A 54,480-nucleotide genomic window follows, 5' to 3' on the forward strand; every position below is an offset into this window, starting at 1 on the left:
GATGCGTCAAGGCTTACTGCCTTCGCCGCCTTGCTCTTTGCCCGCTCCAATTTCAGCGCGGCCTTCTTGATCCTGGTCGCCGCCTCCTTGGCCTTGTCGCCCTCGATTGTGTCACGCTTGATCACTTCGTTTTCGACAAGCAGGGCAAGGTTCTCGTGCGCCACCTTGATGTCCGGGAATAGCCGCCGTATCTCCCGTCGAAGTACCGAAATCACGGGTTCGGATCGAAGTATCGTAGACACAGTGAACTTGTTGAAAAGCTGGGCTTGCTGGTGGAACGCATCCATCGCGTCGGTGGTCAGGCCTTCCTTGGCGAACAAGAACAATTGCTGCAGATGGTCCTCATTCTTGGCGTTCAAGTCTGTGAAGGCGATCCGGCAAACCTCCTCATGGCTGATCTGGTTGGCCACGTAGATGCGCACCAGCCGCCATTCGACGGCGTTGGTCAAAATGACCCAGTGAATTCCTTGGTGCGCGCCGTAGTCGATCACTTGCCGCAAGTGATTTTCTGCCAAGCTGCTGCCGGCTGACTTGACCTCGATCAGCAGGCGAAGCTGCCCTCCGATCCTGATAGCAAGATCGCAGAATGTCGCCTTGATCTGATGTTCGGCAGTCAGGTCATCATACTTATCGTAGCCGAAAACATCGGCCAGTATGTCTTTCACCAATGTGACAGTGTCAGCTTCCGCCACATCGGCCTTCTGCTGGGCCAAGGCTATCCGCTGATATTTCTTCAAACCCGGCGCAACCCGGTCGACAAATTTCTTAGGTAATTTGTTCAACGTCTCGCCCTCCCTCTCCCCGGGAAAGATTTGATGGTGAATTTACTTGGAAGACAAGCATAAATTGCAAAAAGACCGAGCTCTAGCATCTGCAACCAGTGGAGTATTTCTCCATGTACCCAATCAAATCGACAATGCGCTGCTCGTCATCCTAGGGCGGAGCAGGAGCGAAGCGACGTGCGGAAACCCTGAGCGCCATGAGGCCTGACTGTCACCATCTGTCAGCAATCCGCGTGGATAGACCCACCCCTCTTTTCCACGCCCCGAAAACCTCCCGTACAATCCTAGCCAGTTCCTCCCGCGGGAACGCCGGTCGCGACGGTGATCTGCGGGGAGGAACCGGCGCCTCCGATCATGGGCTAACGTGGCTCATGGTCCGGGGAGGTTCCGTCCAAGGGTTCCCCCTCGGGCACTACGGCCCGGGTGCGCTGGACGATGCGCTAGTGGGGGCATGGGCGAAAATGCCCGATGCCCCGGAAGCGGAACGGACGGGGACAGAAATCGCCGGCGGTGCGCGGGTTCGCGCCACCATTTAGCATTCGGCAGGCACGGCCCCGCGCCCCGCTTCCCGCTTCCCGCTTCCCGCTTCCCGAACCTTCACCAAAATGGCCAGACCGGCAACGGGGCGTGGCAATGGAGAAGTGCGAGATGTTGAAAGTTCTTTCGCGTCTCCCTTTGGCAGGCAGGCTCCCTCAATCGCCCACCGGGTTCAGGCTCTTGTCCGGGTCGGCGGGGCTCTCCCAGGCAGCGACGAACTTCAGCAAATCGGCCATGAAGAATGTGCCGGGCACATCAGCCGGCAGATGCGGCGTCCATGCGGGATCGGAGAGATAGGAGCCCGCGTCGCCCTGGACGAGGCCGATGAACACCTCGGCGACGATGCGGCCGCCCACCGGGCCGAGCCGCCTGCCCGCGCCGCGCAGCTCGGCTTCCTTGAGGATATAGTACCAGAGCGGCGTCTTGACGTCGAAGCCGAGCGACTTCGCCACCGCGCCGTCCGCTCCGGTGGCGATCTCGGCCGGCGAGATCGGGTCGAAGGCGATCTTCCGGCGCATCAGCGCGGCCACGGCCTGGCCCGACGGCAGCCCGATCTGCACGCCGCGCCTGAGGTTGCGGAAGGCAAGGCTTGCCTTGGCCGAGCCGGACTCCGCCCCGGGCAGCCGGTGCAACGCGCCGGCCAGCAGCGGGTCGAGCCGGCGCGAATGATTGAACTCGGCCTTGATGGCGTCGGACGCCGGCAGGTCGAAATAGCGCCGCCAGTCGATCACCCAGTTGCTCGGGAACGTGCCCTGCCCCGGCGTGCCGCTGTCGAGCCCGCCCGACAGGTTGGTGAAGCGGAAGAAGAAATTGAACGTGCCTTCGGCCAGATGCGGGTCGGGCGAGCGGAAGATGCGGTTGTGGTTGTAGCGCGGCCTGACCATCGAATGGCCGAGCCGGTAGACGGCGCCGGAAAACTCCCACGGCATGAACGGCTTGGTCTTGAAGCGGTAGAATTTTCGCCCCTCGTGCAGGATCCGGGCGACGATGCCCGTCTCGGTCAGCCGCTCGACCCAGTCGTGCAGCACCATCCACTGATAGTGCCAGCGCACCGTCCGCGCCGCCTCGGCAAACAGCCTGTCGTCGGGCACCGTGCCCTTGAGATGGTCGACCACGGCGTTGTGGAACTTCAGGAAGGCGAGATGGATTTGCGCGACGATCAGGTTCTCGTCATTGCGGTGATCGCCGATCAGCGCCACGCCCTGCGCGTTGCGCGGCAGGTCGTTGGGCATCTCGGGCACCTGGCTGCCGGGCCGGTCGGGGTTCTCGATCGACACCTCGGCAGCGCCGAGCAGCAGCTTCGGCGTGTCGACCACCTGGCCGTCGGCATTTGGCCCCCGCGCGAACAGGAAGCGGTGCGGCCCGGGCCCGGCGCCATAGACACAGTCGAGGTCGAGCCCCGGCGTGCGGAAATTGCGCGTCATGTCGGGGTCCGCCATCGCCTCGCTCAGCGGCGTCAGGTCCAGCGTGATGTCGTGGTCGACGAACTGGCCGAGATAGGTGAAGCCGGCGGGAATGTCGGGATTGTCGAGCCCCGCCTGGGCGGGGTCGCCGGGGGCGAGGTCCGGCTCCACCATGGCGTTGGCGAGTGCGAGCAGGTCGGCGTCCGTGGCGGTCAGCCCCTGGCCGCGCAGCTCGCCGAACATGAAGTCGAAGAAGGTTTCGCCCTGCGCGCCGCCGACGGCCAGCGGCGACACCGCGGCCGGCGCCGCTCGCGCCGCGGCAATGACCGCGCCCTCCGCCAAGATCTGCCGGCTGACGAAGCCGTGCCTGCTACGCTCCCTGAGATTCGGCCCGGCCATGAAAGTGCCTCCCCTGACTGGCGTGAAGGGGAACAGCGTAATGCCGATCACGAATTATCGCAATCTAGAATAGCATATATCAATTGATGTATACTAATGGTTGTAAATTACTCTCCCGACCAGTCGACCTCGGTCATGCCGAGCCGGAGATAGAGCCGATAGGCGGCGGCGTTTCCGAAGCGATTGGTCTTGAGGTCGACATGACTGGCCCCGCGCGCCGCGAAGGCCACAAACACCTGCCGCATCAGCGCCTCGGCAATGCCCTTGCCGCGAAAGTCGGGGTGCACGGCAAGGTCCTTGACGAAGCCGCCGTTCCAGCATTGTGCCGCACCGGCCAGCCGCCCGCTGCTGTCGTGGACGAGGAAACACAGGCCGGGATCGAACTCGGCGTCATCGGCGAGCCTGGGCCACCAGACATCGAACGGGCCGTTCAAGCCGTCGTCGAAGGCAAGCTCGAGCAGATCGTGCAAAGCCCGGGCGTCGGACGCCTGGAACGTCCGCATCGCAAAACCGTCGGGCCATTGCGGGGTATACGGTTCGCCGCCCAGCACCTTGCGCAGGCGAACGTCGTTTTCACCTTGCGGCGAAGGCATGTGTCAGCCGCGGTGGCGCGCGCGGTCGCGGCCGAGCCCGGTCTCGTCGAGCAGGCCCTTGCGCTTGGCGTGGTAATAATAGCCGCTCTGGTAGAGCTTGTCGGCCTGGTCCTCATTGCCGTCGGCGACCATGAAGGCGCCGCGCAGGTATTTGACGGCGAATTTCAGGTTGGTCTCGGCGTCGAGCAGGCCGTTGGCCGGGCCGTCATAGCCCATGCCGCGCGCCGTCGCGTGCTTGATCTGCATCAGCCCCCAGTGACCCCTGTTATAGGCCAGCGGATTGAAGGTGCTCTCGCGGTTGACGACACGCCGCACCAGCTTCTCCGGCACTTCGTAAAGGGCCGCGTATTTCGAGATCAGTTCATCGATCTTGCCGCGCGAGGCCAGCGCCGGGCTGTCGGGCGCGGCATAGGACGAGGTGGCGAAGCTTTCGGGCGCGACATTGCCGAGCGACGCTACCTGGTAGCTCTTCGGCACCGGCGCCTTGGCCGGCAAGGCATAGTCGGCAAGCGTCGGCGCCGGCGGGAACGCGCCGGAGAGCTTGGGGTCGCTGGCGGCGGCAACGATATCGCCACCGGCCATCGGCGCCGTCATCGGGTCGACAGGAGCCTTGGCGGCAGCAACGACGGGCGCATTGGCGGCGGCAGGTGCCGGTGCAGTGGTGGCCGGTGTCTTGGCGGCTTCAGATGCAGTTGCGACTGCGACGCTACCAGCCGCCGGGGCGGTCGCGGCAGCGGCAACGGTGACATCCGATGCATCGGGCTCGATCGCTGCAGCTGCAAGCACGGCCGTTGCCGGCGACGCTTCGACCGCGGCAAACGACGTCGGCACCACGGCAACCGTCTCAGGCAGCGCGAGATCGGCACCGGTAGATGGGGCAAGGCTCGTATCGGCGCTCAAGGCAACGTCCGCGCCTGTCGAAAGGTCTGTGGAAAGCGCCGCTGTGTTTGTCTGGCAGCCCGACAGCAGAGCCGTCGCCAATGCCGCCGAGATCAGCAGATGGGTCTTTATCGCCGGCAAATGCACACTCTGGTTAATGATTTCGTCCCGCCCGAACCTCCTTACATGAAGGCCCCGGCCCGGGCAATCCACAGGCGGATGCGGTTTTCGGGTGGCATAGGGCCGCAGATCGTGCGAAAATGTTCCCGATATGTACCGATTTCGCAACGAATGCTTCGACGAAAGGGACTGATGTGGACAACGCCATTTCCTTGCCCTTGCCCGGTCATGCGGTGTTCGAAACAGCGCTCGGCTTCATGGCGCTCGCCTGGAGCGATGCCGGCCTGACCCGCGTCTGCCTGCCCGAGAAGACCCATGCGGCAGCCGAACGGCGCTTGTTGCGCCTGGCCGGCACGGACGCAGCAGCCCTCGACACTGACCGAATTGCTCCGGCATGGATTGCTGCTCTCGTCGCCGACATCAGGCGCTATGCCGAAGGCACCGATGTCGATTTCTCCGACGTACCGGTCGACCTCGCCGGCGTCGACGATTTTCGCAAGGATATCTATGCCGCAGCCAGAAATCTCCATCACGGCGAGACCACCACCTATGGCGGACTGGCGGAGCAGGCCGGGCACAAGGGCCTGTTTCGCGAAACCGGCGCAGCACTCGGCAGCAATCCGATCCCCCTGGTCATTCCGTGCCACCGCATCCTGGCGGCCGGCGGCAAGATAGGCGGCTTCTCGGCAACCGGCGGCTCGGTCATGAAGGAAAAGATGCTGGTGCTGGAAGGCGTCCACGTCGGCCCGCCGCCGGCCGCCCAGGCATCGTTCGGCTTCTAAGGAGGCCGGACGCGGCTTGAGTTCCTGCGAACAGCCGCTCAACTAGGTTCAGGTCGGCACCGGGCTCGGCTCCGCCCCTAGCCTCAATTGTGCGGGAACAGCCGGCGCTTGAAGAAGAATCGATCGCGCTCGATCTGCTTGCAATTGTAGACCGGGCACGATCTCGCATCGGCGGTTGGCACATAGGCCCGCCGTGCCTCCTGGCCCGACGGGCAGAAGCGGTCGTTCCTGACATAGCGGTCGTAGCGCGGCACACCCGAGGTTGGCGACGTCCAGCGCAGGATCGCCACGCCTTCGCCGCGCACGGCCCCCTGCACCTGGGCGCAGCTCATGCTGGTCGAAATATAGCGCGAGACGGCCTGAGCCTCGGCCGCGACCAGGGTCAGGCAAGCAGCAAGCAGAATGATTTTCATGACAGTTCTCCGAAGACTTCGGCAGCGGCACTCACGCATCAACCCGATGACGGGAATCGGATTTCAGGTTGATGCTGCGATACAAGGGGCTGCAGCGTGGCTTGCGCATTCTCCAATCCACGACGCTGTAACGCCAAGCAATATAACACTTTTCGCCCGCCATGGTTGCATGACTATTGATGCCGCTTTCGAGCATCCCGCAACAGGAAGGGCTTGCGTTGAACGACAATTGCCCGTATATCGCTCCCGTTGATATTTCGGCCGACAGATCCGTGCCCCGCGACACACTCGCGTTTGCAGACGTCTATCTCCAAAATTTCGATATCACGGGTCGGGCACATAGCTTGATCAAGACCAAACTGCAGACGACAAGGATTATCGCAATGGCAACTGGCACCGTTAAGTGGTTCAACGCAACCAAGGGCTTCGGCTTCATTCAGCCCGACGCAGGTGGCGCGGACGTATTCGTCCACATCTCCGCTGTCGAGCGTTCGGGCATGGGCTCGCTGGCCGATGGCCAGAAGATCAGCTTCGAGATCGAGCAGGACCGTCGTACGGGCCGCTCGTCTGCCGGAGCTCTCAAGGCAGTCTGATTTAAGGCGCGCGGGAGCGAAAGCTCCGATTGCGTAGCAAGTCACGGATGTACTGGCGGCAGCGCGACAAGCGCGCCGGACCCAAAGCCTGAAGGACGATGCGGCAGATTGCCGTGAGCCACGGGCCAAAGGATCCAGGATCAGCTGCTGACAGCGGAAGGCGGGGTTACACCCCGCCTTTTTGTTTTTGACGGACAGGGCAAGGATTGCGGATTAGCGCGAGCCAGTCTCACCGGAGATACGAAAGGCACGGAGATCGAACCGATCTCCGGGCCTTCTTATTTGCAGCACCAAGCCTGATCAGGGCAGCCAGCCGATCGGCACGTGGCCAGGGTCGGCCCGGACGCGGTCAAGCCAGGCACTCACCGCCGGGAAATTCGCCAACTCAAAGCCGCCCGTGCCAGCGTCATGCGTGTAGGCGTAGAGCGCGATGTCGGCGACGCTCATCGCATTGCCCGCCAGGAACGGCGTCTTGGCCAGTTGGACTTCCATCACGCCGAGCGCCTTGTTGCCGCTCTCCAGCAAAGACGCCAGGCGTTCCGGCGTCGCCTGCGCCGCACGCTCGGGATAAACGTACAGCGAGCGCCGCACCGCGACATAGGGCTCATGGCTGTATTGTTCGAAAAACAGCCATTGGTAGACGAGCGCCCGCTCATAGGCATCGGCCGGCAACAGCCGGGTGCCCTCGGCCAGATGCAGCAGGATGGCATTCGATTCGGCAAGAAAGCGGCCGTCGTCGAGCTCGAGCAGCGGCACCTTGCCGTTGGCATTCTTGGCGAGGTAGCCGGGCGAACGCGTCGTGCCGTCACGCGAACTGGTTTCGACATGGGTGAAAGGCCGCCCAAGCTTTGCCATGAGCAGGCGTGGCTTGTAGCAATTGCCGCTGTCGGTCATTCCGTAGATCGTGGTCATTGCGCTGGCCCTTGTTCGACCGCGATTATCACCGCGCGGAAACGTCAGACCAGCGATTTGTTCTGCTGCGAAACATCAGCATTTGTGATGCTTCGCCAGGCATCAGCCGAACAGCGGCCAGGTGTCAGCCAAACAATGGAACAACGACACATTCGCCGCGGCGATATTGCGACGCCTCGCGCGGTCCGTCGGCAAAGACGCTGCCGACCAGCATTTCCGGCTCGAGCAGGTCGCCCTGGAACAGCTCGACGCCGGCACCAAGGGCTATTTCAAGACGGCTTTCGCTGTCGATGCCCTCGACCAGCACCGCTGCCCCTTGCGCCTTGAACTCCGAGACCACGGGCCGCAACAGCCGGCCGGTAGCGGCGTCGGCGCAGAAACGCTCGAACGACACCCGATCGAGCCTGACGATGTCGGCATTCACCCGACAGGCTGCATGCGCATCCGGCTGCTCTGCCCCACGATGAGCAAGCGCGACACGCAGGCCCAGTTCACGCAATGCGTCGGCAAGGCGCTCGTCGACCCCATCGATTTCGCATACCAGCTGCGACACATCGAAACCTTCGTCCTCAAGGACCCGCACCATGAAGCGCAGGTCGTCCATGGCTTCGCTGCCACCGCTTCCATTGTGACGGAACAGCAACGAAACGCCTTCGACGCCGATATTGTGGACATTGGCGAGCGGCAGGACCTCGATCATGCGCCCGACGATCGCGCGATCTTCGGCAGCCACTTCAGCGAGGAATTCGAGCATCGGGACCGGCTGGCCCTGCAGGTAGGGCACGACATGCGCATCGGCGGTCACCGGCGTCAGCCGGCCCTGCTCATGCCTGAAGATCGGCTGCATGGCGCAGCGCAGGCGGAAATCGCCATGGATGCCGTACTCCAGCCCAACCTCGTCGGCGACGATCTTGGCAGCAAGATCCGCCGGCAGTGCGCCAAAGCCGAAAAACCCGTCACTCATCACGATGTCCTTTTGCCGAAACTTCGGCCTGTTCTCGGCGCGCTGCCTGCCAGCGGGCCAGCGTCTCCGGCCACGGCCGGGGACCCCTGTTGCTTGCCGGCGGCTTCGGGTGCTGCCGGCTCGAAATGCGAAAAATCCGCCGGCACGATCTCCGGCATTGCCAGCACGAACCCCTGCACCATCGAGGCGCCGGAGCGCTCGGCCAGTTGCAGTTGCCAGCTCTCCTCGAGCCCCTCGAAGACGGTGCGAATCCCCTTCTCTTCGAAGTTCGCCACCATTTCCTTGAGCAGGGCGAAGCCTGCACCGGACTCCATGAGGCGGCTGATCCAGTGGGCATCGAACTTGACGATGTCGGGCTTGATGTCGCGGATCCGCTTGATGTCGGATTCGGCCGAGCCGAAATCATCCACGGCGATGCGCAAGCCGTTTGCCTTGAGGGCTCGGACGAAATCGAACAGTGCCTCTTCCGAGGCCGGCTTCTCGGTCACCTCACAGACGATGCGGCGTGGATCGATGCCGGTCTCGTTGAGAACATGGCGCATGTCGCGCAGCGCGTGTTCCGAAATTGATCGGTCGAGAAACACCGACGGATCGAAATTGATGAAGATCGACGCAGCCTTGGGCACGAACGTCGCGGCGTTGAGCAGATGCAGCGTCCGCGTCAGGGTCTCGACCTGCAGCCGCTCTGCACTGTCCACGACGGCGAAGAACATGCCCGGGGGCACCGCGTCCGCTCCACGAAACGGCCTGATCAGCCCTTCGAAGGCCGTGACCAGCAAACGGCCCGACTGAAAGGCGAAAATCGGCTGAAACGCGCTATGCAGGGCGTGCACGCCCCAGACTCCGGTCGCAGAACCGTCGTCGTGCCGGATGATATGGGCGAGCCCGATGCTCTTCGACACGGTCCGTCCTATTTCCGGAATGCTGGCGAAATTGCTCCGCCAAAATCTCATCGAAGATTTGATCGCCGGTTAACGGAATGTCTCAAACTTGACCCACGTGCCGGCAGCCGCCTGCTTATGCACAGCTTCGCCAGGTCTCTGGCCCAGCACATCCGGCACGCCAAGGCGTCAATATGCTTGCGATTCCCTGCGTCATGCGACATTACAGCGCCGCGCGTTCCGTTGGACGCGCAAAAGCGGTCGCGCGACCGCGTGTTTTTCCGAACCGGAGACCTGAAGTCATGGCCTTTCTTGCCGATGCCCTTTCCCGCGTTAAGCCTTCCGCGACCATCGCGGTCACGCAGAAAGCGCGCGAGCTGAAAAACGCCGGCCGCGACGTCATCGGCCTGGGCGCAGGCGAGCCTGACTTCGACACGCCGGACAATATCAAGAATGCGGCGATCGAAGCCATTCGCCGCGGCGAGACCAAGTATCCGCCGGTTTCCGGCATTGTGCCCCTGCGCGAAGCCATCGCCAAGAAGTTCAAGCGCGAGAACAATCTAGACTACAAGCCGGAGCAGACCATCGTCGGCACCGGCGGCAAGCAGATCCTGTTCAACGCCTTCATGGCAACGCTGAACCCCGGCGACGAGGTCATCATCCCCCGGCCCTACTGGGTCAGCTACCCCGAGATGGTGGCGATTTGCGGCGGCACGCCGACCTATGCCGAGACCAGCATCGACAACGGCTTCAAGCTGACGGCAGATGCGCTGGCAAAGGCGATCACGCCGAAGTCGAAGTGGCTGGTCATGAACTCGCCGTCCAACCCCTCGGGCGCCGCCTATAGCGAGGCCGAGCTGCGCGCCATCGCCGATGTGCTGCTCAAGCATCCGCATGTCTGGGTGCTGACCGACGACATGTACGAGCACCTGACCTATGGCGACTTCGTCTTCAAGACCATCGCCGAGGTCGAGCCGAAACTCTACGACCGCACGCTGACGATGAACGGCGTGTCGAAGGCCTATGCCATGACCGGCTGGCGCATCGGTTACGCCGCCGGTCCGATCCAGCTGATCAAGGCGATGGACATGATCCAGGGCCAGCAGACCTCGGGTGCCTGCACCATCGCCCAGTGGGCTTCGGTCGAGGCACTCAACGGCCCGCAGGACTTCATCGCCAAGAACAAGGCGATCTTCCAGGCCCGCCGCGACCTCGTCGTGTCGATGCTCAACCAGGCGCGCGGCATCTCTTGCCCGTCGCCGGAAGGCGCCTTCTACGTCTATCCGTCCTGCGCCGGGCTGATCGGCAAGAAGACGCAAGGCGGCACGGTCATCACCGACGATGCGGTCTTCACCTCGGAGCTGCTCGAGGCCGAAGGCGTGGCAGTGGTCCAGGGTTCGGCATTCGGCCTCGGTCCGAATTTCCGCATCTCCTACGCCACCTCGGAGAAGATTCTCGAAGAGGCCTGCACGCGCATCCAGCGCTTTACCGCCTCTCTCGTCTGAGCTCACATATCTGACTGTTGGAAAAACCCGGCTCCGGCCGGGTTTTTCTTTGCCGGCTGTGCGAATCGACCGAAACTGTCATGAGGTTGCCGGCAGGAATCTTCGATTCTCATACGCTGTTATACATTTGCATATTGCCGTGCCGGCCCGAACTCTGTTAATCTAAAGTAACTATATCCGCCGTAGCAGGCGGAGGTATGCAGAGGCGTCCAGAGGCAGCAATTGTATCAGCATAGACAGCAGCAGCAGGGGCGAAGGAGCAGAAGTTTGCTCGCGCACTTGTTCTTGCTGCTGCTACCGGTTTTTGCTGCCCTCACGGCCTCGGTTGCATCGAGTCACGCCCATTTCAGCAATCAAGACGAAAGCCCTCAGCTTTCCGCCGGCGACGCGCCCTACACGGAACCCGCTGATCCTTTCGCGCTTCCGATGTGGAGCGATTCATGCGTCACGCTGGCTGAGGGTAATTGCGACCTCGCGGATGACAACGGCTTGCTTCGGCCTGCTCACGGCCTGCCGATCGCGGCCATCGACAGCGCCGCATCGCCGGCCGGCTCGCCTTTCAATTTCCTGCGCGCACGAACGAGCGCACCCCGCGCACCGCCAGCCCAGGCCTGACGGCGCAACGCGCCCCACCTGCGCCGCATGACCGGTCAACTCGCGACACATTCATAGGCTCGTCGCACACCGGTCGTCCTCCCACGGGACTACACGTCCCGGCAAGTCTCAGGAATTGTCATGTCTAAGACACACCCACTCGGATTCCGTATCGAACGCGACCTCAAGGAAGCGCTCGTCAAGGCGGCCAAGGACGATCACCGTTCGGTGTCGTCGATGGTCGAAATCATCATCGCCCGGTGGCTGCGAGACCGCGGCTACCTCGTCGAGAAGGAAGAACGGGCCGCCTGAGCCCGCACTTCCCGGCAAATGGCTCGGCGGCGCAATCGTGCCGCCGGGCAGCATCCGCCAATAGCTTTCCGTCTGCGCACGCCGGTGAGTTCGAACAAGGAGCCACTGTTCTGGCGCCAGCTACGCATCGCTTTTGCGATGCAGCATCAATGGCTTCGAACACTTCGCGGCTGCTTCTACGACTAAGGTCATAATCCCAAAGCAGCGATGGATAACGCCTGCCTCCCGGCGTTATCACTTCGACCGTGGTTAGGTTCGGCGGATTCCCCCGGAGATTGCTCTCCAGGCCTTTGCCGCCGGCACTCTGGGAGGAGACAATAATGGCAATTTCGGCAACCGCCGACGCCCGCCGCGGGCGAGGCATGACGCGAGAAGAGAAGAAAGTCATCTTCGCTTCTTCGCTCGGCACCGTGTTCGAATGGTACGATTTCTACCTTTACGGTTCACTCGCAGCCTTCATCGGCGCGACCTTCTTCGCTTCCTACCCCGAGGCGACGCGCAACATCTTCGCGCTGCTTGCTTTCGCCGCCGGCTTCCTGGTGCGTCCGTTCGGCGCGCTCGTCTTCGGCCGCATCGGCGACCTCGTCGGCCGCAAATACACCTTCCTCGTCACCATCCTGATCATGGGCCTGTCGACCTTCTTCGTCGGCCTGCTGCCCGGTTCCGCCACGATCGGCATCGCCGCTCCGGTCATCCTGATCGCGCTGCGCATGCTGCAGGGCCTCGCGCTCGGCGGTGAGTATGGCGGTGCTGCGACCTATGTCGCCGAGCACGCCCCCGACGACCGCCGCGGCTACTACACCTCGTGGATCCAGACCACCGCGACGCTCGGCCTGTTCCTGTCGCTGGTCGTCATCCTGGTGGTGCAGACCTGGCTCGGCAAGGAAGCCTTCGCCGCCTGGGGCTGGCGCGTTCCGTTCCTGCTCTCCTTCATCCTGCTCGGCATCTCGGTGTGGATCCGTCTGTCGCTTTCGGAATCGCCGACCTTCCAGCGCATGAAGGAAGAGGGCAAGGGTTCCAAGGCACCGCTGTCGGAAGCCTTCGGCCAGTGGAAGAACGCCAAGATCGCGCTGCTCGCGCTGTTCGGCCTCACCGCCGGCCAGGCCGTGGTGTGGTACTCGGGTCAGTTCTACGCACTGTTCTTCTTGCAGAACGTGCTCAAGGTCGACGCCCAGGCCGTCAACATCATGATCGCGATTTCGCTACTGCTCGGCACCGGCTTTTTCGTGCTGTTCGGCTGGCTGTCCGACAAGATCGGCCGCAAGCCGATCATCATGGCTGGCCTGGCACTCGCCATCGTCACCTACTTCCCGCTGTTCAAGGCTCTGACCTGGGCCGCAAACCCGGCACTCGCCACCGCCCAGCAGAACGTTCGCGCCACCGTCACCGCCGCACCTGGCGACTGCAAGTTCCAGTTCAACCCGGTGGGCACCGCGAAGTTCACCACCTCCTGCGACATCGCGACGTCGTTCCTGACCAAGAACTCGGTTCCTTATGACGTCGTCACCACGGCGGCTCCGGGCACGCCTGCTTCGGTCAAGATCGGCGACGAGACCGTCACGTCCTATGACGCCATCGCCGCGGGCGATGCTGCCAAGGCGAGCGACGCTGCCTTCGTCAAGGCAGTAAACATCGCCCTTCACGACGGCGGTTATCCGCTGGTCCGTGGCGCTGCCAAGGTTGCCGACCAGAAGCTCGACGCCTTCATTGCCGCCAACCCCGAGCTCAAGCTCGACGCCGCCGCCATCCGCGCCGGCGAAAAGACCACCGTTCCGACCGAACAGGCGATCAAGGACAAGATCGTTACCGCTGAAGAGGCGGCCGGTGCTCCGGAAGTCGGCTTCTTCAACATCCCCGCCGGCGGCTCCTTCGCCATGGTCGCCGATCCGGCAGCAGTGAGCTGGCCGATGGTCATCGCCATCCTCACCGTGCTGGTCATCTACGTGACCATGGTCTACGGCCCGATCGCCGCGATCCTGGTCGAGATGTTCCCGACCCGCATCCGCTACACCGGCATGTCGCTGCCCTACCACATCGGCAACGGCTGGTTCGGCGGCCTGCTGCCTGCAACCGCATTCGCCATGAGTGCTGCGGCCGGCGACATCTACTACGGCCTCTGGTACCCGATCGCGATTGCCGCCATGACGCTGATCATCGGCACGCTGTTCGTCAAGGACACGCTCGGCACCGACCTCAACGCCAAGGACTGATCCTCGGCACCAACGCTAAAAAGCCCGGCAGGTGCCAACCTGCCGGGCTTTTTTTGTTTTCTGGGGATGGCGTCGCTTCGCACCGGCAAGGCCCTCCCCGCATCTTGCCTGCTTCAAAGGTCGGGGCCCGGGCGCCCTTCCCCTTGCCCTCCCCGCAAAGCCGTGTGACGATATGTTCGACCGGGAGGAAAACACCACACGTCATTGCCCGCGACGGCCGAACAGGCCGGCCGCCGCATTCAGGGAAAAATGCCTGAGTGGAGGTCAGCTCTCATGGGTAGTCGCGCCGGAGGAAGACGCACGGGACCGAAATGCATCGCCATCGTCGGTCCCTTTGCCAGCGGTAAAACCACTCTTCTTGAAGCCCTTCTCGCCCGCACGGGCGCCATTCCCAAGCAGCAACCAGTATCATCGGGCAACACCGTCTCCGACCATTCGGCCGAGGCCCGGGCTCACGCCATGAGCGTCGACGCGGTCTTCGCCACCACGCAGTTCATGGGCGAGAGCATCACCTTCGTCGATTGCCCCGGCTCGGTCGAGTTCGCCTTCGAGGCTGACCCGATCCTTGCCGCCTGCGACCTGGCGGTCGTGGTCGCCGAGCCTGACGAAAAGAAGATCCCCGCCTTGCAGCTGATCATGCGCAAGCTTGACGATCTCGGCGTGCCACGCATCCTGTTCCTCAACAAGATCGACAAGGCGACATCAGGCGTGCGCGATACGCTCAAGCTGCTGCAGCCGGTCAGCCGCACGCCCTTGCTGCTGCGCCAGATCCCGCTGCGCAAGGATGGCGTCGTCGTCGGTTCGATCGACCTCGCGCTGGAGCGCGCTTATGTCTACCGCGAATATGCCGAGAGCGAGATCGCCGAGATTCCCGGCGACGAGAAGGCACGCGAGCTCGAAGCGCGCTTTGCAATGCTTGAAACCCTCGCCGACCACGACGATGAGTTGATGGAACAACTGCTCGAAGAGATCGAGCCGCCGAAGGACGAGATCTTCGACGACCTTGCCGCCGACCTGCGCGATGGCACGGTCACCCCGGTGCTGATCGGCTCGGCCGAAAAGGGCAATGGCGCGCTCCGGCTGTTGAAGGCCATCCGCCACGATGCCCCCGACGTCGAGGCGACCCGCAAGCGGCTCGGGATAGCAGAGGGCAGTGCAGCCATAGTGCAGGTGATGAAGACCATCCACACCTCGCATGCCGGCAAGCTGTCGGTATCGCGCATCCTGTCCGGCCAGGTCACCGACGGCGCCGAGCTCTGGCTCAACACCACCGACACCGCGAAGGTTTCCGGCATCTACCGCATGCTTGGCAAGGACCAGTCCAAGCTCTCCAACGCCGGCGCCGGCGACACGGTGGCGCTCGGCAAGCTCGACAACGTTGCCACCGGCCAGACGCTGACCTCGGCCAAGGGCGGCATAAAGCCCCTCGTCAGGCTCGAGCCGCCGAAACCGGTCTATGCCTTCGCGCTGCGTCCCAAGGAGCGCAAGGACGAGGTCAAGATGTCGGCCGCCATCCAGCGCCTCGCCGAGGAAGACCCCTCGCTGACCCTGCATCACAACCAGGACTCGGCCGAAACGGTGCTGTCGGGCCATGGTGAAATGCATCTCAGGGTCGTGCGCGAGCGTCTCGAAGGCCGCAACCAGATCGCCGTCGAAGGCTATGCGCCGGCGGTGCCCTATCGCGAGACGATCCGCAAGGCCGTCCAGCAGCGCGGCCGCCACAAGAAGCAGTCGGGCGGCCACGGCCAGTTCGGCGACGTCGTCATCGAGATCAAGCCGCTGCCGCGCGGCTCGGGTTTCGAGTTCACCGACACCATCACCGGCGGCGTCGTGCCCAAGCAGTATATCCAGTCGGTGGAGGCCGGTGCGCGCGACTTCCTCAAGATCGGCCCGCTCGGCTTTCCGGTCGTCGACATCGCCGTCAACCTGTCGGACGGCTCGTTCCACAGCGTCGATTCCTCCGACATGGCTTTCCAGATGGCGGCCAAGATCGCGATGAAGGAGGGCATGCCAAGCTGTTCGCCGGTTCTGCTCGAACCTGTCATGAAGGTCGAGATCTTCACGCCGTCGGATGCTACCGCGCGCATCATCGCGCTCGTGCCCCAGCGCCGCGGCCAGATCCTCGGCTACGACGCGCGCGCCGACTGGCCGGGCTGGGACGTGGTCGAGGCGACGATGCCGCAATCCGAAATCAGCGACCTGATCATCGAGCTGCGCTCGGCGACCGCGGGTGCTGCCACCTACCGCGCCGAGTTCGACCACATGGCAGAACTGACCGGCCGCCTCGCCGACGAGGCGATGCAATCGGCCGGCAAGGCGGCGTGACATTGCAAGGACCGGACGGCGCCAGCGGCCGTCCGGTCCTTGCTGCTCACGCTCTGTTGATCTTGGATTGGGCAAGGCACTGAAACGCGGCAGCGTTCGCATACGTATGTGAACGTGACCACGTTGATTTCGCGGTCCGCAGGGGCGACCTTGCGAGCCGACTTTTGGAGAACCGAGCATGGCATTCGTACACCGCCGCCCGTCCTGGGCAATCAGCGAGGCTCAGGCCACGCCCGAGGAGATGTTCCTCAACCGCCGCTCGATTCTCGCCGGCATGGGGCTCGGCCTTGCAGCCGCCGCGCTGCCGCGGCCGGCTCGCGCCGAGGACAAGGACCCGACCGCCGACCTCTATCCGGCCAAGCCGAACACAACCTACAAGCTCGACCGCTCGCTGACGCCCGAAGAGATCAACGCCAACTACAACAACTTCTATGAATACGGCACCTACAAGGAGATCGCCGCCAACGCACAGCAGCTCAAGACGCGTCCCTGGGAGGTGCAGATCGGCGGGCTGGTCGACAAGCCGATGACGCTCGGCATCGACGACCTGATCCGAAAATTCCCGCTGGAGACGCGGCTCTACCGCCACCGCTGCGTCGAGGCCTGGTCGATGACCATTCCGTGGAGCGGTTTTCCGCTCAAGGCACTGGTGGCGCTCGCCAGCCCCAAGGCAGATGCGAAGTTCATCCGCTTCGAGACCTTTCTCGATCCAGAGATGGCGCCCGGCCAGAACGACTTCGTCTACCCATGGCCCTATGTCGAAGGTGTTACCATCGAGGAGGCGGCACTCGACCTGCCCTTCCTCGTCACCGGCGCTTATGACAAGCCCCTGGGCAAGCAGTTCGGCGCTCCGCTACGTCTCGCGCTGCCGTGGAAGTATGGCTTCAAGTCGATCAAGTCGATCCGCAAGATCGACTTCGTTGCCGAGCAGCCTGTCGGTCTCTGGGAAGCGATCCAGCCGAGCGAATACGGCTTCTGGGCAAACGTGAACCCCGAGGTGCCGCATCCGCGCTGGAGCCAGGCCAGGGAGCGTGTGCTGCACACCGGCGAACTGGTACCGACCCAGTTGTTCAACGGCTATGGCGCCGAGGTCGGCCAGCTTTACGCCGGCAAGGACCCGGCCAAGCTCTACATGTGAGCCCTACCCGGCCTCGACCTCGATGTGCCACCATTTCGGCCGCCCGTCCTCGAACGAATGGGCGGTCGGCATCAGCTCAACCGCGTCAGGCTTGTCGAAGACACCGAGCAGCAATGCCACGACGGGTTCATCGTCGACTGCGCCAAGCGAACTGCCGCAGGCCGGGCAAAAGGCGCGGCTCGAATAGTCCGAAGAGCGAAAGAGCGATGGCACACCACCAGGCCCGGTCCACCTGACCTCCCCGCTGGCAAACTCAACCCAGGAGGCGGTCAACGCACCGGTGTGGCGCTGGCAGGAGCGGCATGAACATGTGTGCGGCTTGGCGGCAGGCCCGAGAACCTCGAAGCGGACGGCACCGCAAAGACAGCCGCCGGAATAGGTTGGCAGCTTTGCTGCCGATACCTTGCTCATGCTGTCCCCCCACGAATGCTTCTGCCAGTGATCAGGATAACGGAATCACAGGCTCTCGCCCGACGTAAAACACACGTCCCGGAAAAAACAAAAGCGGTGCCCGAGGCAATCCTCGGGCACCGCTTTTTTGCGGACCGTTCCGCGGGAGGCGGGACGGCAGGTCCGCCGCTACGTGGCCAACGTCTTGGGTCGTTGGCAATCTGCTGGACGCGGCGCTTTGCCTGAGCCCTGGCTCGCACGGGTGATGCCCCCATCTCCCGGCGCGCCATCACCGCGTCCAACCAAAAGCTAGGCGCGTCAGTGTGTTCGGGGAACGTTACCCGGGGTTACATGTCACTGTTACGTGGGCTGGATCGCCTGGAAGCGGGCAACAAAAAAGCCGGATCCAAGAAGATCCGGCTGAGTTTGTTTGGAAGTGCCGATTAAGGCTAACCTCCAGAGGGGAACACTCGAGGGCGCTAATGGGAGGAGGAACGCGCCCTGGAGATGATCAATATATGTGCTCTCCATGCCCAACAAACAAGCATCTATTTTGCAACGCACGCATGCAAAAAGGCACGAGCTGTGGTCCAACAATGTTAGAGGCCCGATAGGACCAGAATTTGTGGCTAAAAACGCCAGATGTCGATGCTGCAATGCACTTTGCAGCGGGGGTTTTCAGCGAAAGTGCCACTAAATTCCGTGCTGCAGTGCAATGGCGCCGGTTCGGGCAGCACCAGGCCATTGTTGCGGCAGAAACGGCACCATGCGCAATCTCCAAGCAACACGATCAATGGGAGTGCAGGCCTTGCGCAAACCATCCGCAGTGCTCGGCAGTGCCATCTTCTTCCTGGCCGCGCCCGGTATCGTCGCCGGCCTGGTTCCCTGGCTGCTCACGGCAAACTATGGCCTGCCCCTGGCCAGCGCGGCGTTCGTCATCTCAGGTGCGATGCTCGTCGCGGTCGGGCTCGGCGTGCTGCTGCATGCCTTCGCCCGCTTCGCTGTGGAGGGTTCGGGCACGCCTGCCCCGGTCGCGCCGACCGAACGGCTGGTCATCGGCGGCGCCTATCGCCACGTCCGCAACCCGATGTATGTCGCCGTACTGGCGATCATCCTCGGCCAGGCGCTGATCTTCGCGCACGGGCCGCTCGTTGCCTATGCGATTGCCATCGGCGCCGCCATGGCCGCCTTCGTGCGTTTCTATGAAGAGCCGGTCCTGACGCGCCGCTATGGCGCGCAATACCAAGCCTACCGCAACAACGTGCCCGGCTGGCTGCCGCGCCTCTCGCCGTGGCGCGGCGATGGCTGATGCCGTGCCTGGAACCGGGCCTCAGAAGGCCCAGCTGCGTGCCTTGGAGATGACGAAGTCGCGGAACACGTGCAGCTTGGCCTGTTCCTTCATCGTGTCGGGATAGGCGAAATAGGTGTCGAAGGACGGCACCTCGGTTTCGGGCAGGAGCTGCACCAGCCCGTCGTCCTTGCCCACGACATAGTCGGGCAGCATCGCGATGCCGGCACCGGTCTGCACCGCCTTCTTGATCGACAGGATGTCGTTGATCTGCAGCGTCGGCACGCGCTGACCGCCCTCGAAGTCACCGACCGTCTCCAGCCAGTTGAGTTCGCTCAGATGCGTCGGCACCGGCAGGCCGAAGGTGACGATGCGGTGGCTCTTGAGCTCGGCGATCGACGCCGGCTTGCCAAATTTGTTGACGTAGGCCGGCGAGGCATAGAGGTGGAAATGCACGGTGAACAGCCGGCGCTGGATCAGGTCGGGCTGCTGCGGCTGGCGCAGGCGGATGGCGCAGTCGGCCTGGCGCATGGTCAGGTCGAGCTCCTCGTTGGCGAGGATCAGCTGCAGTTGGATGTCGGGATAGAGTGCGAGGAACTCCTGGATGCGCTCGGTCAGCCAGCCGGCGCCGAGGCCGACCGTTGTCGTCACGCGTAACACGCCCGACGGCCTGTCCTTGGTCTCGGTCAGCCTGGTCTTGATCGTCTCGAGCTTCATCAGCACGTCGTGGGCGGTGCGGAACAGCATCTCGCCCTGCTCGGTCAGCACCAGGCCGCGCGCGTGGCGGTGGAACAGAGGCACGCCGATGTCGTGCTCGAGCGCGCTGACCTGGCGTGAGATGGCCGACTGCGACAGCCTCAGCGTCTCCGCCGCATGCGTGAAAGAGCCAGCCTCCGCCGCTGCGTGGAACACGCGCAACTTATCCCAATCCAACGCCATTTTTCCCCTCTTATGTCAGGCGTCTGGCCGGCCTATTCGGCCGCTTCGCGATGCACTTCAATTCCCGCGAGGTACTTTTCAGCTTCGAGGGCGGCCATGCAGCCAAGGCCCGCAGCCGTCACCGCCTGGCGATAGATGTCGTCGGTCACGTCGCCCGCCGCAAACACGCCCGGCACGTTGGTGCGCGTCGAGTTCGCCTCGGTCCAGAGATAGCCGTTCGGCTTCTGCTTCAGCTTGCCGACGAACAGTTCGACCGCAGGCGCATGGCCGATCGCCACGAATACGCCGTCGGTCGCCATTTCGGTGACAGCACCCGTGTGTACGTTCTTGAGCCTGATACCGTTGACCGAAGGCGGCAGCGGCTTCTGCGCCGCAGCACCGACGATCTCCTCGACTGCGTGATCCCAGATCACCTTGATGTTGTCCTTGGCAAATAGCCGCTCCTGCAGGATGCGCTCGGCGCGGAAATGGTCGCGCCGATGCACGACCGTCACCGTCTTGGCGAGATTGGAGAGGTAGAGCGCCTCCTCGACCGCCGAGTTGCCGCCGCCGACCACCACCACGTCCTTGCCGCGGTAGAAGAAGCCGTCGCAGGTGGCGCATGCCGAAACGCCAAAGCCCTGGAACACCTGCTCGCTCGGCAGGCCGAGCCATTTGGCCTGGGCCCCGGTGGCGATGATCAGCGCGTCGGCCGTGTACACCGTGCCGGAATCGCCCTTGGCACGGAACGGCCGCACGTCGAGATCGACCTCGGTGATGATGTCGTGGACCATCTCGGTGCCGACATGCTCGGCCTGCGCCCGCATCTGCTCCATCAGCCAGGGCCCCTGGATCGGTTCGGCGAAGCCCGGATAGTTCTCGACGTCGGTCGTGATCATCAACTGGCCGCCCTGCTGCATGCCAGCGACGAGCATCGGCTTGAGCATGGCGCGCGCCGCATAGATCGCTGCCGTATAGCCGGCAGGACCCGAACCGATGATGAGGACTGGCGCATGTTTGGCGGTCATCGTAGGGCCTTCGTGGTCAATGAAAAAAGCAGCACCCCGCAAGACGGGGCGCAGATCGCCTCTAATCTAGGTGTTCACCCCTGCCCCGCGCAAGGCGACAAGATGTTACTCCCCCGAAAGCTTGATCTCCGAGGGAACGCGCCCATGCCCCGCGTCGATTTCCGAAGCTTGGGCTTCCCAATGGCTGCGAGTAGTTTAATTACAAGGATGCGCAAGATTCTTGCGCAAGACCTGGAGCCAACATGCCGATCAAGGCCGACCTCGACGCCATCGACTGGAAGATCCTGCGCGAGTTGCAGGACGACGGCCGCATGACCAATGTCGAACTGTCGCGCCGCGTCGGCATCTCGGCGCCACCCTGCCTGCGCCGGGTCAAGCGGCTGGAGGACGAAGGCATCATCCAGCGCTACCGCGCCTTGCTCAACGCCCCTGCTCTCGGCATGGACGTCGTCGCCTTCTGCCTCGTCGGCCTCAACCGCCAGTCCGAAGTCGACCTCAAGGCCTTCGCCGACCGCACGCGCAACTGGCCGATCGTGCGCAGCGCCTGGATGGTCTCGGGCGAATCCGACTTCATGCTGCACTGCCTGGCTCCCGATCTCGGCACCTTCCAGACTTTCGTCATCGAGGAACTGACCTCGTCACCCAACGTCGATACGGTGCGCACCGCACTGACGATCCGGCAGGTGAAGGATGAAGGACTGGTGGGGATTTAGGGGCGGGACGCTCCTTCGGCAGCGTCCGAATGGACATGGACGGCGGTCTCATCTAGAAGGTCGCCTGCTCCTCAGGCGATAATTTCACCACGATGGAAGTTGGGCCGTTTCCGGCTAGAAGAAACCGGACGAAATGGTCATTGGCTCGGCTCCCAAGGTTAGAATGTGGTTCGCAGTGAGTTACAAGTGTATTCATGAACGTATTTGGCGAACAGGCTGAGAACGGAGCAGAACGGTAAGATGCCGAATTCAGGTCTGGACAATGCAGTCAATGTGATCTGCATAAAATGGGGATCGCTCTACGGCCCGGAATACGTCAACAATCTGCGCCGCGGCGTCGCTAAGCATCTGAAGCGTCCGCATCGCTTCGTCTGCTTCACGGACGATACCACCGGGTTGGACAAAGACATCGAGGCGTTGCCGCTCCCCGCTCTGGACCTGCCCACCGGCCGACAAGACAGACGCTGGCGCAAGCTCGCTCTTTTCCGCCGCGATCTGGCCGACCTGCAAGGCACGACACTTTTCCTCGACCTCGACCTCGTGGTCGTTGATGATCTCGACCCCTTCTTCGAGCAGCCGGGCGAATTCCTCATCATCCGTGACGATGATCTTTTCCGGAGCAAGCCGCTGCGCAAGCTCAATCGAAAGCGCGATCGCTTCCTTGCGTCCGTAGGCAACAGTTCCGTGTTTCGCTACGAGATCGGCGCCCATGCCTATATTCTCGACGCATACGTCGCCGATCCGGCCGGCGCGCTCGACCGGTACGAGATCTCCCAGCAATTCCAGAGCGCGCAGCTTGCGGCGCATGGCAACCTGCAATACTGGCCACGCGAATGGTGCGTCAGCTACAAAAACCATTGCGTGCCTCGCCACTTCAAGAGCTTCCTGCAGGACCCGACCGTGCCGCCAGGAGCGCGCATCGTCGTCTTCGCCGGCAGCCCGAAGATGAGCGAGGTTCTGGCCGGCGGCGGACAGCGCTGGTATCGCCGCATCGGCGACACTGGATGGCTACGACAGCACTGGGAAAACTAGGCGGCATGTTCAGCATACCAGCGAAATTCAAAGCACTCAAAAAGGGCTTTCGGATCAAACGAGCATTGGCGGAGATCGACGACCGGTCAGTGTCCCTAGGCGAGGCTCGGGCACACGGCCTGCCGAAACCGCTGATCGTCTCACTGACGAGCTATCGGGCTCGCTTCGACACGTTGGCGCTCACGCTGAAATCGATTCTTTTTCAGACCGTACGGCCCGACACGACGATCCTATGGGTTTCCCACGAGGACTACCCGTTGGTACCTGACAACGTCCTCGAATTGCGCAAGCACGGCCTGGAGATTGCCGGCTGCACCGACATGCGATCGTACAAGAAAATCATACCAACACTGCAAAATCACAAGGATTGCTTCGTTATCACCGTGGACGACGACGTCCACTATCGAGCCGACTGTATTGAAAGACTGACTGCCGCGTACGATCCCTCCAGGAGGCATGTCATTTGCCAGCGCGCCCGCCGGATCGTCATGGCAGCAGGCATACCGGCACCTTACATGGCATGGAAACGCGACTTCAGGCCGGACGAAACGTCTACGCTCATCTTCCCAACCGGAGTGCTCGGCGTCCTCTACCCGCCCGACGCTTTCCATGAGGACGTGTGCAACGTTGCGCTTTTCTCGGAACTGAGCCCGAGCGCCGACGATGTATGGCTTTACTGGATGTGGCGGATGAACGGCCTTGTCGGGCAAAAGCTGCCAGGGAAGATCAAGATCATCGACTGGCCAGGCAGCCAGACGACGTCATTGCAGGCCGAAAACCTCGCCTACGGCGCGAACGACCGGTGCATCCAGAACATGATCAGGAAGTACGGGTTTCCCCCTCTGTAACAAGATTGTCGAGATTACCAATGGGCATTCGCACAAAACTACGCATCTGGTTTGGCAGAAACGTCAAAGGCGAAAACGCACCGAACTTTCGATCGGCTGACTACTGGGACCGTCGCTATCGCAAAGGTGGAAATTCCGGCGCGGGTTCTTACGGCAGACTGGCCGAGTTTAAGGCCGAGATTCTCAACAGCTTCGTTGCAGAGCATGGCATCCAGACGATTGTCGAGCATGGTTGCGGCGATGGGGCGCAATTGGATCTGGCCCGCTACCCTAGCTATCTCGGACTCGATGTTTCCTCGACCATCGTGGAAATCTGCCGGGAACGATTCAAGGACGATGCCACCAAGAGGTTTAGTGTGGTGGGCGATGAAGCCTCTTCCCGATACGATCTCGCGCTGTCTCTCGACGTGATCTACCATCTCGTTGAAGACGCCGTTTATGAAGAATACATGCGTGGCCTGCTCAACTCCTCTCACCGCTTCGTGGCTATCTACGCAAGCAACGAGGACCGGTTGACGAATGACATCCATGTGAGGCATCGGCGGTTCACAGACACCATCGCCGCTACGAATGAATGGCAGCTGATCCGGCACATCCCCAACCGGTATCCCTATGATCGACGGAATAGGGGGAACACCAGCTTTGCCGACTTCTACATATTCGAGCGCGCTACCAAGTAGTCGCTGCCGCACAATAGGAAATGACCCGTGCACCCAGAGCGTGGTCAGGAAAAATGCGGCTTCGCCTGTTCAGCCAGCCTGACAGGATTGGGGCTCCAGGACGAGAAAGCATGCAGACCAGCGTTATCATCTCCACCTACAATTCGCCGGCCTGGCTGCAGAAGGTGCTGTGGGGCTATTTTGCCCAGGACCGCCAAGATTTCGAGATCGTGATCGCCGATGACGGCTCGAGCCATGAGACCCGCGAAATGCTCGCTGCCATGGCAGCCGGCAGCCCGGTCCCGATCGCGCATGTGTGGCAGCCAGACGACGGCTTCCAGAAATGCCGGATCCTCAACAAGGCGGTTGCCGTGGCCCAGGGCGAGCGCATCCTGCTCACCGATGGCGATTGCGTGCCGCGCCGCGACTTCGTCGACGTCCACACGCGCCTGGCGCAGCCGGATCGTTTCCTGACGGGCGGCTATTTCAAGCTTCCGCCCGACGTGTCCAATGCATTGACGCAAGACGACATTGCAGGCCAACAGGCATTCAGTTCGTTCTGGCTGATGCGGCACGGTCTGCCTTTCACCACCAAGCTGCTAAAGCTTGTCGCAGCAAGCCCATTCGACGAATGGCTGAACCGGCTGACACCGGCAAGGCCGACCTGGAACGGCCACAGCGCATCATGCCTCCGGAGCCAGGCCATCCAGGTCAATGGCTTCAACGAGGATATGCAGTATGGCGGTCTCGACGTGGAATTCGGCCTTCGCCTGCGCCACGTCGGCATAGAGCCCCGGCATATCCGCTACTCCGCCATTGCCCTCCACCTTCATCACGGCCACGGCTACGTCACTCCGGGAATGAAAGAACGGAGCCACGTGGTCAAGGAGAATACTCGCAACAAGCGGCTGACCTGGGCGGACCGCGGCCTGAGCCAATGGCTGGATTCGGACAATAGGGCGACGCTCACAAGAGACGACCGGGTAACCCGCTTCTGAGGGCGGTACAGCACTCTTGAAACCTCGCCAAAAGCGAGGATGCAGCTAACCCTAATGAGGACCGGGCGCGGCCCCCTTCAAGATTCAGCTGTTCGCCCACACCCGGTCATACGTCTCGCGTATGCCCTCAGCTTCGTTTTCGAGCCTGAAACGCAGCGTCACGTCATCCAGCCCCGCCGCGCCATGCGCCTCGGCCAGCGCAGGATCGTCAAGATAGGGCCTGATCGCCTGGCGCAGCGCCTCACCGTCGCTGGCCGGAACCACGGCGCCGGTGACGCCGGGCGTCACGATCTCCCGGTACGAGCCGGCGGTGCTGGCGACGACGGCCGTTTGCGAGGCCATGGCCTCCAGCGGGGTGAGGCCGAACCCCTCGTTGCGCGAGGGCGCGACATAGACGGTCACCCGGCGATACCAGACGGCGACGTCGGGCACTTCACCGAGGAAAAGGATGCGCTCCGAAAGGCCAGCCGCTGCAATGCGCTGCTTGAGTTCGTCGGCGAAGGCCTTGTGCTCTGGTGTCACCCGCCCGGTGATCACGGCCGTCCATTCGGGATGATCGGGCAGAAGCGCAATCATCGCCTCGACGAACAGGTCGGTGCCCTTGGAGTGACGGACCCGGCCGAAACAGCCGATCGCGTATTTGCCCGACAGGCCGGCGGCCGCGAATTCGTCGTCAGGGCCTCGCGCTGGATGGAACTTTTCCAGGTCCACGCCGTGCATCACCACCTTGTGCGGCACTTCGAGGAAGCCGCCCGACAGCCGGCTGGTGGCGATCACGCCGTCCATCCTGCGGATCAGCCACTTGGTGAAGGGCTTGTGGTCGCGCTGGGCGGCCGAGGTGAACACCAGCCTGAGCGGCGCTCGGAAGACGTGGCGCAGCACCAGCCCGGCCAGCATCTCGACGTTGCGCCGTGCATGCCAGATGCGCGGCCGCCCGGAGGCTGGCCGCTTCAGCAGCAAGGGCAACTGCCACCAGCGCATGGTCGGCAGGCTGTCGGGCAGGCCCGGCCCGAACACGGCAATGCCGAGGTCGCGCGCCTGCACCGGCACCAGTTGCACGATGGTGCTGGTGACGCCCGAAAGCCGCTTCTTGAGATTGGGCGCGATCACCTCGATACGCGCCATGTCGACCGCGCCGGATTTTTCGGCGCGGTTGTTTGCTTTGTTCATCGTGTCTGATCCGGCATCGCCACAGCCAATGCCGCCTGTTGCCTCAGATGAACTGCACCTGGACGATTTCGTAGCCGCGTGCGCCGCCCGGCGCGTTGACCTCGATGGCGTCGCCGACTTCCTTGCCGATCAGCGCGCGCGCGATCGGCGAGGAGATCGAGATGCGGCCCGACTTCACGTCGGCTTCCTGGTCGCCGACGATCTGGTAGGTCTTTTTTTCCTCGGTATCGTCGTCGACGAGCACAACGGTGGCGCCGAACTTGATCTTGTCGCCGTTCAGCTTGGTGACATCGATCACCTCGGCGCGCGCGATCAGGTCCTCGAGTTCGTTGACCCGGCCCTCGTTGAGGCTCTGCGATTCCTTGGCGGCATGGTATTCGGCATTCTCCGAAAGGTCGCCATGCGAGCGCGCCTCGGCAATGGCCTCGATGATGCGCGGACGCTCTTCCTGCTGGCGCCAGCGCAGCTCTTCCTTCAGCGCGACGAATCCACCCGCCGTCATCGGAACCTTGTTCATAGTCGACCTCTCCTGGCCTTTGCCGCGCGACTTGCCTATTGCTGCCGCGAGGCACAAAAAAGAAAACGGTCCGGCAGCCTCGGCTAACGGAACCGTCTCACCTCTATCTCCGGCGAATATAGCAATCCTGCCGCAGAATTCACGTCAAAAAATTCGTTTACCACCATAGACCTGTTGGTGCAGACAACCTGAGCCGTCCCCGCTTCACCCGCTTGTGATTGCTTTGATGCTCTATCCCCGTTGCCGCGCCGGCCTTTCCACCTATGTCCGATAGATGAGCAACAGCACGCCGCTACTCGCATTCATGTTCGCCCTGGTTGGCTCGCCGGCCCTCGCCGAGAGCCAAAGCTACAACACAGACAACATCACGCTGCGCGCCGACGTCATTGCCGATGGGCTCGACCACCCCTGGGGGCTCGACTTCCTGCCGGGCAACGAAGCCATCGTCACCGAACGCTCGGGCAATATCCGCATCCTGTCGCAGGACGGACTGTCGGCGCCGGTGGCTGGAGTGCCGAAGGTCCAGGTCCGCGGCCAGGGCGGCCTGCTCGACATCGCCGTCGCACGCGACTTCGAACGTTCCGGCACCATCTTCTTCAGCTTCTCCGAGCCCGGACGCGGCGGCGCGGGCACGGCCCTTGCCCGGGCGAAGCTGGTCCGGGAAGGCGCTGCCGCGCGGCTCGAAGAGGTGAAAGTCATCTTCTCGATGAACCGCAAGAGCAATGCCGGACAGCATTTCGGCTCGCGAATCGTCGTCAACGACGACGGCACGCTTTTCGTCACGACAGGCGACCGCGGCGATGGCAACCGCGCCCAGGACATGCACGACCATGCCGGCGCCGTCATCCGCATCAATGCCGACGGCTCGGTTCCGGCCGACAATCCCTCGCCCGACGGCAAGGCCATGGCGCCGGAAATATGGTCCAAGGGCCATCGCAACCTGCAAGGTGCAACCTTCGATCCGGTGCTGGGCGGGCTGATCACCGTCGAGCATGGCGCCCAGGGTGGCGACGAATTGAACCGCCCGCTGGCCGGCAGGAATTATGGCTGGCCGGTCATCACCTACGGCAGGGACTATTCCGGCGAAAAGATCGGCGTCGGCACGTCAGCCAAGGGCTACGAGCAACCGCTGTATTACTGGGACCCGTCGATCGCTCCTTCCGGGCTCGCCAGCTATCAGGGCGACATGTTCCCGGAATGGAAAGGCGACCTTCTCGTCGGTTCGCTGAAATTCGAGTTGCTGAGCCGCCTCGACCGCGACGCCAAGGGCAACGTTCTCGACGAGGAACGGATGCTCGACGGCGCGTTCGGCCGAATCAGGGATGTCAACGTCGCCCCGGATGGCTCGGTCTGGCTGCTCACCGACGAAAGCAACGGCACCATCGTCAGGCTGTCGCGGGGGGATTAGGGACAAGGCAATAAGGCAGTAGGGGAATAGGGCAGTCGGTATTTGCCCTACAGCCCTACTGCCTTACAGCGCCGGCTACCCCCGCAAATAGGCGTCGATCTGTTGTTCCAGCAGGCCGTATTCGCGGCAGCCCTTGCCGCAGCGTTTCCCGATCTCCGACAGTTGCACGCGGGCGGCCGCGACATCGCCGAGCATCAGGTGCGCCTCGCCCATATATTCGCGCACCAGCGTGTAGTCGGGATTGTTGCGCAGCGCTTCCTGGTAGTAGCCGAGGCCGACGAGCACGCGGCCGGCCTTGCGGTGCGAATAGCCGAGATAGTTGAGGATGCGCGGGTCGGTCTTGTCGGCGGCAAGCGTCAGCACCTTGATCGCCTCGTCATACTTGCCGTCCATGGCAAGCGCACGGCCCGCCGAATAGAGGCTGTCGTCGTCGATCATGCCGGCCTTGGGCGGTTCGCATTTCTTGGTCTTCTTGTTGTAGACCATGCCGTTGTTGCATTTCACCTCGTCGCCGCTGCTGCTCCCGCCGCTATCGGCCGAGAACACCGGCGCCGCCAGCAAGGGCAGCGACACGACAACGCCAGCAAGCACTTTCGCAATTCGGGTCTGCATCGCTACCTCCTAAAATGTGCCCATCGCCAGAGTAACGCATTTGAGGCCGCATTTCATCCGAGCCATGTTGCCGGAGCTGCATGAATGCCGGCTCCGAGCAGCATTCCAAGCCTAGCTCTTGAGATAGGTTTCGATCTGCTCGGCCAGCAGGCCGTATTCGCGGCAGCCCGCCCCGCAGCGCTTCTCGATCTCCGACAATTGCAGCCGCGCCCCGGCGACGTCGCCGAGCGTCAGATGGGCCTCGCCCATATATTCGCGCACCGGCATATAGTCGGGATCGTTGAGGATCGCCTCCTGGTAGTAGCCGAGCCCGACGAGGATCCGCCCGGCCTTGCGGTGGGAATAGCCGAGATAGTTGAGGATGCGCGCGTCGGTCTTGTCGGCGGCGAGCGTCAGTACCTTGATCGCGTCGTCATACCTGCCGTCCATGGCTAGTGCACGGCCGGCCAGGTACAGGCTGTCGTCGTCGATCATTCCGGCCTTGGGCGCTTCGCACTTCTTGGTCTTCTTATTGTAGACCAGGCCGGTGCGGCACTTCACCTGGTCGCCGCCGTTGCCACCGCCACCGCCCATACCCCCGCCGGAATTGCCGCCGCCTGAATTGCCGCCTCCGCCACCATCGGCGGAGAATGCGGGAACGGCAAACAGCGGCAAGGACACCAGCGCCCCTGCCAGAAGTCTCAGAAATCGCGTCTGCATGGCTACCTCCACCGATGCGTCCCCGACAAGGTCAACGCATCGAAGTCAGCATTTCGTCCTGCCTCAGCCGCGGAAAATCAGCGCCGCCCCGCCGGCGATCAAAGCGAAGCCCATGGCGTGGTTCCAGGTGATGCCTTCCTTGAGATAGAACACCGAGAAGATCACGAAGACACTGAGCGTGACCACCTCCTGAATCGTCTTCAGTTCCGCCGCCGTATAAAACTCGTGGCCAATGCGGTTGGCCGGCACTGCCAGCCAGTATTCGAAGAAGGCGATCAGCCAGGAGAAAATGACCGCCGCATAGAGCGGAGCCGCCTTGAACTTCAGGTGCCCGTACCAGGCGAACGTCATGAACACGTTGGACGCGATCAGCATCAGCACAGGAAGAACCTTGGGCGAAAGCAGAAAAGCCATGGGGAAATACCGTCTGGAGGGGGAGGAAGGCGCGCTATATCCGCCTCTCCTAAAGTCATGTCAACCACGGCAACCACGCCGCGAATATCGAGGCAGTGACGTTGCCGCCAAATGCGCTATCATCAGCCGGGGGAAGGCAACAGGAGCACGCTCGTGCAGCAGCGGCGCGAAAAAGAGTGGGACCTGACCATCGGCCCGGACACCGTCAGGCTGTTCATCCTCAAGGCCAAGGCGATCAGCGCCGGCGTCAACGAGGATTACGAGGACGGCGCCGAACACGAGATCGAATATGACGGCGACACCCACGACAACCATCGTCATGACGGGCTCGCCGAGGAAGAGGCGGAAAACCTCACGGAAAAAGAGCTGCGCGGGCTGATCGCCGACCTCAATGTCGACCAGGCGGCCGAGCTCGTGGCACTCGCCTGGGTCGGGCGCGGCGACTACGACGCCGCGGAATGGTCGGACGCGGTCGCCGAAGCGCGGCAGCGGGGCAATCGCCGCACCGCCAAATATCTGCTTGGCATGCCGATGCTGGGCGACTGGCTCGAAGAAGGGCTTGAGGCGCTGGGCGCTTGAGCGGCCTTGCCTGCCTTCATTGATGACAGGCCCGTCACCGAATTTGATGGCCCTGCCCCTGCCGTTTCGGCAACCCGCGGCCGGCCGGTGGCGTTTAGCGCCGATGCACACATGCAAGCGCCGCCTGTTTTCCCTGATCCTGATGCTGCCGCTGGCGACTTTCGCCGTGATGCCGCACGGCTTTGCCGATAGCGGAAGGCCCGCTTTGCCCGTTCGCGCACCGGTGCCGCAGGCTGCCCCTGCACCGCCCCTGCCTGAACTATCGCCGGCGGCCGAAGTGCAGGCGACGGGGCAGGCCGCGATCCCGACACCCCGGCCGCGCCCGCCGGCGGCCCAGCGACCAGAGCGCCCTATGTTCGGCCCGCCAATGCCTGAGACGCCGCTGCATGCCGAAGCTGTACCGGCCGCAGTGCCCGTACCACCAGTGCGTCCCGGTCGGGCGCCCGGCAACCCCTCCACCGGGGAGATGTTGGGCCCACCAGCGCCGAAGATGCTGCCCGACAAGCGCTCCCATGCAGAGCGGCCCACCACCATGCCTGCCGACGAGACGGCTTGCCGGGCCCGCCTCAAGCTGCTGGGCGCCGAGTTCGAGGAGGCAGCCCCCCAAAGCGATGACGACGGCTGCGCACTGCCCTTTCCGCTCAAGCTGAAGCGGCTTGCCGCCTCGATCGACATTGCGCCCGACGCCGTCATCAACTGTGCAGCCGCCGAAGCCTCGGCGCGCTTTGCCACAAACGTCATCTCACCGGCGGCAAAGGCCGAGTTCGGCGAAGAGCTGGCAACGGTCGGCCAGGCCTCGGCCTATGTCTGCCGCCCGCGCAACGGCACCAGGAAGCTGTCGGAACACGCCTTCGGCAATGCGCTCGACATATCCCGCTTCACCCTGACCAAGGGCACGGCCATTGATGTCGAGCCGGCACCGCCAGCGAAGAATGCCAAGTTCCTCTCTCAAATCCGCAAGGCCGCCTGCGGCCCGTTCAAGACCGTGCTCGGTCCCGGCAGCGATGCTGACCACGCCCTGCATTTCCACTTCGACCTCGCCCCTCGGCGCAACGGCGGCACCTTCTGCCAATAGGCCCGCGCCGCAATTCGGCCGCAGCTGTGAATCGCAGCGCTGATCTTTCCTTTACCGTTGGCAGCTAGGCTTAGTCCCTCAAGGGGACAGGAGCCTTCGCATGGCCGCAAATTCGCGCGCCGCCAGCCCAGCCGAACCATCGCGCCATGCCTCGCGCCGGCGCGCCTTGCTGCTTGCCACGACGCTTGTCGTGGTCGGCCTGGGTGTCAGCTCCTGCACGTCGGGCGACGTCTTTGCGCTCCAGCCGGCCGTCGATGTCGGCTCGCAGACCGCCTCGCTGGCACCTGTCGAACCCATTCCGCAGGCAAATGCCGCGCCCGCAGATGCCGCCGACCTGACCTATGACATGTCCGATCCTACGATGGCGTCGATTCCCCCGGCTATCGAACCGACACTGGACGCACAGGCTGAAAATCTCGGCCAGATCGAGCCGCAGCAGCCGCAGCCGGTAAGGACCGCGGCCCTTGTCCCAGCCCGCGGGCTGCAGACGCTTGTGCCCTCCAATCCCTCCATGGTCGCCTATCCCAGGCTCGACGATCCTTCGAACCAGCCGCAGACGGCGCCGATGCGACCGGCGGTCATGCCGGCCGACGAGGTCGATTGCCGCGCCGACCTCAAAAAGCTCGACGTGCAGTATCGCGACCTGCCGTCGATCAGCAACGGTGCTGCCTGCGGCATCGACTATCCGGTCAAGGTCTCGGCCATCGGTTCGGTGCAGATGAAGCCGGCAGCCACCGTCACCTGCCAGATGGCAGCCAGCTTCGCCGCCTGGACCAAGCGTGACCTGGTGCCTGCCGCGCGCCTGCGTTATTTCTCCGGCGTCAAGACGATCCATCAGGGTTCGAGCTATTCCTGTCGCAAGATTGCCGGCTCGCGCACCTTGTCGGAACACGGCAAGGGCAATGCGCTCGACATCATGCGCATCGAGCTCAACAACGGCCGCGACATTGACGTCGAAAAGCCGGGCCTGTTTGCCTTCCGCACCCGTGGCTTCCTCAACACCATCCGTGCCGACGGCTGCAGCTACTTCAACACGGTGCTCGGTCCCGGCTACAACTACGACCACCGCAACCACTTCCATTTCGACATCAAGCAGCGCCGCAACGGCTATCGCGCCTGCCGCTGACGCGGCATTGCTGCACGGCGCTCCGGTTTGCTCCCGACCCTGAATAGGGATAGAAATCCGGCTTCATCCATCTTCGGCGGCAGCATCTAATGGCAAGGGGCAAACTGCACAGACAGGCGACCCTGTGGTTTGCGGCCTTGTGCGCGAGCTATATCGCGCTTGCCTATTTTGCAGCGCCCGAATTCTGGTCGTTCCGCATCCTGCGCGATGGCCTCAAGCCCCCGGCCCTGCTGACCACCACGCCGCAAGGCATCCCCGGCGACCCCATCAATGTCGGCCTTGTCGGCACCGAGGCCGATCTGCTCGGGGCTTTCGCTGCGGCAGGCTGGAACCGCGCCGATGGCCTTTCCCTCAAATCGTCGCTCGAAATCGGCGAAAGCGTGCTGCTCGACCGGTCCTATCGCGATGCCCCTGTATCCACCCTGCTGCTCGACGGCCGCCCGCAGGACATCGCTTTCGAAAAGCCGGCCGGCAAGAGCCCCGACACGCGCCATCACATTCGCCTGTGGCTGACATTCGCCCTCGGGCCCGACGGCCGACCGACCTGGTACGGCGCCGCGAGCTTCGACCGTGGCGTCGGCGTCAGCCATGACACCGGCGAGATCACGCACCACATTGCCCCCGACATAGACGCCGAGCGCGACCAGGTGATCCGCGATCTCACCGCAGCCGGACGCGTCCTGTCGGTCGAGACGGTTCCCGGCATCGGGCTCACCAAGACAGGCCGCAACGGCGGTGGCGACCCCTACTTTACCGACGGCAAAGTCAAGGTTGCGGTACTTGCGCCGCACGAATAGCCGCCGCGTCCTGCCCTGACGTAAGAGTATTTTCGCTGCCGTCTTTTCGAAGGGGCGGAAGCAATGCTATGCAGCGATCATTATGCTTTACGCTGAAATCGGTATCGTGGTCGTCCTCATCTGTGTGAACGGCCTCCTGGCAATGTCCGAACTTGCCATCGTCTCCTCCCGCCCAGCTCGCCTCAAGGCGATGATCGACCGCAACATCACGGGTGCTGGTCGCGCGCTTGAACTGGGCGCCAACCCGGGCAGGTTCCTGTCCTCGGTACAGATCGGCATCACGCTTGTCGGCGTGCTTTCCGGCGCCTTCTCCGGCGCCACGCTGGGCCAGCGGCTGAGCGGCGTCCTTGCAGAATATGGCGTGCGCGCCGGCGCCGCCGACGCACTCGGCGTCGGCATCGTCGTTGCCGCCATCACCTATGGCTCGCTGATCATCGGCGAACTCGTGCCCAAGCAGATCGCACTTCGCGACCCCGAAGGCGTCGCCGTCCGTGTTGCGCCCGCCATGGCGCTGCTGGCCAAGGTCGCCGCCCCCCTGGTCTGGCTGCTCGACATCTCGGGTCGCGGCGTGTTGTGGCTGCTCGGCCAGCGCGGCGAAAGCGAAGAAAAGGTCACCGACGAGGAGATCAAGATGCTCGTCGCCGAGGCCGAGCATCACGGCACCATCGAATCCGACGAGCGCCGCATGATCGCCGGCGTCATGCGCCTGGGCGACCGCGCCGTGCGAGCCGTCATGACCCCGCGTACCGAGGTCGACTGGATCAACCTGCAGGCCGACGAAGCGGCCACCCGCAAGCTGTTGATGGAAACCCAGCATTCGCGCCTGCCCGCCGGCGAAGGCTCGGTCGATGCCATGGTCGGCGTCGTCCAGACCCGGGAAATCCTCGCATCGCTCCTGGCCGGCCGTGCCTTCGATCCGCGCAAGCATGTGCGCACCGCCCCGATTGCCCACGACCAGGCCGACGCGCTCGACGTGCTCGCGACGCTCAAGCAGTCGGAAGTGCCCATGGCGCTGGTCCATGACGAATACGGCCATTTCGAAGGCATCGTTTCGCCGGCCGACATCCTCGAGGCGATCACCGGCGTGTTCCGCTCCGATCTCGACGAGGACGACGTCGACAATGCCGTCCAGCGTGAGGACGGCTCGTGGCTGCTTGCCGGCTACATGCAGGCCGACGAGATGGCGGACCAGCTCAGCATCGACCTGCCCGAGAACCGCGACTACGAAACCGTCGCCGGCTATGTGCTGTCGCACATGCACCATTTGCCGACGACGGGCGAATGCGTCGACGCGCAGGGCTGGCGCTTCGAGGTCGTCGACCTCGACGGGCGCCGCATCGACAAGGTCCTGGCCTCCCGCCTGCCCGGCAGCCACGGCAAGTCTGGGCACTAACCGGCCAACAAAAAAAGGGCGGCTCTGGGCCGCCCTCGATTCCCTGGGAGGAATGTCGTTCACACGTTGCTCAGGCAGCCTTGGCTTCCTCAGCCAGGACATCCGCCTCACGCGCGATCTTCAGCGCCCTCGCCCACCAGGTGATCTCTTCGATCAGCCCGTTGGCTGCCTGGTTGAGATGCTCGATGTCCGAGAGCTTCTTCTCGCCCTGGCGCACTGCCAGGAAATCGGCCCAGACGATGTGCACGGCAGCCTTGGTCGGCGCCATCTGCAGTTCCACCGCATGCATGCGCAACTGCTCTACCGCGCGCGCACCACCGACGCCGCCATAACCGACGAAGCCGGCGGGCTTCTTGTTCCACTCCTTGGCGGCGTAATCGAGCGCGTTCTTCAGCACCGCCGTCGGGCCGTGGTTGTATTCGGCGGCGGTGAAGATGAAGCCGTCGAACTCGGCGACCTTCTTTTGCCAACGTTGAGCCACGTCGCTCTGCGACGGCACCCAGGCAGACGAGGCGACCTCATCGAAGAAGGGCAGCGGGAAATCTCTCAGGTCGACAACTTCGACCTCGATATCCGCATGGGATTTTGCGATCTTGGCGATCCACTCCACCGGCGTGTCGGCGAAGCGGGCGGCGCGCGTCGAGCCGACGACGATGGCGATCTTGGGTTTGGACATGACAGGAACCTTTCGGGCGTGGGTATCAAAGCGATACTGGTAACTGATGGATACCGACGCTATATAGGTGACTGTATTTCACGCGCACAAGGAGGCACTTTTTTGATACCGAGGCACCCGCACCGCACCGAGGATTGCCGCGCCGTCAGCGATATCCTGCAGCGTGTCGGCGACAAATGGACCGTGCTCGTCGTCGGCAAGCTCGGCGATGGCCCGATGCGCTTCAACGAGTTGCGCCACGCCGTCGGCGGCATTTCCCAGAAGATGCTGACCACCACCCTGCGCGGGCTCGAGCGCGACGGCTTCCTCACCCGCACGGTCTTCCCGACCATTCCGCCGCGCGTCGACTATGAGTTGACCGACCTCGGCCGCGAGCTGCTGGTTCCGGTCTTTGCGCTGGGCGAATGGGCACGGCACAATCAGGGCCGCGTCGCCGAGGCACGCATGAAGTTTGATGCAGCGGCTGAATGAAGGGCTGTGTTTGTGGTGCGTCCTTCGAGGCTCGCGCCCGCACGTCTACTCCGCCGGCACCGGCTTCGGCTTGCCTTCGCCATCCAGCGCCACCATGACGAAGTCGGCGTCGGTCACCTTCTCCATCATGTCGGAGAGATAGCGCTGCGCCCAGGCCTCGACCTTGAGCGTCATCGAGGTGCGGCCGACGCGCTCGACATGGGTGTAGATGCACAGCGTATCGCCGATCTTCATCGGCTTGGCGAAGGCCATTTCCTTGACCGCCGCCGTCACCACGCGGCCCCGCGCACGCTCGGCGGCGCGGATGCCGCAGGCAAGGTCCATCTGCGCCATCACCCAGCCGCCGAAGATGTCGCCGGCAGCGTTCGCATCGGCCGGCATCGCCAGCGTCCTCAGCGTGAGTTCGCCTGTCGGCTGGCCATCGGCATACTGCACCATCGTCATTTCCCTGTACCGTTCGCTTGCCCACCCGTAACTTTGCAGCGGCAGCCGCGTCAACGCCGCATCTGTTGCATCGGCCGGTCGTATTTTTCACAGGCCATGCCGTAACCGACGCCGAAGCCTTTCGCCGAGGCGATAGTCTGGCCGGATTGTGGATATAGACAGGCCGACGCCCGCATGCAGACGTTCGATTACATCGTTGTCGGTTCCGGTTCCGCCGGTTCGGTGGTCGCCGAGCGCCTGTCGGCGAGCGGCCGTCATTCCGTGCTGGTGCTCGAGGCCGGCGGCACCGACCGCCGCTTCTTCGTCCAGATGCCGCTCGGCTACGGCAAGACCTTCTTCGACCCTGAAGTGAACTGGAACTACGCCGCCGAGCCAGACCCCGGCCTAGCCGGCAACAAGGATCACTGGCCGCGCGGCAAGATTCTCGGCGGCTCCAGTTCCATCAACGCCATGGTGTGGATCCGCGGTGCTGCCGAGGATTTCGATGCCTGGCGTGACGCCGGCAATCCCGGCTGGGGTTTTGGCGACCTGCTGCCCGCCTTCAAGGCGATTGAGGACAACCAGGCAGGCAGCACCGACCTGCGCGGCACCGGCGGCCCGATCCATGTCACCGACAACAGGAAGAACGTTCACCCACTGACCCACCGCTTCCTTGCGGCGGGCCAGCAGGCGGGGCTGCCGTTGAATCAGGACTTCAACGGCGAGGCCCAAGAGGGTGTCGGCGTTTATCAAATCACCACCAAAGACGGCCGCCGCATGTCGGCCGCGCGCGGCTTCCTTCGTCCGGCGATGAAGCGCCCCAATGTGCGGATCGAGACCGATGCGCTGGTGACCAAAGTCCTGTTCGAGGGCAAGCGCGCGATCGGCGTCGAGTATTTGCAGAACGGCGCCAAGAAGACGGCCCGCGCCGGCCGCGAGGTCATCCTGTCTGGCGGCTCAGTCAACACGCCGCAACTGCTGCAGCTCTCGGGCATCGGCCCGGCGACGCTGCTCGGCGAATTCGGCATCCCGGTGCTGCACGCCAACGAGCATGTCGGCCGCAACCTTCAGGACCATCAGGGCATCAACTATACTTGGAAGGCCAGGGTGCCGACGCTCAACCAGGTCCTGCGCCCCTGGTGGGGCAAGCTGCTCGTCGGCATGCAATACCTCGCTTTGCGCACCGGCCCGTTGTCGATGAGCATGAATCAGGGCGGCGGCTTCTTCCGCTCCGATCCGTCGCGCGCCCGGCCCAACATGCAGCTCTATTTCCAGGTCTTTTCGACCGTGCTGCCCAAGGCCGGCGAGCGGCCGATCCTGTCGCCCGATCCCTTCCCCGGCTTCTCCATCGGCTTGTCCAACTGCCGCCCGTCGAGCCGCGGCGAGATCCTGATCCGCTCCGCCGACCCGACTGTGCATCCCAGTATCACGGTCAACGCCTACTCGACCGAAAGCGACGTCGCCGAGATGCTGGATGCGGTGAAATTCCTGCGCAAGCTCGCCGCGCAGTCGCCCATGTCGGACATCATTGCGGAAGAGGTTTTGCCAGGCCCGTCAATCACTTCCGACGCCGACTTGATTCAGGATTTCCGCAGGCGCTCGGGCACAGTCTACCATCCGGTTTCGACCTGCTGCATGGGCCCTGATGCGACCACCTCGGTCGTCGACCCGCGCCTGCGCGTCCACGGCATCTCCGGCCTGCGCGTCATCGACGCCTCGATCTTCCCCGACAACATCACCGGCAACACGAACGCCGCTGCGATCATGATCGGTTGGAAGGGTGCCGAACTGGTGCTGGAGGATGTGGGGTGACCAGTGTCGAGCGTCAGCGCCGCCCCTCACCCTTACCCTCTCCCCGTGAAGGACGGGGAGAGGGGTCGCCAGCATTCCGGCTGGCCTCCTTCTCCCCGTTCTTACGGGGAGAAGGTCCGGCAGGGGATGAGGAGCAGCCCCAGACGTCAACGATTTCACGCTACCGGGAGGAGCATCGATGAAGATCAACGACGTCAAGACCTTCGTGGTCAACAACCCGCCGCCCGGCATCGGCGGCAAGTACTTCATCTTCGTCAAGCTCACCACAGACGGCGGCGTCACAGGCTATGGCGAGGCCTACAACGCCACCTTCTCGGCCCATGTGACGGCGCGGATGATCGAGGACATGGCCGAGCGCTATCTCGTGGGACAGGATCCGCACGACATCGAGAACCTGTTCCGCCGCTGCTATTCCTCCGGCTTCACCCAGCGACCCGACGTCTCCGCCATGGGCTGCTTTTCGGCGCTGGAAATCGCCTGCTGGGACATCATCGGCAAGGAGGCCGGCAAGCCGGTCTACAAGCTGCTCGGCGGCCAGGTGCACGAGACGCTGCGCTCCTATACCTACCTCTATCCGCACACCGGCAGCGTCCACACCGAGGATGTCGCACCCAAGAACGTCTACAACGACCCCGACATGGCTGCCGAATGCGCCGCTCTTTATGTCGACCAGGGCTTCAACGCCGTGAAGCTCGACCCGGCCGGTCCCTGGACCGCCTTCGATGGCCACCAGCCCCGGCTGATCGACATCGACCTGTCGGTGCGGATGATGAAGGCCATCCGCGAAGCCGTCGGCACCCGCGCCGACATATTGTTCGGCACGCATGGCCAGTTCACCGCCTCCGGCGCCCTGCGCATGGCGCGCGCCATCGAACCCTACGATCCGCTCTGGTTCGAGGAACCGGTGCCGCCGGACATGCCAGAAGTCATGGCCGAGGTGGCGCGCGGCACCTCGATCCCCATCGCCACCGGCGAGCGGCTGACGACAAAATTCGAGTTTGCCCGCGTCATCGAGAACCGCGCCGCCACCATCCTGCAGCCCGACCTCGGCCGCTCGGGCGGCATCCTCGAGACCAAGAAGATCGCCGCCATGGCCGAGGCCTTCCACATCCAGATCGCACCGCACTGCTATTGCGGGCCGATCGTGGGTGCGGCCAACATCCAGCTCGCCGTCACCCTGCCCAACTTCCTCATCCTCGAGTCGCTCAAGCAGTGGGACGGCTTCCACGCCAAGCTGCTGAAAAAGAAGATCGAATGGCAGGACGGCCAGGTCATCCCCTCGAAGGAGCCCGGCCTCGGCGTCGAACTCGACGAGACGGTTTGCGAGGCCAACCCCTATGACGGTCCCCACCTGCATTTGCAGATGGTGCAGACTCCGCTGATGCCGTGAGCACGCCCCTCGCCTACGCCTTCATCGGCCTCGGCCATCTCGGCGCCAACCTCGCGGCGTGCCTTGTGCGCGGCGGCTTCGAGGTCGCCGTCTATGACCGCAACCCCGAAGCCGTCGAACGTCTCGTGGCGCTGGGTGCCCTCGCCGCATCGAGCCCGGCAGACGCCGCTGCCCGCGCCGGCAACGCCATCACCTGCCTGCCATCGCCCAAGGTCAGCGAGGCGGTGCTGGCAGGGCCCGACGGGCTGCTCGCCGGCCTGCCCAAGGGCGGCACCTGGATCGAGATGTCGACCAACGGCCGTGACGAGATCCTGCGGCTTGCCGACCTCGCCGCCGACAACGGCGTTTACACGCTGGAGTGCCCCGTCACCGGCGGCGTGCATCTCGCCGCCGAGGGCAAGATCACCGCACTGGTCGGCGGCGATACCGGCCTCTACGAGCTTCACCGCCCCGCGATCGAGGCAATGTGCGCCCGCGCCTTGCTGATGGGGCCGATCGGCTCGGCGGCAGTGATCAAGGTCATCACCAACATGCTGGCCTTCATCCATCTCGTTGCCGCCGGCGAGGCGCTGATGCTGGCCAGGAAGGGCGGCCTCGACCTCGCCCAAGCCTATCACGCCATATCAGCTTCCTCCGGCAACAGCTTCGTCCACGAAACCGAAAGCCAGTTGGTGCTCAACGGCTCCTACGACATCGGCTTCACCATGGACCTGGCGCTCAAGGATCTAGGCTTCGCGCTCGGCATGGGCCAGGAATTCGGCGTGCCGCTCGACCTTGCTTCCCGGGTCGCCACCATCTTCGAACAGGGCAAGGCTGCCTATGGCGGCGACGCCTGGTCGACGATGATCGTCAAGCTGCTGGAGGATGCCGTCGGCACGGACCTGCGCGCGCCGGGTTTTCCGGCGAAGCTGTGACGGAACGCGCACGTTACCCTTCCCCAAGTGGTGAGGGTCAATCCGCGAAGCGGAGCGGGGTGGGGGTCGGCAGGCACTGAGTTTGGTGAGTACCCCCACCCGGCCCTGCGGGCCACCCTCCCCACAAAGGGGAGGGTAACGCCCGGCACAGCCTGCCCTATTCCCGGCCTTTGACACCCGGCCTCAGCCTGAGATAGCGCTGACCATCCATCTGAAGGATTATCCGATGCGGCCGAGCCTGAGAGCAAAAATACTCGACGTCTGCGCGCGCAAGATCGCCGCCAAAGGCCCCGAAGTAGGGCTGTCGTTCTACGCGTTTTTCGCCAACAAGAACGACGACCCGGAGCTTCTGATGGAAGCCGCCGAATGGTGGATCCGCACCCACAAGCTCGACCATTTCGAGAAGGCCGCAAAGATCGAGGCAATGGTCAGGGAGATGGACGCCTAACCCTCGCCCCTATGATTTCAGCAGCCTACGCCAGTTCCTAGACTCAGATTCCGAGCCACCTGAATCAACACCTGACCTTCAACGCCCTCGCCATCATCTCGTAGGTCGCCGGAATGTGCCCCGGCGATTCCCCGTCTATGTCGACGAGCGCGGCATTGGCGAGCGGATCGCCCAGCGGTTCGACCACGACCTTTCGTCCGCGCAGGATGGTGATGGCGGGATGGTTGCGGTGGCGCCCACCATAGAGCAGGCGCAGGTCGAAGATCAGCTTCAGCTTGCTCGCCGCGCGCAGGATGACGATGTCGAACAGCCCGTCGTCGGGTTTGGCATCGGGTGCGATCATCATGCCGCCGCCGAAGAACCTTTCATTGGCCACCGCCACCATTGCCACCTTGGCCTCGACCGGTTCGCCGTCGTCGACTGTGATGCGGACGTCCTGGAAACGGTAGCGCACGAATTCGGTCACCGTGCGCCAGAAGAACAGCGTCTTGGCCGAGACCCACCGCTTGCGCCGGTCGGCATTCACCGCCCGCACCGTCGCACCCGACATGCCGAGGCTGGCAATGTTGACGAAATGCCGGCTGGCCAGGCGGCCGTGCTCGTCGATGAACGAAATGAGGCCGGCATCGATGGTCCGGTCCTCGCCCTCGGCAATCCGCGAGACAGCCGCCTTGGCATCCGTCGGAATGCCCATGCCGCGGGCAAAATCCGAACCGGTACCGCATGGCACGACGCCGAGCGCCGCGACGGTCCCGGCCTCCGCCTGCATTTGCAGCAACCCGTCGGCGACTTCGCTGATCGTGCCGTCGCCGCCCGCTGCAACCACCAGCTCGCAACCGAGCGCCACGAGGTCGCGGGCGATCGCCGAGCCGTCGCCAGGTTCGTCCGTCTCACGAAATTCGACGTCGCCAAAGCGCTCGGAAAGAGCTGCCGCAATCTCCGTCCAATGCGCGTCCAGCCGGCCACCGCCAGCCACCGGGTTTCTGACCACTCCGATCTTCACCAAACGCACCCTCCCGACGGCATATGCGCCGCCGCCTCCCCGCTTATTGTTGGCCGCGCAGGCGAATGCGCAAGGGAAAGATTGCGAAGTTCACATCCGAAACAGACATGACATTAGCGTATATACAGAAATTCTTGCCCTAAGGAATGTTTTCGTATATACGTTAATTGTCTGGAGGGGCGGACACATAAAGCTCGAATGGGATCAGGCAAAGGCTGAGACCAACGAAGCGAAGCACGGCGTTTCGTTCGAGCGTGCGCGCGCATTCGAATTCGACACCGCTCTGATCGTTGAGGACGACAGGGCCGACTATGGCGAAACCCGCCTCGTCGCCATTGGCCTCATTGGCAGCCGTGTCCATGTGATCGTCTACACCGAGCGAGGCGACACGTGTCGTGTCATCTCGCTGCGCAAGGCCAACAGACGGGAGATCGAGATCTATGTCCAAAGTTTCTAGATCGGCCTCGGAAAAAGCCAGGATGGCGGAAGCACGTCGACGTGCCTTGATTTCGCTCGAAGAGATTTCCGACGAGGAAGACCGCGCCATCACGGCCGATGCCGTTGCCGACCCCGACGCACAGCCCGCTGATGAGCTGTTTCGTCGCAAGATTGGGCGTCCTCCTTCACTGCACAAGAAGCAATCTATCTTGCTCAGGCTCGACCCCGATGTGGTCGCCCGCTTCAAGGCAGATGGCGAAGGCTGGCAGACCCGGATGAACGATGCTCTTCGCAAGGCCGCTGGGCTCGACAGGTAGACGAAGCAAGCGCGCCTTCTGCACACCCGCAGATAGAAATGCCACAGCCACGGTCATGCCATGATTGCGGCCAACTGGCGCCGCGTTCGAAGCGGAGAAATCACGGCGTCAACAATCCCTGAGGATTCGGACCCGTGATCAAGTCTGCCCTTGTCGCCATGACCATCGTCGGCTGCGACTGCGATGCCAAGCTCTGCGAATATATCGGCGAGACGCCGGCGCAGTGGAATTCGGTCGCCGATTGCGAGGCGGCGATGAAGAGCCGCATCCTGCGCGAAGGCAATCACGACTACCCGCTGGTGACAGGCATCTGCCGCACCACCGTCTTTGCCGAGCCGCAGCTCGCATCAGCCCCGGCCACGCCGCCGGCCCAGCCTGAAATCCGGCCCACCGCCTATTCCGGCATCGTCGAGGGCGGCCAGTCCGTGCTTTACCGCACAGCCAACGGCTACGCGCTGGTCCGTTCCGGTCTCGGCCACGCCGCCAACGGCACGCTGGCCGCCGCCAAGCGCTCGACGAATTGGCTCGCGGAGAACTTTCCCATCGCTTTCTGACGCGTCAAACGCCTCGGAAAAAGAATGGCCGACCCGCGAAGGGCCGGCCAAAAGGTAGCTTGGAAGGTGTCGAGAATGTCACGCGCCTGCCGTTGGCCAATATTGGGGCCGGCAGGCCGCTTTCGCGAACCGGCCTTAGGAGGCCTTTTCGATCGCGGTCACTGCACCTGTCGTGTCGTCCACGGTCACCTTCACCTTGGCGCCAGCGGCCAACTCGTCGACCTTGATGGTCTCCGGGATGACATAGACCTTGCCGTCCTCCAGCGTGATGGAACGCGTCGCCGGGTCGACCGACTGCACGGTGCCTTCGATGTCGGCGGCATAAGCGGCACCGATGAAGGCAAGCGAAGCGGCGGCCGTTGCAAGAAACTTGTTCATGTCTGGTACTCCGGTTCTTTCTCGTCCTCGCGGGCTTCACCCTCTCAGCAATGCCCGCCGAACGACCTGGAGATTGACTGCCAGGCCTGCTGGACGCAAATCACGTTGCGTAAAATTATCGAACAGAATCAGTGGCTTATTTCTGCCATATTCGAAAGCAGCCTGCACTGCGCCGAGTGATTTGCCACCCTTGCAGCAGTTAGGATCGCCTTGCCTGCCATGGCGTGGAGGCCGTCACATCGCCGTCATCGCACAGCCATCCGATGGTCGGATTTTTCGCCGGCCGATCACGAAACGGGAGATATTCCGCAGCACGACGGCAATGTCCCGCGACGTTTTGCGCCGTCGTTTCGTTGGGCCAGCCTTGTGCATCCGCTTCACAGCCGCCCGCCGATCTGGCATAGCTCGCGCTGCACGTCTTGTGCTTTTTCGAGAGCTCCCGCCTTGAATCCCCTATTCGAAATCGTCGGTGCCGCGGCCGCCATCCTGACCACGCTCGCCTGGCTGCCGCAGATCATGAAGATCCTGCGCGAGCGCAAGACAGGCGACATCTCGCTTGGCACCAACGCGGCGCTTGCCACCGGCATCTCGCTATGGATCGTCTATGGCGTGGCGCTCGGCTCGATGCCGGTCATCCTCTCCAACTCGATCACGCTGGTCTTCATCCTCGCCATCGTCGGGCTGAAGCTGCGCTTCGGATGACGAACGGCCGGCGGGTTCAGGTGCCGATCTTGCGTACCAGTGCTGCGGTCGCCAGGATCGTCGCCATGTCGGCGATCATCGGCTCGATATGGGCCTTGTAGTCGAGCACGACGGTCGAGGCCGGCAGCTCGAAGAACTCCTTCTTGTGCGGCAGGAGCAGGAAGCCGTCACGCTCGGTCAGTGCGATCCGCGCCGGCTCGCCCGGCCACGCTTCCTTGAGCCAGTTCAGCGCCTGCGCCATCCGTCCCGACACGAGCGGCTGCGCCGCCTCGACGTTGTCGGTGCGGAAGTCATAGGCCTTGTCGAGTTCGCCGCCTGACACGATCTCCTGCAGCCCGCCGCCGAACATCTCGCGGAAGAAGCCCATCACCGTGTTGGTCTTCAGTGTCGCCACCAGCGTACCCGGAAAGGGCTTCGCGATGTCGAACGCCACGATGACGCCGTCGAACAGGGTGACGTCCGACTTATCCACCCGTCGCCACAACGCGGTCTCGTAGAGCTCGAACGAAAAGCCCTCATATGTGCCCGAGACGATGTCGTCGAAATGGCTGTCGCTGTAATCGCCGATGGTCTCGCGCGGCAAGCGCGCAAAGCTCCCGGGCGTCTCGCCTTTTGCCAGCCGCATGTCCCCGACGAACCCGAACACGATCGGCAGCAGCTTTTCGCGCAACGACGCCTGCAGATCACCCGCCGGCTTGGCCGCGCGGAAATAGACAAAGAACGAGGCGATGAAGGCAACCGCGTAGAGATAGAGATGCGGCGTCGAAACCCAAGTCTCGGCGGGGTCGGCGGCAAGATTGAACACCACCGCCAGAACGGCGACCACCAGCACCAGCAAGCCCAGGTAAAGCGGCACGCGCCACAGCACCGAGCGCTTGGCTGCCTTGCGCCGCGCCTCGTAGGCGTCGAGGTCCCGCCTGATGCCGGCGATGACAGCTTCGTCGGGCATGAAACCAGCGCTCATAGGTGCTCCCCGGCGGCGTCGCGCAACCAGTTGTCGCGTTAGGGACGCCGCAATTTAGACCGATGCACCGGATGCATGGTGCGCCGGCGGCTGGCCGGATGATAACGGCTTTTCGGCAAATGTCGCGGCGCAAACAAGGGGATGGCGCAACATGCGGAATCAACATGTGAGGGCTGCTCAGCCGCCTTGGCAGACTGCTTCCCAGCGTGCCCGCGCCTGGACGCCTGGCCTGCCTTCGACCTTGTCGAGCGGCACCAGCGTTTCGCGGTCTCCGTCGCGCAGGCGCATGAACGGCACCAGCCGGTAGCTGGCGACCTGGCCGCGCGTCGTGGCATCGGCGCTGACCTCGGCAATGAGGATCGCCCCGATCCGCCCCGGCCACGGCTGGCGCGCGAGCGCCGTGCCGAAAAAGTCGCCAAGCCCGTAGGCGACGAGCGTCTCGCCGATCCGCGCCATCGGCTGTACGACATGGGCATGGTGCCCGGCCACCAGACCGATACCGAGTTCGGCCAGACGTTGCGCCCAGGCCTGCGTTTGATCGCGCGGAAAATGCCGGAACTCCCAGTCCCAGTGCGGCACAGCGCACATCAGGTCGACGCCTTGCGCGCCTGGCAGTCCATCCCGGCTATCGGCGAAAAAGCCCTCGGCCATCGCCACCCGGCCAGCAAACTCCGCTGCCGTGGCGTTGCGCCATTGCGTGAACGCGATAAGCCCGAGCGTGAGCGGTCCAACCACCACCTTGGTCACAGCCGTCGAGGTGCCGATCGTCGCAATGCCGAGCGCACCAAGGGTCGACAGCGTCTCGTCAAAACCTTCGATCCCCTGGTCGAGCACGTGGTTGTTGGCCAAAGACAGCACCAGCCGCTGCGGCGTCATTCCTGTGGCTTCCAGCGCGCCGGCCAGGAATTCGCACGTCATGGCATGATGCGTTCCGAGCCGCGTCCCGAAACGCGCTCTAGGACGCCGCACCACGGGGCTTTCGCAATTGCCGACCACCAGATCGGCGGAAGCGAGCAGCGCCTTCAGTTCCCCGTCGCAAACCGGCGACCGCCGGTTGGCGACCGCCGAGATGTCGCCGACGAAAGCCAGTCGCACGCTCTTTTCCGGCCTGGGCAACAGCACTGCCTCGGCAGGCACCGGCGCCGAAATGCTACCGCGCAACGACGGCTTCAGAAACCGGGCCGGCCAGGAGGCCTTGTAGGAGAAGGGATAGTTGCTGGACACGCGTCGCCCGAAATTGGTCGCCCGCACCCTAGCAGCAAATCACTGTACGCGGCTGGCGCGACACAGCTGCCCCCGGCTATTTTTGCGGCAGCGTCTTGCCGGCGCGTTCGATGGCGAGGCGGTATACCCTGTCGATTTCAGGCACGATCGCCTGCGGTGCGAGCCGTTCGGCAATCGTCTGCCTCGCCGCCGTTCCGATCGACTGGCGCAACGCTGCGTCACGGGCAAGCATCGACGCGGTTTCGGTCATCCGCTCGACATCGCCTTGCGGGAAGATCCAGCCATTGATGCCGTCGCGCAGCAGTGCCGAGGAGTAGCCTACATCCGCGGACAGCACTGGCAGCGCCGTGGCCATTGCCTCGAGCGTGGCGATCGGACCCTCCTCCATCTTCGACGTGCAGAGATAGACGTCCATGGCGTGCAGCAACCGGGTCGCATCCTGCCGTTCGCCCGGCAGGTGCAGGCGCCCCTTGATCTGTGGGTCGGCGACGGCAGCGCTCCATTGCGCATCGCCGGCCATGTTGCGCTTCTCGCCGATCAGCAGCAGTTGGGCATCAATGCCTCGTCCGATCAGCCCTTTCAACACGCGCACCATTTCGATCTGGTTCTTGCGCGCGTCGATTTCGCCGACCGAACCAATGACGAAGGAAGACGCCTTGATCCCCAGCTCCGCCCGCGCAGCACTTCGGCTCGTGGGCGTCGCTGCCATGACAGTCGCGACGTCGAACATGTGCCGCACCAGATGCATGTTCCGCCGCCGCACCAACTGACGCGACAGATAATAGTCGGCGGTCTGCTGGCTCGGCGCGATCACCGCATGGGCAAACAGCCACGGCAGCTGCAACTGGCGGGTATGCGCAGTCATGACGATCGGCGTGCCGGCGGCACATCGGAACACCAGACCGAACTTGTTGCCGCGGCTGCCATGGGCATGCACCACGTCCACGCCCCAGTCGCGCGCGGCGTAGCCGACGCGGCGCAATTCGGCCGGAGTGGTGGCAAAATCCGAACCCATCTTCTCGAGCGGACCCTCGAACTTCTGGTGTTCGATCCAGGAATTCCGCGAATGCACCAGCAACACGTCGTGCCCGGCATCGAGCTGCGCCTGGATCAACATCCTCGAGCTGGTCGCGACACCGTTCAGCCCGGCGTGGCCCACCAAATGCGTGATCCTCATCTGCGCATTTCCGTTGATGCCGTGTTTCCGGACAGATGCGTCTCGACGGCCACGAAGACCGACGCCCTTGCTCAGAGATAGCTGACCGGACGCCATACCGGCCAATTGACGCCGCGGCAAGTGCGACAGCGCCCCCCGATCATGGCCGCGCCCAACCGTTGTCACGGCCGCAACCCATGCCATTACCCAGGCATAAAGGATAATCGAACCAGTATACTGGCGCGCGGCAAGACAGCTTGTATTTTGGGTCGTTTCGAAATGAATTTCGGTCTGGAGGACTGCCCATGATATTTCGAAGACTTGGCATCACAGCGGCCATTCTGGCCGGGATGATGGCGCTGCCGGCCGCAGCACTAGCCGCCGACGCCTACACCACCGGCAACGTCAATGTGCGCAGCGGCCCCGGCACCGGCTATGCCAAGATCGGGATGCTCCATGAAGGCACGCGCGTTGACCTGCGCGGCTGCGAAGGCAACTGGTGCAATGTCTACGGTTCCCGGCTGAGAGGCTGGGTCTCGGCCAACTATCTCTCCGACTATGTCGGCCGTCCGCCGGCAGTCGTCGTGGCGCCGACCATCGTCGTGCGTCCGCCGCATTATCGCCCGCCGCACTGGAACCGGCCTCCGCATTGGAATCGTCCCCCCAAGCCACGGCCGCCAAGGCCGCGCCCGCCCGGCGCCAACTGCAAGATCGCCCCGGGCTTCCCCTGCCCGCGTTGACGACTTCCTGACAGCCTGATGTCAGGAGCACGAACGGTCGCGGCCGCCGGTCCGGCATTCCGGCGCCCGTGCCCTTTCCATTTCTGCTGATACCGCCCATATTCCGCTCATGGCCAAATCTGCTGACAAGAAATCGCCCGCCTCGGGGGCTGACAACCGTGCCGCGCCGCGCAAGCGTGGCGGCAATGGCGTGACTGATTTCCTCGATGCGTCCGAGCCGTTGCATCGCCCCGGCTTCGGCGAAGCGCCGCAGGCGGAGCTTTCAGGCGCGCCGCTGTCCGGCTCGATTTCCGACTGGGCCGAAGAGATCGCCAGAGAAGCAGAAAAGCCGCAGCCAAAGGCCAAGAAGATCCCCAAAAAGAGCTCTGCACCCACACGCTCGGCGCGCGGCACCTCGATGGGCGGTGCCGCCTCGGCCAAGGATCGCGCCGCCGCCGGCCTCAACCCGGTCGCCGGCCTCGACATCTCTCTCGAAGACGCCGCCTCGCTGTCCAATTCCGGTGTCACCGCGACCGTCGCCGCCCTGTCGGCGCTGATCGAAAGCGGTAACCCGCTGCACAAGAACGGCGAGATCTGGGTTCCCCACCGCCCTGCCCGGCCGGAGAAGTCCGAGGGCGGCATCCAGATCGTCATGCAGTCGGAGTTCGAGCCGGCCGGCGACCAGCCCACCGCCATCAAGGACCTCGTCGAAGGCGTCAATTCGACCGAGCGCACCCAGGTTCTGCTCGGCGTCACCGGCTCGGGCAAGACCTTCACCATGGCCAAGGTGATCGAGGAGACGCAGCGCCCGGCGCTGATCCTGGCGCCCAACAAGACGCTGGCCGCCCAGCTCTATTCCGAATTCAAGAAGTTCTTCCCCGACAACGCGGTCGAGTATTTCGTCTCCTATTACGACTACTTCCAGCCCGAGGCCTACGTCCCGCGCACCGACACCTATATCGAGAAGGAATCGACCATCAACGAGCAGATCGACCGTATGCGCCACTCGGCGACGCGCTCGCTGCTCGAACGCGACGACGTCATCATCGTCGCCTCGGTCTCGTGCATCTACGGTATCGGCTCGGTCGAAACCTATACCGCCATGACCTTCCAGATGGCGGTCGGCGACCGGCTCGACCAGCGCCAGCTGCTCGCCGACCTCGTCGCCCAGCAATACAAGCGCCAGGACATCAATTTCGTCCGTGGCTCGTTCCGCGTGCGCGGCGACACCATCGAGATCTTTCCGGCCCACTTGGAAGATTCAGCATGGCGCATCTCGCTGTTCGGCGACGAGATCGACTCCATCACTGAGTTCGACCCGCTCACCGGCCAGAAGACCGGCGACCTCAAAAGCGTGAAAATCTACGCCAACTCGCACTATGTCACGCCGCGCCCGACCTTGAATCAGGCCATCAAGTCGATCAAGGAAGAGCTGCAGCACCGCCTGCAAGAGCTTGAAAAGGCTGGCCGCCTGCTCGAGGCTCAGCGCCTGGAACAGCGCACCCGTTTCGACCTCGAGATGCTCGAGGCCACCGGCTCCTGCGCCGGCATCGAGAACTATTCGCGCTATCTCACCGGCCGCCGCCCCGGCGATCCGCCGCCCACCCTGTTCGAATACATCCCCGACAACGCGCTCGTCTTCATCGACGAAAGCCACGTCACTGTGCCGCAGATCGGCGGCATGTACCGGGGCGACTTCAGGCGCAAGGCGACGCTGGCCGAATACGGCTTCCGCCTGCCGTCGTGCATGGACAACCGGCCGCTGCGCTTCGAGGAATGGGACGCCATGCGCCCGCTCTCCGTCGCTGTGTCGGCGACGCCCGGCAACTGGGAGATGGAAGAGGCCGGCGGCGTCTTTGCCGAGCAGGTCATCCGCCCGACCGGCCTGATCGACCCGCCGGTCGAGGTGCGCCCGGCCAAGACCCAGGTCGACGATGTCGTCGGCGAAATCCGCGAGACGACCAAGGCCGGCTACCGTACCCTCGTCACCGTGCTGACCAAGCGCATGGCCGAAGACCTGACCGAATATCTGCACGAGCACGGCGTCCGCGTCCGCTACATGCACTCCGACATCGACACGCTGGAGCGCATCGAGATCCTCCGCGACCTCAGGCTCGGCGCCTTCGACGTGCTGGTCGGCATCAACCTTCTGCGCGAAGGCCTCGACATTCCCGAATGCGGTTTCGTCGCCATTCTCGACGCCGACAAGGAAGGCTTCTTGCGCTCCGAGACCTCGCTCATCCAGACCATCGGCCGCGCGGCAAGAAACGTCGATGGCAAAGTAGTCCTCTACGCCGACCAGATCACCGGCTCGATGGAACGCGCCATGGCCGAGACATCGCGCCGCCGCGAAAAGCAGATGTTGTGGAACGAGGCCAACGGCATCACGCCCGAAAGCGTCAAGTCGCGCATCTCCGACATCCTCGAGTCGGTCTACGAGAAGGACCACGTCCGCGCCGACATCTCGCAGTTCACCGACAATGCCGGTGCGATGATGGGCAACAACCTCAAGGCCCATCTCGATGCGCTCGAAAAGCAGATGCGCAATGCCGCCACCGACCTCGACTTCGAGAAGGCCGCCCGCATCCGCGACGAGATCAAGCGCCTGCGCGAGATGGAACTGGCCATCTCGGACGACCCGATGGCCAAATATGCCGACATGGAAAGCCCGGCGTCGGGGCGCGAAAAGGGCAAGCACAACAAGGGCGTGGCTAAGCATCGCACGGTTGAGGAGCAGGAACGCTTCCGCAAGCTCGACGAGGCACGCGCCGCCGAGGAGGCAGCCAAGGCTGCCCGTCCGAACCTGTTCCGCAAGCCGGACCTCGACGAAATGGGTGCCGATGGCACGGTGCCCGCAGGCAAGTCGCTGTTCGCCAAGCCTCATATCGACGACATGGGGCCAGGCACCGACATGACGACGCCCGCAGGTGCCGTGTCACGCTCGTTGTTCAAGAAGCAGTCGGCAGCCGAAGCCCATGGTTCGGACTACGGCGTCCCCGAAGACGGCAATTCGCTGTTCAAGAAGAACAGCCTCGACGAGATGACCGTCCGCCGCACCGAAAAGCCGGTCGAAGGCGTCAAGCCGGTCAAGCGCGCCAAGATCGGTGCCGGCTCCTACGAGGATCCGGCCGAAGCCGCGCGCGCAAAGAAGAAGCCGGGCAAATCAGGACGGCCGGGGAAATAGGCCGGCCGTTGCCCCCGATTGGCATCATGTTATCTTGTCAGCATGACCAAGCTCGAGCAGATCGAAAAGTCGGTTGAGTCTCTGTCCAAGGACGAGCTGAAGGAGTTCGCCGCGTGGTTCGCAGAACTGCAGGCCGAACGCTGGGACCGACAGATCGAGGAAGACGTCGCCGCCGGCAAGTTGGACAGGTTTGCGGAAGAAGCCTTGGCTGAACTCAAGTCCGGACGGACGCGGCCGCTTTGAACCATCATGCCAGCTCAAGGTTCTGGGCGGCATGCGATCTTCTCCCTGAGCCTGGTGCAGCAATTGGCCGACAAGAATTTTGCCTTGCTTCGCGCAGACCCGCACCACCCTTCACTGCCTCTGAAGTCTGTCGGCCGCTATTGGTCGGTGCGTGTCGGGCGTGACCATCGCGCGGTCGCCGTCAGACTGGAGCACGACTTCGTCTGGTTCTGGATTGGGAAGCACGCAGAATACGACAAGCTTCTTCGTTGAAGCTTGATTGCCCCTGGCCGTGCCGACCCGTCTAGCTCCAATTGACGAATTCACGCGCCACGCATCGCCATGTTCAAATGGCGTTTTGGTGTGCCACGCAAAGGAGCATGTGCAATGGCAAGGTTCCAGCGCTTCACCTCGGCCGCGATCTTCGCAAGCGCGGTCCTGACCTTCTCCGCAGCGGAAGCCGGCCCGGTGCCGGCGGCGAAACCCGCGATGCCGTTCTTCGCCGTCGGCAGTGCTCCCATCCTGATCGGCAGCCGGTCGGTCACGGTCTCCAAGTCGACGAGCAAGTCGAGCTCACGCTCCAGGAGCTGCTCCAACGGCAGTTGCACCACCGACAGCGACTCCCAGAGCAATACCGGCACCAGTTCGTCGACCAGCACCTCGACGAGCACCAGTTCGTCGAGCAATTCCAACACGAACTCGAACTGAGCCGGCTCACGCCTGCCAGCACGATGCCTCCGGTCGTTCGCGAAAAATGTTGGCCGGACATGTAGGTTCCGGCAGGCTTCGTTCGTCTTCAGTTCAAGGCATCCAACCGCCGAGCGCGCCACGCACCCGGTTCGATGCCTGAACAGCCGAGTCGCACGCTTTCGCCGGCGGCAACGGCCATCAACGAACGGAGAGAAAAATGCCCGACAGCACTGCACCGACCGCCGCTCCCCCGGTTCTCGGCGGCCTGATCGCCTATCTGCAGGTCGACGGCGCCAGCAAGGCGGCCGAATTCTACACGCGCGCCTTCGGCGCCGAGACGGCCTTCGCCATCCCGCCGGACGAGCAGGGCCGGACTATGCACATCCACCTCTACGTCAATGGCAGTTCCATGATGCTCTGCGACGCCTACCCTGAACACGGCCATCCCCACGAAAAGGCGCAGGGTTACACCATGCAGCTCATCCTCGGCGACAACATCGATGCCTGGTGGAAGCGCGCCGTCGATGCCGGCTGCGAGGTCGTCGTTCCGCTCGACGTGATGTTCTGGGGCGACCGCTGGGGCCAGTTGCGCGATCCCTTCGGCGTCTCCTGGGCCATGAACGCACCGGTCAAGAAGTAGCGGCCTTCATAGATGAAACCCGTCCGCCGGGCGGCGGACGGGGCGTTCAGCCAACCGGCACGGTCAGCCCGGCCTTCACCCGGTCCATCGCCACCAGCGTGCGAAACCGCCTAATGTTGGGATTGGCGAAGAACAGCCGCCGCGTCAGCGCCTCGTATTCGGCCATGCTTGCGACCGTGACCACCAACACGAAATCGGCCTCGCCGGTGACGTAGTAGCACTGCTGCACCTCGGGCGCGGCGGCAAAGCTCGCTTTTGCCGCATCAAGCAGGTCGACACGCTCGCTCTCCACCGCAATCTCGACGATGGCGGTGATTGGTCGTCCGACCTTTTCGGGGTCGATCACCGCGACATTGGCAGAGATCACGCCGCCCTCTTCCATGCGCTTGATGCGCCGCTGCACCGCCGGCGCCGACAGGCTGATCGCTTCGCCGATCTCGCGTTGCGGCGTGGTATTGTCGCGTTGAAGAATGGCCAGGATCTTCAGGTCGAATTCATCGAGACCCGGTACCGCCTGCCTGTCCATCATCCCTCGCGAAACAAACTTGCACCAATGACGCCAGAATAGAGCGCATTTCTCGCCGGCGCTGCAATATAAATGCGCCGAAAGAGGAGACATCGACCCATGCTTATTCGCAACCAGCACTCGGACTATCGCCGGCCGCTCGAGCCAATCGACGCCGAGACGCTTGGTGTCGAGGCCGCGGAGGCCGTCGAACGCTTCCTGTCGCACCGGCCCAACCACAAGCCGACGCCGCTGCGGTCGCTGCCTGCGCTTGCCGCTGACCTCGGCCTCGGCGCCATCCACCTCAAGGACGAGGGTTATCGCCTCGGCCTCGGCAGCTTCAAGGCGCTCGGCGGCGCCTATGCCGTCATCCGCCTGGTGCTGGAAGCGGCGGAAAGCCAGCTCGGCCGTCCGGTCGGCATGGCCGAACTGCACAGCCCTGAAGTGGCAAAGATCTCGGCAGCCATGACCTTCGGCTGCGCCACGGACGGCAACCATGGCCGCTCGGTCGCGCAAGGGGCACAGCTTGTCGGCGCCCGTTCGGTGATCTTCGTCCATGGCGGCGTCAGCGACGCACGTGTCGCCGCCATCGCCCGCTACGGCGCCGAGATGGTGCGTGTTGCCGGCACCTATGACGATTCGGT

60 protein-coding genes (2 of these 60 cut by a window edge) are annotated in these 54,480 nt (G+C 63.5%); 35 read left to right on the plus strand and 25 right to left on the minus strand.

Annotation, left to right across the window (positions count from 1 at the left end; translation table 11 throughout):
- The 4 genes from WHT83_RS21195 to WHT83_RS21210 all read right to left on the minus strand — a co-directional run.
- On the minus strand, positions 1-782 hold the 5' portion of the coding sequence (locus tag WHT83_RS21195) for a type I restriction enzyme HsdR N-terminal domain-containing protein (protein ID WP_159091629.1). Its footprint begins 4 nt before the window's first position; 782 of the gene's 786 nt are visible here — the first part of the coding sequence; the start codon lies at positions 780-782; the stop codon falls past the left edge of the window.
- 692 nt (positions 783-1,474) lie between these two features.
- Positions 1,475-3,121 carry a peroxidase family protein gene (locus WHT83_RS21200; protein ID WP_406872312.1) on the minus strand — a complete coding sequence of 549 codons (1,647 nt, stop codon included), beginning with the start codon at positions 3,119-3,121 and terminating at the stop codon, positions 1,475-1,477.
- Positions 3,122-3,228: 107 nt separating this feature from the next.
- Positions 3,229-3,714, minus strand: a complete 486-nt coding sequence (locus WHT83_RS21205) for a GNAT family N-acetyltransferase (protein WP_406872313.1) — start codon at positions 3,712-3,714, stop codon at positions 3,229-3,231.
- Between the two features lie 3 nt (positions 3,715-3,717).
- Positions 3,718-4,734, minus strand: coding sequence for a transglycosylase SLT domain-containing protein (locus WHT83_RS21210; protein WP_406872314.1), 1,017 nt, complete (start codon positions 4,732-4,734; stop codon positions 3,718-3,720).
- A gap of 236 nt (positions 4,735-4,970) precedes the next feature.
- Between WHT83_RS21210 and WHT83_RS21215 the strand changes: the two genes are divergently transcribed.
- Positions 4,971-5,495 (plus strand): methylated-DNA--[protein]-cysteine S-methyltransferase, encoded by a 525-nt coding sequence (locus WHT83_RS21215; protein ID WP_406874027.1) that lies wholly within the window; start codon positions 4,971-4,973, stop codon positions 5,493-5,495.
- Between the two features lie 83 nt (positions 5,496-5,578).
- On the opposite strand, the gene WHT83_RS21220 is transcribed toward WHT83_RS21215, so the two are convergent.
- Positions 5,579-5,908: a hypothetical protein gene (locus WHT83_RS21220; RefSeq protein WP_108607390.1), complete on the minus strand. Its 330-nt coding sequence runs from the start codon at positions 5,906-5,908 to the stop codon at positions 5,579-5,581.
- Between the two features lie 383 nt (positions 5,909-6,291).
- Here WHT83_RS21220 and WHT83_RS21225 point away from each other — a divergent pair, with 383 nt between their 5' ends.
- The gene (locus tag WHT83_RS21225; protein ID WP_055970634.1) at positions 6,292-6,501 is read left to right on the plus strand and encodes a cold-shock protein; all 210 of its coding nucleotides are present in this window, start codon (positions 6,292-6,294) and stop codon (positions 6,499-6,501) included.
- A 300-nt stretch (positions 6,502-6,801) separates the two neighbouring features.
- Here WHT83_RS21225 and WHT83_RS21230 read toward each other — a convergent pair whose 3' ends face one another.
- The 3 genes from WHT83_RS21230 to WHT83_RS21240 all read right to left on the minus strand — a co-directional run bounded on the left by WHT83_RS21230 (position 6,802) and on the right by WHT83_RS21240 (position 9,279).
- Entirely contained in the window at positions 6,802-7,413 is a 612-nt protein-coding gene (locus WHT83_RS21230) for a glutathione S-transferase family protein (RefSeq protein ID WP_406872315.1), read from the minus strand.
- 124 nt (positions 7,414-7,537) lie between these two features.
- A complete protein-coding gene (locus WHT83_RS21235; RefSeq protein ID WP_406872316.1) occupies positions 7,538-8,377 on the minus strand; it encodes an EAL domain-containing protein in 840 nt (279 codons plus the stop codon).
- Entirely contained in the window at positions 8,377-9,279 is a 903-nt protein-coding gene (locus WHT83_RS21240; RefSeq protein WP_406872317.1) for an EAL domain-containing protein, read from the minus strand. Before WHT83_RS21240 ends, WHT83_RS21235 begins: the two co-directional genes overlap by 1 nt.
- A gap of 281 nt (positions 9,280-9,560) precedes the next feature.
- Between WHT83_RS21240 and WHT83_RS21245 the strand changes: the two genes are divergently transcribed.
- The 6 genes from WHT83_RS21245 (at position 9,561) to msrP (ending at position 17,342) form a co-directional block, all read left to right on the plus strand.
- Complete coding sequence (locus WHT83_RS21245; RefSeq protein WP_406872318.1) at positions 9,561-10,763, plus strand: pyridoxal phosphate-dependent aminotransferase; 1,203 nt, start codon at positions 9,561-9,563, stop codon at positions 10,761-10,763.
- Between the two features lie 267 nt (positions 10,764-11,030).
- The gene (locus WHT83_RS21250) at positions 11,031-11,378 is read left to right on the plus strand and encodes a hypothetical protein (RefSeq protein ID WP_406872319.1); all 348 of its coding nucleotides are present in this window, start codon (positions 11,031-11,033) and stop codon (positions 11,376-11,378) included.
- A gap of 120 nt (positions 11,379-11,498) precedes the next feature.
- Positions 11,499-11,669 (plus strand): hypothetical protein, encoded by a 171-nt coding sequence (locus WHT83_RS21255; RefSeq protein WP_018428911.1) that lies wholly within the window; start codon positions 11,499-11,501, stop codon positions 11,667-11,669.
- 320 nt (positions 11,670-11,989) lie between these two features.
- Complete coding sequence (locus tag WHT83_RS21260) at positions 11,990-13,879, plus strand: MFS transporter (protein ID WP_183259979.1); 1,890 nt, start codon at positions 11,990-11,992, stop codon at positions 13,877-13,879.
- Between the two features lie 273 nt (positions 13,880-14,152).
- Positions 14,153-16,204, plus strand: coding sequence for an elongation factor G (locus WHT83_RS21265; RefSeq protein WP_406872320.1), 2,052 nt, complete (start codon positions 14,153-14,155; stop codon positions 16,202-16,204).
- A gap of 178 nt (positions 16,205-16,382) precedes the next feature.
- A complete protein-coding gene (gene msrP / locus WHT83_RS21270; RefSeq protein ID WP_108607382.1) occupies positions 16,383-17,342 on the plus strand; it encodes a protein-methionine-sulfoxide reductase catalytic subunit MsrP in 960 nt (319 codons plus the stop codon).
- A gap of 3 nt (positions 17,343-17,345) precedes the next feature.
- Here the strand turns inward: msrP and WHT83_RS21275 are convergent, their stop codons facing one another.
- Positions 17,346-17,753 (minus strand): GFA family protein, encoded by a 408-nt coding sequence (locus WHT83_RS21275; protein WP_406872321.1) that lies wholly within the window; start codon positions 17,751-17,753, stop codon positions 17,346-17,348.
- A 787-nt stretch (positions 17,754-18,540) separates the two neighbouring features.
- Between WHT83_RS21275 and WHT83_RS21280 the strand changes: the two genes are divergently transcribed.
- Positions 18,541-19,041 (plus strand): methyltransferase family protein, encoded by a 501-nt coding sequence (locus tag WHT83_RS21280; RefSeq protein WP_406872322.1) that lies wholly within the window; start codon positions 18,541-18,543, stop codon positions 19,039-19,041.
- Between the two features lie 21 nt (positions 19,042-19,062).
- On the opposite strand, the gene WHT83_RS21285 is transcribed toward WHT83_RS21280, so the two are convergent.
- Together WHT83_RS21285 and trxB are read right to left on the minus strand one after the other, a co-directional pair.
- Complete coding sequence (locus tag WHT83_RS21285) at positions 19,063-19,959, minus strand: LysR family transcriptional regulator (protein ID WP_108607380.1); 897 nt, start codon at positions 19,957-19,959, stop codon at positions 19,063-19,065.
- 32 nt (positions 19,960-19,991) lie between these two features.
- Entirely contained in the window at positions 19,992-20,966 is a 975-nt protein-coding gene (gene trxB, locus WHT83_RS21290) for a thioredoxin-disulfide reductase (protein ID WP_406872323.1), read from the minus strand.
- 242 nt (positions 20,967-21,208) lie between these two features.
- Here trxB and WHT83_RS21295 point away from each other — a divergent pair, with 242 nt between their 5' ends.
- The 5 genes from WHT83_RS21295 (at position 21,209) to WHT83_RS21315 (ending at position 25,216) form a co-directional block, all read left to right on the plus strand.
- Positions 21,209-21,679 carry an Lrp/AsnC family transcriptional regulator gene (locus WHT83_RS21295; RefSeq protein ID WP_055970335.1) on the plus strand — a complete coding sequence of 157 codons (471 nt, stop codon included), beginning with the start codon at positions 21,209-21,211 and terminating at the stop codon, positions 21,677-21,679.
- A gap of 240 nt (positions 21,680-21,919) precedes the next feature.
- Positions 21,920-22,711, plus strand: coding sequence for a hypothetical protein (locus tag WHT83_RS21300; protein WP_406872324.1), 792 nt, complete (start codon positions 21,920-21,922; stop codon positions 22,709-22,711).
- Positions 22,684-23,559, plus strand: coding sequence for a hypothetical protein (locus tag WHT83_RS21305; protein ID WP_406872325.1), 876 nt, complete (start codon positions 22,684-22,686; stop codon positions 23,557-23,559). Before WHT83_RS21300 ends, WHT83_RS21305 begins: the two co-directional genes overlap by 28 nt.
- A 20-nt stretch (positions 23,560-23,579) precedes the next feature.
- Positions 23,580-24,239 (plus strand): hypothetical protein, encoded by a 660-nt coding sequence (locus WHT83_RS21310; RefSeq protein WP_406872326.1) that lies wholly within the window; start codon positions 23,580-23,582, stop codon positions 24,237-24,239.
- A 110-nt stretch (positions 24,240-24,349) separates the two neighbouring features.
- A complete protein-coding gene (locus tag WHT83_RS21315; protein WP_406872327.1) occupies positions 24,350-25,216 on the plus strand; it encodes a glycosyltransferase family 2 protein in 867 nt (288 codons plus the stop codon).
- A gap of 84 nt (positions 25,217-25,300) precedes the next feature.
- Here WHT83_RS21315 and WHT83_RS21320 read toward each other — a convergent pair whose 3' ends face one another.
- Together WHT83_RS21320 and greA are read right to left on the minus strand one after the other, a co-directional pair.
- On the minus strand, positions 25,301-26,386 hold the full coding sequence (locus WHT83_RS21320; protein ID WP_406872328.1) for a glycosyltransferase family 4 protein: 1,086 nt from the start codon (positions 26,384-26,386) through the stop codon (positions 25,301-25,303).
- 43 nt (positions 26,387-26,429) lie between these two features.
- Positions 26,430-26,903, minus strand: coding sequence for a transcription elongation factor GreA (greA, locus tag WHT83_RS21325; protein ID WP_055970348.1), 474 nt, complete (start codon positions 26,901-26,903; stop codon positions 26,430-26,432).
- A gap of 274 nt (positions 26,904-27,177) precedes the next feature.
- On the opposite strand from greA, the gene WHT83_RS21330 reads away from it, so the two are divergent.
- Positions 27,178-28,311, plus strand: coding sequence for a PQQ-dependent sugar dehydrogenase (locus tag WHT83_RS21330; protein ID WP_406872329.1), 1,134 nt, complete (start codon positions 27,178-27,180; stop codon positions 28,309-28,311).
- Positions 28,312-28,386: 75 nt separating this feature from the next.
- Here the strand turns inward: WHT83_RS21330 and WHT83_RS21335 are convergent, their stop codons facing one another.
- The 3 genes from WHT83_RS21335 to WHT83_RS21345 form a co-directional block, all read right to left on the minus strand.
- Positions 28,387-28,923, minus strand: coding sequence for a tetratricopeptide repeat protein (locus WHT83_RS21335; protein WP_108607375.1), 537 nt, complete (start codon positions 28,921-28,923; stop codon positions 28,387-28,389).
- Positions 28,924-29,034: 111 nt separating this feature from the next.
- On the minus strand, positions 29,035-29,622 hold the full coding sequence (locus tag WHT83_RS21340; protein ID WP_406872330.1) for a tetratricopeptide repeat protein: 588 nt from the start codon (positions 29,620-29,622) through the stop codon (positions 29,035-29,037).
- Between the two features lie 63 nt (positions 29,623-29,685).
- The gene (locus WHT83_RS21345) at positions 29,686-30,036 is read right to left on the minus strand and encodes a DMT family protein (protein ID WP_108607373.1); all 351 of its coding nucleotides are present in this window, start codon (positions 30,034-30,036) and stop codon (positions 29,686-29,688) included.
- Between the two features lie 153 nt (positions 30,037-30,189).
- Between WHT83_RS21345 and WHT83_RS21350 the strand changes: the two genes are divergently transcribed.
- The 5 genes from WHT83_RS21350 (at position 30,190) to WHT83_RS21370 (ending at position 35,006) form a co-directional block, all read left to right on the plus strand.
- The gene (locus tag WHT83_RS21350) at positions 30,190-30,615 is read left to right on the plus strand and encodes a DUF3775 domain-containing protein (protein ID WP_108609800.1); all 426 of its coding nucleotides are present in this window, start codon (positions 30,190-30,192) and stop codon (positions 30,613-30,615) included.
- A gap of 469 nt (positions 30,616-31,084) precedes the next feature.
- Positions 31,085-31,690, plus strand: a complete 606-nt coding sequence (locus WHT83_RS21355; protein ID WP_406872331.1) for an extensin family protein — start codon at positions 31,085-31,087, stop codon at positions 31,688-31,690.
- Positions 31,691-31,790: 100 nt separating this feature from the next.
- On the plus strand, positions 31,791-32,816 hold the full coding sequence (locus tag WHT83_RS21360; RefSeq protein ID WP_406872332.1) for an extensin family protein: 1,026 nt from the start codon (positions 31,791-31,793) through the stop codon (positions 32,814-32,816).
- 89 nt (positions 32,817-32,905) lie between these two features.
- Positions 32,906-33,613 (plus strand): LssY C-terminal domain-containing protein, encoded by a 708-nt coding sequence (locus WHT83_RS21365; protein WP_108607371.1) that lies wholly within the window; start codon positions 32,906-32,908, stop codon positions 33,611-33,613.
- Positions 33,614-33,695: 82 nt separating this feature from the next.
- A complete protein-coding gene (locus WHT83_RS21370) occupies positions 33,696-35,006 on the plus strand; it encodes a hemolysin family protein (protein ID WP_108607370.1) in 1,311 nt (436 codons plus the stop codon).
- Positions 35,007-35,076: 70 nt separating this feature from the next.
- Here the strand turns inward: WHT83_RS21370 and WHT83_RS21375 are convergent, their stop codons facing one another.
- The gene (locus tag WHT83_RS21375; protein WP_318764031.1) at positions 35,077-35,682 is read right to left on the minus strand and encodes an NADPH-dependent FMN reductase; all 606 of its coding nucleotides are present in this window, start codon (positions 35,680-35,682) and stop codon (positions 35,077-35,079) included.
- A 102-nt stretch (positions 35,683-35,784) separates the two neighbouring features.
- Between WHT83_RS21375 and WHT83_RS21380 the strand changes: the two genes are divergently transcribed.
- Positions 35,785-36,153: a winged helix-turn-helix transcriptional regulator gene (locus WHT83_RS21380; RefSeq protein WP_406872333.1), complete on the plus strand. Its 369-nt coding sequence runs from the start codon at positions 35,785-35,787 to the stop codon at positions 36,151-36,153.
- A gap of 45 nt (positions 36,154-36,198) precedes the next feature.
- Here WHT83_RS21380 and WHT83_RS21385 read toward each other — a convergent pair whose 3' ends face one another.
- Positions 36,199-36,591: an acyl-CoA thioesterase gene (locus WHT83_RS21385; RefSeq protein ID WP_108607367.1), complete on the minus strand. Its 393-nt coding sequence runs from the start codon at positions 36,589-36,591 to the stop codon at positions 36,199-36,201.
- Between the two features lie 180 nt (positions 36,592-36,771).
- Between WHT83_RS21385 and WHT83_RS21390 the strand changes: the two genes are divergently transcribed.
- The 4 genes from WHT83_RS21390 to WHT83_RS21405 all read left to right on the plus strand — a co-directional run bounded on the left by WHT83_RS21390 (position 36,772) and on the right by WHT83_RS21405 (position 41,140).
- Positions 36,772-38,388, plus strand: a complete 1,617-nt coding sequence (locus WHT83_RS21390; RefSeq protein ID WP_406872334.1) for a GMC family oxidoreductase — start codon at positions 36,772-36,774, stop codon at positions 38,386-38,388.
- 178 nt (positions 38,389-38,566) lie between these two features.
- Positions 38,567-39,778 (plus strand): mandelate racemase/muconate lactonizing enzyme family protein, encoded by a 1,212-nt coding sequence (locus WHT83_RS21395; protein ID WP_406872335.1) that lies wholly within the window; start codon positions 38,567-38,569, stop codon positions 39,776-39,778.
- The gene (locus WHT83_RS21400) at positions 39,775-40,692 is read left to right on the plus strand and encodes an NAD(P)-dependent oxidoreductase (RefSeq protein ID WP_406872336.1); all 918 of its coding nucleotides are present in this window, start codon (positions 39,775-39,777) and stop codon (positions 40,690-40,692) included. Before WHT83_RS21395 ends, WHT83_RS21400 begins: the two co-directional genes overlap by 4 nt.
- Before the next feature lie 226 nt (positions 40,693-40,918).
- Entirely contained in the window at positions 40,919-41,140 is a 222-nt protein-coding gene (locus WHT83_RS21405) for a DUF6500 family protein (RefSeq protein WP_108607363.1), read from the plus strand.
- A gap of 64 nt (positions 41,141-41,204) precedes the next feature.
- On the opposite strand, the gene WHT83_RS21410 is transcribed toward WHT83_RS21405, so the two are convergent.
- Positions 41,205-42,143, minus strand: a complete 939-nt coding sequence (locus WHT83_RS21410) for a diacylglycerol/lipid kinase family protein (RefSeq protein ID WP_406874028.1) — start codon at positions 42,141-42,143, stop codon at positions 41,205-41,207.
- 49 nt (positions 42,144-42,192) lie between these two features.
- Here WHT83_RS21410 and WHT83_RS21415 point away from each other — a divergent pair, with 49 nt between their 5' ends.
- The 3 genes from WHT83_RS21415 (at position 42,193) to WHT83_RS21425 (ending at position 43,452) form a co-directional block, all read left to right on the plus strand.
- Complete coding sequence (locus tag WHT83_RS21415; RefSeq protein ID WP_406872337.1) at positions 42,193-42,600, plus strand: BrnT family toxin; 408 nt, start codon at positions 42,193-42,195, stop codon at positions 42,598-42,600.
- A 22-nt stretch (positions 42,601-42,622) separates the two neighbouring features.
- Positions 42,623-42,898, plus strand: coding sequence for a BrnA antitoxin family protein (locus WHT83_RS21420; protein WP_245439755.1), 276 nt, complete (start codon positions 42,623-42,625; stop codon positions 42,896-42,898).
- Positions 42,899-43,032: 134 nt separating this feature from the next.
- Positions 43,033-43,452, plus strand: a complete 420-nt coding sequence (locus WHT83_RS21425; RefSeq protein ID WP_108607360.1) for a hypothetical protein — start codon at positions 43,033-43,035, stop codon at positions 43,450-43,452.
- A gap of 135 nt (positions 43,453-43,587) precedes the next feature.
- Here WHT83_RS21425 and WHT83_RS21430 read toward each other — a convergent pair whose 3' ends face one another.
- Positions 43,588-43,830, minus strand: a complete 243-nt coding sequence (locus WHT83_RS21430; protein ID WP_108607359.1) for a DUF1344 domain-containing protein — start codon at positions 43,828-43,830, stop codon at positions 43,588-43,590.
- Positions 43,831-44,274: 444 nt separating this feature from the next.
- On the opposite strand from WHT83_RS21430, the gene WHT83_RS21435 reads away from it, so the two are divergent.
- Entirely contained in the window at positions 44,275-44,532 is a 258-nt protein-coding gene (locus tag WHT83_RS21435) for a SemiSWEET family sugar transporter (RefSeq protein ID WP_406872338.1), read from the plus strand.
- A 16-nt stretch (positions 44,533-44,548) separates the two neighbouring features.
- On the opposite strand, the gene WHT83_RS21440 is transcribed toward WHT83_RS21435, so the two are convergent.
- The 3 genes from WHT83_RS21440 to WHT83_RS21450 form a co-directional block, all read right to left on the minus strand.
- Positions 44,549-45,496 (minus strand): hypothetical protein, encoded by a 948-nt coding sequence (locus WHT83_RS21440; protein WP_406872339.1) that lies wholly within the window; start codon positions 45,494-45,496, stop codon positions 44,549-44,551.
- Between the two features lie 177 nt (positions 45,497-45,673).
- Positions 45,674-46,720: a CapA family protein gene (locus WHT83_RS21445; protein WP_406872340.1), complete on the minus strand. Its 1,047-nt coding sequence runs from the start codon at positions 46,718-46,720 to the stop codon at positions 45,674-45,676.
- A gap of 76 nt (positions 46,721-46,796) precedes the next feature.
- Positions 46,797-47,993: a glycosyltransferase family 4 protein gene (locus WHT83_RS21450; RefSeq protein ID WP_406874029.1), complete on the minus strand. Its 1,197-nt coding sequence runs from the start codon at positions 47,991-47,993 to the stop codon at positions 46,797-46,799.
- A gap of 188 nt (positions 47,994-48,181) precedes the next feature.
- Here WHT83_RS21450 and WHT83_RS21455 point away from each other — a divergent pair, with 188 nt between their 5' ends.
- The 4 genes from WHT83_RS21455 (at position 48,182) to WHT83_RS21470 (ending at position 52,274) form a co-directional block, all read left to right on the plus strand.
- A complete protein-coding gene (locus WHT83_RS21455; protein ID WP_406872341.1) occupies positions 48,182-48,616 on the plus strand; it encodes an SH3 domain-containing protein in 435 nt (144 codons plus the stop codon).
- A gap of 109 nt (positions 48,617-48,725) precedes the next feature.
- On the plus strand, positions 48,726-51,779 hold the full coding sequence (uvrB, locus tag WHT83_RS21460) for an excinuclease ABC subunit UvrB (RefSeq protein WP_406872342.1): 3,054 nt from the start codon (positions 48,726-48,728) through the stop codon (positions 51,777-51,779).
- A 42-nt stretch (positions 51,780-51,821) separates the two neighbouring features.
- Entirely contained in the window at positions 51,822-52,022 is a 201-nt protein-coding gene (locus tag WHT83_RS21465) for a hypothetical protein (RefSeq protein WP_108607352.1), read from the plus strand.
- A gap of 6 nt (positions 52,023-52,028) precedes the next feature.
- Entirely contained in the window at positions 52,029-52,274 is a 246-nt protein-coding gene (locus WHT83_RS21470) for a hypothetical protein (RefSeq protein ID WP_406872343.1), read from the plus strand.
- A gap of 50 nt (positions 52,275-52,324) precedes the next feature.
- Here WHT83_RS21470 and WHT83_RS21475 read toward each other — a convergent pair whose 3' ends face one another.
- Positions 52,325-52,693, minus strand: coding sequence for a hypothetical protein (locus WHT83_RS21475; protein WP_406872344.1), 369 nt, complete (start codon positions 52,691-52,693; stop codon positions 52,325-52,327).
- 215 nt (positions 52,694-52,908) lie between these two features.
- Between WHT83_RS21475 and WHT83_RS21480 the strand changes: the two genes are divergently transcribed.
- Positions 52,909-53,331 (plus strand): glyoxalase/bleomycin resistance/extradiol dioxygenase family protein, encoded by a 423-nt coding sequence (locus tag WHT83_RS21480; RefSeq protein WP_108607349.1) that lies wholly within the window; start codon positions 52,909-52,911, stop codon positions 53,329-53,331.
- A gap of 46 nt (positions 53,332-53,377) precedes the next feature.
- Here the strand turns inward: WHT83_RS21480 and WHT83_RS21485 are convergent, their stop codons facing one another.
- Positions 53,378-53,857, minus strand: coding sequence for an Lrp/AsnC family transcriptional regulator (locus tag WHT83_RS21485; protein WP_406874030.1), 480 nt, complete (start codon positions 53,855-53,857; stop codon positions 53,378-53,380).
- A gap of 99 nt (positions 53,858-53,956) precedes the next feature.
- Between WHT83_RS21485 and WHT83_RS21490 the strand changes: the two genes are divergently transcribed.
- Positions 53,957-54,480 carry the start of a diaminopropionate ammonia-lyase gene (locus WHT83_RS21490; protein ID WP_406872345.1) on the plus strand. 673 nt of this gene lie beyond the right edge of the window, so 524 of the gene's 1,197 nt are visible here — the first part of the coding sequence; it begins with the start codon at positions 53,957-53,959; its stop codon lies off the right edge, out of view.

It is taken from the genome of Aminobacter sp. P9b (assembly GCF_045345995.1).
GTDB lineage: Bacteria > Pseudomonadota > Alphaproteobacteria > Rhizobiales > Rhizobiaceae > Aminobacter > Aminobacter niigataensis.

Excerpts from the sequence above, each read along its gene's own strand:
- WHT83_RS21200 (WP_406872312.1), bottom strand. The coding sequence starts at position 3,121 with ATGGCCGGGCCGAATCTCAGGGAGCGTAGCAGGCACGGCTTCGTCAGC.
- WHT83_RS21205 (WP_406872313.1), bottom strand. The coding sequence starts at position 3,714 with ATGCCTTCGCCGCAAGGTGAAAACGACGTTCGCCTGCGCAAGGTGCTG.
- WHT83_RS21215 (WP_406874027.1), top strand. The coding sequence starts at position 4,971 with ATGGCGCTCGCCTGGAGCGATGCCGGCCTGACCCGCGTCTGCCTGCCC.
- WHT83_RS21220 (WP_108607390.1), bottom strand. The coding sequence starts at position 5,908 with ATGAAAATCATTCTGCTTGCTGCTTGCCTGACCCTGGTCGCGGCCGAG.
- WHT83_RS21225 (WP_055970634.1), top strand. The coding sequence starts at position 6,292 with ATGGCAACTGGCACCGTTAAGTGGTTCAACGCAACCAAGGGCTTCGGC.
- WHT83_RS21230 (WP_406872315.1), bottom strand. The coding sequence starts at position 7,413 with ATGACCACGATCTACGGAATGACCGACAGCGGCAATTGCTACAAGCCA.
- WHT83_RS21235 (WP_406872316.1), bottom strand. The coding sequence starts at position 8,377 with ATGAGTGACGGGTTTTTCGGCTTTGGCGCACTGCCGGCGGATCTTGCT.
- WHT83_RS21245 (WP_406872318.1), top strand. The coding sequence starts at position 9,561 with ATGGCCTTTCTTGCCGATGCCCTTTCCCGCGTTAAGCCTTCCGCGACC.
- WHT83_RS21255 (WP_018428911.1), top strand. The coding sequence starts at position 11,499 with ATGTCTAAGACACACCCACTCGGATTCCGTATCGAACGCGACCTCAAG.
- WHT83_RS21260 (WP_183259979.1), top strand. The coding sequence starts at position 11,990 with ATGGCAATTTCGGCAACCGCCGACGCCCGCCGCGGGCGAGGCATGACG.
- WHT83_RS21265 (WP_406872320.1), top strand. The coding sequence starts at position 14,153 with ATGGGTAGTCGCGCCGGAGGAAGACGCACGGGACCGAAATGCATCGCC.
- msrP (WP_108607382.1), top strand. The coding sequence starts at position 16,383 with ATGGCATTCGTACACCGCCGCCCGTCCTGGGCAATCAGCGAGGCTCAG.
- WHT83_RS21275 (WP_406872321.1), bottom strand. The coding sequence starts at position 17,753 with ATGAGCAAGGTATCGGCAGCAAAGCTGCCAACCTATTCCGGCGGCTGT.
- WHT83_RS21285 (WP_108607380.1), bottom strand. The coding sequence starts at position 19,959 with ATGGCGTTGGATTGGGATAAGTTGCGCGTGTTCCACGCAGCGGCGGAG.
- trxB (WP_406872323.1), bottom strand. The coding sequence starts at position 20,966 with ATGACCGCCAAACATGCGCCAGTCCTCATCATCGGTTCGGGTCCTGCC.
- WHT83_RS21295 (WP_055970335.1), top strand. The coding sequence starts at position 21,209 with ATGCCGATCAAGGCCGACCTCGACGCCATCGACTGGAAGATCCTGCGC.
- WHT83_RS21300 (WP_406872324.1), top strand. The coding sequence starts at position 21,920 with ATGCCGAATTCAGGTCTGGACAATGCAGTCAATGTGATCTGCATAAAA.
- WHT83_RS21305 (WP_406872325.1), top strand. The coding sequence starts at position 22,684 with ATGGCTACGACAGCACTGGGAAAACTAGGCGGCATGTTCAGCATACCA.
- WHT83_RS21310 (WP_406872326.1), top strand. The coding sequence starts at position 23,580 with ATGGGCATTCGCACAAAACTACGCATCTGGTTTGGCAGAAACGTCAAA.
- WHT83_RS21315 (WP_406872327.1), top strand. The coding sequence starts at position 24,350 with ATGCAGACCAGCGTTATCATCTCCACCTACAATTCGCCGGCCTGGCTG.
- WHT83_RS21320 (WP_406872328.1), bottom strand. The coding sequence starts at position 26,386 with ATGAACAAAGCAAACAACCGCGCCGAAAAATCCGGCGCGGTCGACATG.
- greA (WP_055970348.1), bottom strand. The coding sequence starts at position 26,903 with ATGAACAAGGTTCCGATGACGGCGGGTGGATTCGTCGCGCTGAAGGAA.
- WHT83_RS21330 (WP_406872329.1), top strand. The coding sequence starts at position 27,178 with ATGAGCAACAGCACGCCGCTACTCGCATTCATGTTCGCCCTGGTTGGC.
- WHT83_RS21335 (WP_108607375.1), bottom strand. The coding sequence starts at position 28,923 with ATGCAGACCCGAATTGCGAAAGTGCTTGCTGGCGTTGTCGTGTCGCTG.
- WHT83_RS21340 (WP_406872330.1), bottom strand. The coding sequence starts at position 29,622 with ATGCAGACGCGATTTCTGAGACTTCTGGCAGGGGCGCTGGTGTCCTTG.
- WHT83_RS21345 (WP_108607373.1), bottom strand. The coding sequence starts at position 30,036 with ATGGCTTTTCTGCTTTCGCCCAAGGTTCTTCCTGTGCTGATGCTGATC.
- WHT83_RS21360 (WP_406872332.1), top strand. The coding sequence starts at position 31,791 with ATGGCCGCAAATTCGCGCGCCGCCAGCCCAGCCGAACCATCGCGCCAT.
- WHT83_RS21365 (WP_108607371.1), top strand. The coding sequence starts at position 32,906 with ATGGCAAGGGGCAAACTGCACAGACAGGCGACCCTGTGGTTTGCGGCC.
- WHT83_RS21370 (WP_108607370.1), top strand. The coding sequence starts at position 33,696 with ATGCTTTACGCTGAAATCGGTATCGTGGTCGTCCTCATCTGTGTGAAC.
- WHT83_RS21375 (WP_318764031.1), bottom strand. The coding sequence starts at position 35,682 with ATGTCCAAACCCAAGATCGCCATCGTCGTCGGCTCGACGCGCGCCGCC.
- WHT83_RS21385 (WP_108607367.1), bottom strand. The coding sequence starts at position 36,591 with ATGGTGCAGTATGCCGATGGCCAGCCGACAGGCGAACTCACGCTGAGG.
- WHT83_RS21390 (WP_406872334.1), top strand. The coding sequence starts at position 36,772 with ATGCAGACGTTCGATTACATCGTTGTCGGTTCCGGTTCCGCCGGTTCG.
- WHT83_RS21395 (WP_406872335.1), top strand. The coding sequence starts at position 38,567 with ATGAAGATCAACGACGTCAAGACCTTCGTGGTCAACAACCCGCCGCCC.
- WHT83_RS21405 (WP_108607363.1), top strand. The coding sequence starts at position 40,919 with ATGCGGCCGAGCCTGAGAGCAAAAATACTCGACGTCTGCGCGCGCAAG.
- WHT83_RS21420 (WP_245439755.1), top strand. The coding sequence starts at position 42,623 with ATGGCGGAAGCACGTCGACGTGCCTTGATTTCGCTCGAAGAGATTTCC.
- WHT83_RS21430 (WP_108607359.1), bottom strand. The coding sequence starts at position 43,830 with ATGAACAAGTTTCTTGCAACGGCCGCCGCTTCGCTTGCCTTCATCGGT.
- WHT83_RS21440 (WP_406872339.1), bottom strand. The coding sequence starts at position 45,496 with ATGAGCGCTGGTTTCATGCCCGACGAAGCTGTCATCGCCGGCATCAGG.
- WHT83_RS21450 (WP_406874029.1), bottom strand. The coding sequence starts at position 47,993 with ATGGCGTCCGGTCAGCTATCTCTGAGCAAGGGCGTCGGTCTTCGTGGC.
- WHT83_RS21455 (WP_406872341.1), top strand. The coding sequence starts at position 48,182 with ATGATATTTCGAAGACTTGGCATCACAGCGGCCATTCTGGCCGGGATG.
- uvrB (WP_406872342.1), top strand. The coding sequence starts at position 48,726 with ATGGCCAAATCTGCTGACAAGAAATCGCCCGCCTCGGGGGCTGACAAC.
- WHT83_RS21465 (WP_108607352.1), top strand. The coding sequence starts at position 51,822 with ATGACCAAGCTCGAGCAGATCGAAAAGTCGGTTGAGTCTCTGTCCAAG.
- WHT83_RS21470 (WP_406872343.1), top strand. The coding sequence starts at position 52,029 with ATGCCAGCTCAAGGTTCTGGGCGGCATGCGATCTTCTCCCTGAGCCTG.
- WHT83_RS21480 (WP_108607349.1), top strand. The coding sequence starts at position 52,909 with ATGCCCGACAGCACTGCACCGACCGCCGCTCCCCCGGTTCTCGGCGGC.
- WHT83_RS21485 (WP_406874030.1), bottom strand. The coding sequence starts at position 53,857 with ATGGACAGGCAGGCGGTACCGGGTCTCGATGAATTCGACCTGAAGATC.